Origin of the sequence: Streptomyces gilvus (assembly GCF_022513565.1) — a bacterium.
Classification (GTDB): Bacteria; Actinomycetota; Actinomycetes; order Streptomycetales; family Streptomycetaceae; genus Streptomyces; species Streptomyces gilvus.
Genome location: NZ_JAKWBE010000007.1, coordinates 1 through 55,736, shown reverse-complemented (window position 1 = coordinate 55,736; position 55,736 = coordinate 1). Strand labels below are relative to the sequence as shown.

Sequence of the window (55,736 nt, the reverse complement as noted above, 5' to 3'; positions counted from 1 at the left end):
CGCGTGGACAGCGGCGACGACCGGGACCGGAGGCTCGCCGAGGCCGTGGAGGGAGTCGACCCGTCCGAGGTGATATCGCTCGCGGACGCCCTGGAGACCTTCCTGGAGCTGCCGCTGGACGCCGAGCAGGCGGACGACGGGCTGCCGTTCTCGCCGGACGCGCGCGTGCGCTTCGCCCGCCTCGCCGCCGAACTGCGCGACCTGCGCCGGTCGTTGGCCGACCCGCTGATGGACGTGCTGCACCGGGTCCTCGCCGTCACCGGTCTGGAGGTCGAGCTGTCGGCGTCCCCGCACGCCCTGGCCGCGCGGCGCCGCGAGACCCTGTCGAACTTCCTGGACATCGCCGCCTCCTTCGCCGCCGGCGACGGCGAGGCGACCCTGCTCGCCTTCCTGGGCTTCCTGCGGACGGCCGCCCAGTACGAGAAGGGCCTGGACAACGCCCTGCCGGGCGGCGAGAACACCGTGAAGGTGCTCACCGCCCACAAGTCCAAGGGCCTGGAGTGGGACGTCGTCGCCGTCCCCGGCCTGGTCAAGGACACCTTCCCCAGCACCAAGGGCCGCGAGAAGTGGACCGCGCAGGGCAAGGTGCTGCCGCACGAACTGCGCGGCGACGCCGACACCCTGCCCGACGTCACGTCCTGGGACGCGCGCGGCCTGAAGGCCTTCCAGGAGGCGATGAAGGACCACCAGCACACCGAGGAACTCCGCCTCGGCTACGTCACCTTCACCCGCCCCCGCACCCTCCTTCTCGGATCCGGCCACTGGTGGGGCCCCACCCAGAAGAGGCCACGCGGCCCCTCCGACTTCCTGCAGGCCCTTCACGACCACTGCGCGGCCGGGTACGGCGAGATCGAGGCCTGGGCCGACGAGCCCGCCGAGGACGCGGAGAACCCAGCCCTGCACGCCGCGGACGCCGACCAGGTCTGGCCCCTGCCCCTCGACGAGACGTCCCTCACCCGTCGACGGGCCGCCGCCGAGACCGTCCTGGCCCACCTGGAGGACCTCGCCTCCCACGCGGACGGCCACCCCGCGGCCGTGCACGACCCCGACGACCACCAGGACCCGGACTGGCCGCCGCCACCGGACGACGACGAGCCCTACGAGGAGGAACCCTTCCCGGACGAGGAACCCGCCGACTGGGACTCCCTGACCACGGACCGCCCGACCGTCCCGCACCAGGCCGGAGCCCCGGAGCGCGACGCCGACGAGAGCGCACACGCGCGTGGGACGGCCCCCGCGACGGCCCGCTCCCGGCTCACCCCCGAGGAAGGCCGCGCCGGGCTCGCTCCGGAGCAAGCCCGCCCCACCCGGCTCACCCCGGAGGAAGCCCGCGCCATCGCCTCCTGGGACCGCGAGCTCGACGCCCTCACCGGTGAACTCCTCCGCGCGCGGGAGGCCGTCACCGACGTCCCCCTGCCCGCCTCGCTCACCGCCTCCCAGGTGCTGCGCCTGGCCGCCGACCCGGACGGTTTCGCACAGGAACTCGCCCGCCCCATGCCACGCCCTCCGCAACCCGCCGCGCGCCGGGGCACCCGCTTCCACGCCTGGGTCGAGGCCCGCTTCGAGGAACTGACCCTGCCCGTGCTGGAGCCCGAGGAACTGCCCGGCAGCGACGCCGAGATCGCCGACGAACGCGACCTGGAAGCCCTCAAGGACGCCTTCGAGCGCACCGAGTACGCCCACCGCACCCCCCACCGCGTCGAGGCACCCTTCCAGCTCGTCATCGCCGGCCGGGTGGTCCGGGGCCGGATCGACGCCGTCTACAAGGAGGGCGACGGCGACGGGACGACCTACGAGATCGTCGACTGGAAGACCAGCCGCACCCGCACCGCCGACCCCCTCCAGCTCGCCCTGTACCGGCTCGCCTGGGCCGAGCAGCAGGGCGTTCCGCTGGAGTCCGTCAACGCGGCGTTCCTGTACGTCCGAACCGGTGACGTAGTACGACCACAGGGTCTGCAGGACCGGGCCGCGCTGGAGCGGCTGCTGCTGGAAGGGCCGGCCGCGCAAGCAAACTGTGAGGAACCGCCCAACCAGGATGTCGGTGCGGGCCGATAGGCTCGTGACCATGAGCCAGTCCGTTGACAGTGCCGTCAGCGCCGTCCGCGCGTACATCGAGCAGCACCGTGCCGTCTTCCTCGACGACCTCGCGGAATGGCTGCCCATCCCGTCCGTGTCGGCCCAGTCCGACCACGCGCCCGATGTACGCCGCAGCGCCGACTGGCTCGCCGCCAAGCTCCGCGAGACCGGCTTCCCGACCACGGAGGTCTGGGAGACCCCGGGTGCCCCCGCGGTCTTCGCCGAGTGGCCCGCCGCCGATCCCGGCGCACCGACGGTCCTGGTCCACGGCCATCACTACGTCCAGCCCACCGCCCTCGAGGACGGCTGGGACAGCGAGCCCTTCGAGCCCGTCGTCCACGACAACCGCCTCCACGCGCGCGGGGCGGCCCTGCAGTCCGTGGCGCGCGCCATGGGCCGCGCCTTCGGCCGGCCCATCCGCTTCACGCGCGAGGGCGGCTCGGGGCCGGCCGCCGACCTCCAGGAGGTCCTCGGGACGCCGGTGCTCTCCTGGGCATCTCCGTCCCCTCGGACGGCTGGCACGCGCCGAACGAGAAGGCCGAGATCGACCTGCTCCTCAAGGGCGTCGAGACCACCGCGTACCTGTGGGGCGACCTCGCGGACACCTGGCGTCATGCGCCCTGAGCCGCCCGCGCCGTCCGGGACGACACCCCGCGCGGGGCACACTGGGGGCGACGCCCCGCACCGCCCGGCCCCGGTCGCCGCCCGCCGTACGCCCCGCCGAACCGCCCGCCGAAACAATCCGTTGCCCTGGGGGAGTTGGAAGCACCCGTGACCACCTGGACCGACCACACCGCCGACCGCCCCATCTCGCTCACCGCCCCGAGCGGCATCGACCGCGCCGCCCACCACCGGCTCGACGAGGCCTGGCTCGCGGCGGCCTGGAGCCACCCCACGACCCGCTGCTTCGTGGTCTCCGGCGGCCAGGTCCTCATCGACGAGACGCCCGACGGCCGTACCGAACTCGTCATGACCCCCTCCTTCGAAGCCCCCCTGACCGAGGCGCACCGCTACTTCCTCGGCACCGACGCGGACGGCGTCAGCTACTTCGCCCTCCAGAAGGACGCGCTGCCCGGACGCATCGACCAGTCCGCGCGGCCCGCGGGCCTGCGCGAGGCCGGACTGCTGCTGTCACCGCGCGACGCCGGCCTGATGGTGCACGCGGTCGGCCTGGAGAACTGGCAGCGCACCCACCGGTTCTGCTCCCGCTGCGGCGAGCGGACCGTGATCGCCGCCGCCGGCCACATCCGCCGCTGCCCGGCCTGCGGCGCCGAGCACTACCCGCGCACCGACCCGGCCGTGATCATGGCGGTCACCGACGCCGACGACCGCATCCTGCTCGGCCGGCAGGTCCACTGGCCCGAGGGCCGCTTCTCGACGCTCGCCGGCTTCGTCGAACCCGGGGAGTCCATCGAGCAGGCCGTGCGGCGCGAGGTCTTCGAGGAGGCCGGCATCGGCATCGGGCAGGTCGAGTACGTCGCCAGCCAGCCCTGGCCCTTCCCGTCCAGCCTGATGCTCGGCTTCATGGCCCACGCCACCTCGACCGAGATCGAGGTCGACGGCGACGAGATCCACGAAGCACGCTGGTTCTCCCGCGACGAACTGGGTCTCGCCTTCGACTCCGGCGAGGTCCTCCCGCCCTTCGGCATCTCGATCGCGGCCCGCCTGATCGAACTCTGGTACGGCAAGCCCCTGCCGACGAGGAGCGTGTGACAGGGGGCTGGAAGCACAAAAGGCGGTTCCTGAGTCACCTCAGGAACCGCCTTTCCGGCGAACCGGGGAGCGCTTACGCGCCGAGCCCTCTGTGCGGTACACGTTCGGGCAGTCGTCTTCGCCGCACTCGCCGTTCCCGTTCCCGGTAAGCCGAGTCAGCTCCTCGCGTGCCATGCGATATCCGCTGGTTCGCGGCCCTGGTTGGGCCGTTGGGCACGACCGTACGAGGGGCACGCTCGGCCGTCCATGCATGAACGTGGGTATGCACGTTCTTGCGTGAAGTGCTTCGGCGACCTCGTGCGCCGGCCGGTGTTACGGCGCGTGACCGGCGTGCGACGGCTCGCTGCCCGCCTCCCCTACATACAGAGCGGCCCCCTCCGGTGACCATGACCAGAGGGGGCCGTAGCGCTGGGGCCGTCAGACCGCGAGAGCCTGCTTCACCTGAGCAAGGCTCGGGTTCGTCATCACGACCTCGTTGCCACCCGAGGTGGGAACTACCCGAACCGTCGGGACGGTCTGGTTTCCGCCGTTCGCCTTTTCGACGAACGCCGCGGACTCCGGGTCGTGCTCGATGTTGATCTCGTCGTACGCGATGCCCTCGCGGTCCAGCTGGCTCTTCAGCCGACGGCAGTAGCCGCACCACGTGGTGCTGTACATCGTCACAGTGCCCGGCATGTCTCTCGCGCTCCTCAACTGCTTGGGGGATCGGTGCTCGCAGAGGGGAAACGTACGTGAAACGGCCGCCATTCCCGCACACGGAGCCCCGCCCGACGTGACGCCTGCCGCATTAGTACGACTGCGAGCCCCTGCCTGTGGACAACCGCCGCACCCGTCTCCGCCGACCTGGCAGCATGGCGGTGTGACAGCAGCAACGCACTCCACGCTCTTCCCGCAGGTCCCCGACTCGGCCGACGCGGTGCTCGAAGGGCTCGACCCCGAGCAGCGCGAGGTGGCCACCGCCCTGCGCGGCCCGGTGTGCGTGCTCGCGGGCGCCGGCACGGGCAAGACCCGGGCGATCACGCACCGGATCGCCTACGGGGTGCGCGCCGGGATCCTCCAGCCGTCCAGCGTGCTGGCTGTCACGTTCACCAACCGGGCCGCGGGCGAGATGCGCGGCCGGCTCCGTCAGCTCGGTGCCGCCGGCGTCCAGGCCCGCACCTTCCACTCGGCCGCCCTGCGCCAGCTGCAGTACTTCTGGCCGAAAGCGGTCGGCGGGTCCATGCCCCGGCTCGTCGACCGCAAGATCCAGCTCATCGCCGACGCGGCCGCCGCCTGCCGCATCCGCCTCGACCGCGGCGAACTGCGCGACGTCACCGCCGAGATCGAGTGGTCCAAGGTCACCCAGACCGTCCCCGCCGACTACGCGGCGGCCGCCGCCAAGGCCGGCCGAGAGGCCCCCCGCGACCCGGCCGAGATCGCCCAGCTCTACTCCGTCTACGAGGACCTCAAGCGGAACCGCTCCGTCATCGACTTCGAGGACGTCCTGCTGCTGACCGTCGCCGTCCTCCAGGACCGCCACGACATCGCCGAGCAGGTCCGGGCCCAGTACCAGCACTTCGTGGTCGACGAGTACCAGGACGTCAGCCCCCTTCAGCAGCGTCTGCTGGAGCTGTGGCTCGGCGAGCGGGACAGCCTCTGCGTGGTCGGCGACGCCAGTCAGACGATCTACTCCTTCACCGGAGCAACTCCCGACCACCTCCTCGACTTCCGCACCCGCCACCCCGGGGCCACCGTCGTCAAGCTGGTCCGCGACTACCGCTCCACCCCGCAGGTCGTCCATCTCGCCAACGGCCTGCTCGCCCAGGCCCGCGGCCGCGCCGCCGACCACCGCCTGGAGCTGGTCTCGCAGCGCTCCGCGGGCCCCGAGCCCGTCTTCACCGAGTACGCCGACGAGCCCGCCGAGGCCGAGGGCGCCGCCCGCCGTATCGGCGAACTCGTCGCGGCGGGCGTCCCGGCGAGCGAGATCGCCGTCCTGTTCCGCACCAACGCCCAGTCCGAGACCTACGAACAGGCCCTCGCCGACGCGGGAGTCCCCTACCAGCTGCGGGGCGCCGAGCGGTTCTTCGACCGGCCCGAGGTGCGCAGAGCCATCGTCAACCTGCGGGGAGCGGCCCGCTTCGGCGGCAATGACTCCCTCCTCGACGACGCGGTCGACCTGCCCTCCCAGGTGCGGGCGGTGCTGTCGGGGGAGGGCTGGACACCCCAGCCGCCCGCCGGTTCCGGTGCCGTCAGAGAGCGCTGGGAGTCGCTGGCCGCGCTGGTCAACCTCGCCCAGGACTTCGCCGCCGCCCAGCCCGGAGCCACCCTCGGCCACCTCGTCACCGAGCTGGACGAGCGGGCGGGCGCCCAGCACGCCCCGACCGTGCAGGGCGTCACCCTGGCCTCCCTGCACTCCGCCAAGGGCCTGGAGTGGGACGTCGTCTTCCTGGTCGGTGTCGCCGAGGGCATGGTCCCGATCACCTATGCGAAGACCGACGAACAGATCGAGGAGGAACGGCGTCTGCTCTATGTGGGGGTCACCCGCGCCCGTGAGCGCCTGCACGTCTCCTGGGCCCTGTCCCGGTCGCCCGGCGGTCGCCCGAGCCGTCGCCCGAGCCGCTTCCTGGACGGCCTGCGCCCCGGCTCCGCCTCATCGGCCGCCCGGACGGCGGGGGGTGGCCCCGGCGGTGTCGAGCGCGGACGCGTCCGAGGTCCGGAGGCCGTCCCGCGGCGCGCCCAGCGCACCCCGGCCCGCTGCCGGGTGTGCGGGCGCACGCTCACCGACGCGGGCGAGATGAAGCTGATGCGCTGTGAGGAGTGCCCCTCCGACATGGACGAGGGCCTGTACGAGCGGTTGCGCGCATGGCGCGCGGAGCAGGCGCGGCGCAGCGGGCAGCCCGCCTTCTGCGTCTTCACCGACAAGACGCTGATGGCGATCGCCGAGGCCGTCCCCGACGACGAGGGCGAACTCGCCCGCATCCCCGGGGTCGGAGTACGCAAGTTCAACCGTTACGGCGCCGATGTCCTGGCCATCTGCGCAGGCCGGGACGGTGCGGAGGGCGACGGCGAGGACTGACGGAAACTCGTCGGAAAAATAGTTTGCGCATGCCCCAGCAATCCCCATAGGTTCTTAGCCACGGGGACGGAGGCCTTCTCGGAGGCCCCGATTCCGTGTTCTACTTGCATATCCGTCGGACTGGTTCACCCCAGTCCCCCGAGACGCCGAGAGGAGGCGAGTCCAGTGATCAGCATCAAGAAGAGTTCCACCACCACCGTCAAAATGACCGATCGCTCGGTCGTCGCCTCCCTGTGCATGCTCGACGCCTCCGTCCGGGGCACCGGTCTGTCCGGCATCCGTGCCGTCCGTCCGGCGTCCTCGGTGTCTCTCGCGGGTCTTCCCATCCGTGAGCGCAATGAGCGACCGACCAAGGCACTGGAAGCAGTAGCGGCACAGGCGCAGGCCTATGCCTTTACGGCGGCCGGTGCCGGAGGCCGGAAGCAGACGAAGCAGCACCACCTGATGTGGGCCTTCCGTGGGCCAGAACCCTGGAGTGATCCAGCCTGATCGGCGATCAGGCCGGCGCCTTCAGGGCCGCGGAACCCCATCCGGGATCCGCGGCCCTTCTGTTTGTCCCCGACCGGGGACGACGGAGCGAAGGGGCCTCGGAACAAGAAGAGAACCGGGTACCACAACCGCCTCCCGGTCCAACAGGACCGGAACGAACAGACGAGGAAGACGAATCGTGCAACTCGAAGCGCACGCCCCGTCCGTACCGCCTTCCGAAACGATCCCCCCGCCCGGCCCCACGGAGGACTCCGCCTTGATCCCGCTCACCGCGCTCACCGCGCTCGACGACGCCATCGAGAACCTCGGCGTACCCGTCCCCTGCCGTTCCTACGACCCGGAGGTCTTCTTCGCCGAGTCGCCGGCCGACGTCGAGTACGCCAAGTCCCTCTGCCGCACCTGCCCGCTGATCGAGGCCTGCCTCGCCGGCGCCAAGGAGCGGCGTGAGCCCTGGGGCGTCTGGGGTGGCGAGCTGTTCGTCCAGGGTGTCGTCGTCGCCCGGAAGCGGCCGCGTGGTCGCCCGCGCAAGAACCCGGTCACGGCATGAACATCACAGGAACGATCGACCGCCCCCTCACGCACGACCCCAAGAAGCAGGCCCCGATGAAGCCGTCCACCAACGAGCCCGCCGGCTCCGCGATCGAAGACACCACGATGACCGGCGCGACCGGTTCGCGTCAGAACAGGACCCGAGAGATGCAACTCATCCCAGAAGCCCTGGCACGTGCGCATATGCACGAGCGCCTGCGTGAGGCCGAGCGGGAACGCCCGGCCGCGCGCCTGGTGGCCGCCCGCCGTATGCAGCGCCGTGCCGAGCGTGCCTCGCGGCGCGCCCGCCGCGCGCTCGCCATGGCGGTCATGCAGTAGCCGACCACACCTTAAGTGACGGCCTCCCGGTCCCGGGAGGCGGTGGCTCCCCGCGGGGGCCGGTCCGAACGGACCGGCCCCCGCGGTGCGTTGGCCCGGCGTTCCCGCGGCGGCGGCGTTATCGTCGCCGAATGACGAGTCCTCCCGCGGACAGCGACGACTCGGGCGCCCCCGCGGAGCCCCAGCCCCTGGTGTGCGCCCGCTGCGGCCGCCGCGCCGAAGGCCCGCAGCCCACCTGGACCTTCTCCGTGGAGAACGGCGTGCGCCAGTACTTCTGCGACGCCTGTTCCCGGGAGAACCTCAGGGCGATCGAGGGGCGGCTGGACTCGGACTGGTGGTGATCAGGCCTCCACGACCGACTCCTCCTCGTCGCCCTCCTCCACGACGAAGCCCGGCAGCCACTCCTCGAGTTCCTCACGCAGCCGGACCGTCGCGCCGAGCTGGCACAGCACCCCGATCGTGCTCAGCGTGACCCGGTGTATCAGCAGGTACGCCGGAGGCAGATTGAGCTGCTTGCCCAGTTGGTAGGCGGGGGAGCGGGGATCGGCGATCCGGGCCGCCTGACTGCGCATCCAGCCCCGGGTGAAGGTGAACGCGTCGACCCGGGCCGGTTCGATGATCGGCAGGAGATAGTCGAGGACGGCGGCCGGGTCCAGCTCTATGGACTCCTTGACGAAGCCCTCCTCGCGGAGGAGTTCGTAGACGGCCTCCGCGTCGCCGTCGAGCGTCATGCGCAGCGAATCGCCGATGGGGGTGGGCAGGCCGCCCGGGAGCCGGTCGACCGTGCCGAAGTCCAGGACGCCCAGGCGCCAGTCGTCCTCGCCGGCCGGACCGCCGGGCAACAGACGGAAGTTCCCGGGGTGGGGGTCGGCGTGCAGCAGGCCGGTGCGGGCCGGGCCGGAGAAGAGGAAGCGGGCCAGTAGCTGTCCGGCGCGGTCGCGCTGCTCCTGGGTGCCGTCCGCGATGATCTCCGACAGCGGCACTCCGTCCATCCACTCGGTGATCAGTACCTGGTCGCACTGGTGGACCACCCGGGGCACCACCACGTCCGGGTCATCGGTGAACTCCTCGGCGTGCGCCGACTGGGCCTGGGCCTCCAGTCCGTAGTCGAGTTCCTCGGAGACGCGGTCCTTGAGCTCGGCGATCAGGGGCTTGACGTCCATGCCGGGGATGAGCGGGCCCAGCAGGCGGGCGAAACGGCTCAGTTGGTTCAGATCGGACAGCAGGGCCTCGCCGGCTCCCGGGTACTGCACCTTGACCGCCACCTCGCGGCCGTCGTGCCAGATCCCCCGGTGCACCTGGCCGATGGAGGCCGCGGCGGCCGGCTTGTCCTCGAACTCCAGGAACAGCTCCTGCCAGTTCGCGCCCAGCCGCTCGCCGAGCACGGTGTGCACGGTGCGCGTCGGCATCGGGGGCGCCGCTTCCTGCAGCTTCGTCAGCGCGGCGCGGTAGGGGCCGGCTACCTCCTCGGGCAGCGCCGACTCGAAGACGGACAGGGCCTGGCCGAACTTCATCGCGCCGCCCTTGAGCTCGCCGAGCACCTTGAACAGCTGCTCCGCCGTGCGCTGCTGCAACTCGCGGCCGACGATCTCCGCCGACTCCCCGACGATCCGCTTGCCCAGTCCCCAGGTCGCCCGCCCGGCGAAGCCGAGCGGGAGCGCGGCGAGCTTGGCGGTCCGGGTGACCGCCTTGCGGGGAAGATCAGACATGCGCCCTCCAAGTCCCTGCCGGCCGCGCCGCGTCTGCCCTACGGCCCAACTCATTCGGCGTCTGCTCGTCCATTGTCTCGTGCCGGTTGCCGTCCTCGGCGGCCCGCTCCCCCTTCTTACCCTTCTCCGCCGCGCCGCAAGGGCATGCGGGGTGCGCCCAGACCGGTCGGGCATGCCAGTTCAGACCGGGCAGGGACACCTCCCAGCGGGCACCGGTGCTGGTGGGGACCATGCCGTCCAGGAACGCGAGCGCGTGCGCGGCCGCCAGTCCGGCGACCGTCGTCGCCAGGGTCAGATCGCAGGCGCGCACCTGCCGCGACCTGCCCGAACCCGAGCGCCACTGGGCCACCAGCCGGGGCCACGCCGGGTCCCGGTCGGTGCGCCCCTCGTGCAGACAGCCCGCGCAGCCCGTCTCGCCCGGCAGGACCAGGGGACCGACGACACCGGTGGCCTCCACGACACCGGCGTACAGATGAGGCGTACCCGAAGTGATGAGGGGTTCGGCGGCGGAGGGTGCGGGTGCGTGCACGGCGACGTCGTCCCGGGGTGCGAGGATCACCAGCGAGAATCCGGGGTCACCGGCCGGCCCGGGTGCCGCGGGAGGGCGGCGGGGCGGGCGGCCGGGGGAGGAGCGGCGTACCGCCTGCCGGGCGGCCTCGTCCCTGCGGGCGCCGACGGACTCGGCGGGCAGTCCGCCCGGCGCCACGTCCCACGGTTCCACCGGGCCGATGTCGCGCACGTCGATCTCGCCGACGCCGGCGCCCGCGAGCAGTGCGGCCAGCGTCGCACCCACCCGGCCCGCGCCCACCACCTGCACACGCAGTGAGCGCCGGGCGGCGAGACGGTCGATGGCGTCGCCGGGTTCGCCGGTGAGCAGGGACAGGGAGGCGAGGTCCGGGCGCAGTCTCTCGACGGTGTCCTTGCTGCGGCGCAGGGCGTCGGCGGCCGGTCCGCCGCCCTTCGCGTCGTCCAGCAGGCCTGCCCGGGACAGGCTGCCGACCAGCGTGTCCACGTGCCCTTCGGGCAGGCCCATGCGGCGGGCCTCCTCGCGCAGCAGCGGCAGCACGCGGGTGCCGTTGAGCAGGTCGAGGAAACTGGCCGTCGCCGGGTCCATCGGGCCCAGCGTCAGCGCGTGCGCCGGGGCCATCCCGAACTGCACGGTGTTGAGATCACGCCAGCCGCGCCTGAGCGCGGGCTTCATCATCGGAACGGCCGGAACCGTCACGTCCACAGCATCCATGTCAGGCCCCCGTAGCCCTCGTGGAGCACGCCCCTGGTGGGACATGCCCGTCGCGGAACATCCCCGTCAGCCGGGTGAGGTCGGTCGTGCAGCGGTCGACGGTCGGTCGATCGCGGATCACCCGGCGAGGACCAGCATGCCCGGGCGTCACGGAGGCCACCGAAAGTTGTCCACAGGCGGTGGGTATTCGTCGTACAAATCAAACGCTGGGCGGGGGATCGGCACGGAACCGTCCCGGAGACGGGACTTCCCCCGTGTGCAGCGGGTAACGTCGGGGCGTGTCCGCCGACCCACTGCACCGCGCCGGAGCACCACAGCGCAGCACGACGAGCCAGCCGCCGAGCGGCTCGGGGGCGAGCCCGATCGAGGTCCGTAGAAGCACCCGGCGCCGCCGGACGGTCTCCGCGTACCGCGAGGGCGATCGCACCGTCGTGCTCATCCCCGCCCGGATGTCCGAGGCGGAGGAGCAGCGCTGGGTCAGCGTCATGCTCGACAAGCTGGCCGCCCAGGAGAGCAAGCGGGTTCTCGGTGACGACGAGCTGACCGAGCGGGCCACGCGGCTGTCCGCGCAGTACTTCGACGGCCGGGCCCGGCCCGCCTCCGTGCGCTGGGTCACCAACCAGAACACCCGCTGGGGGTCGTGCACCCCCGCCGAGGGGAGCATCCGTCTCTCCCACCGGCTGCAGGGCATGCCCGAGTACGTCATCGACTACGTCCTGCTGCATGAGCTCGCGCATCTGCTCGTGCCCGGCCACGGGCCCCGGTTCTGGCGGCTCCTGGACGCCTATCCACGCACCGAACGGGCCCGGGGCTACCTCGAAGGGGTGGTCGCCGCCGACCGGTTGCCGCATGCTCCGCCCACCCGCGACGAGTGAGCACTCTCCTGGTCTTGTGTACCGGGTCTGTACCGACTTCTTCCGGTGTCGGAGTTAGCCGTTAGCCTGGCGCGACGCACTCACATTCGGGATGGGGGACGGTCGTTACGCATGGCCAGGGAATTCCAACGCGGCCACAAGGCCAGGATCAGTGACCTCACCGCGGGCACCGATCTGTACGTAGGCGTGCAGATCAGCGGCCCCGGACTGACGTTCGACATCAGCTGCTTCGGCCTCGACGCCGACGAACGGCTCTCGGACGACCGCTACTTCGTGTTCTTCAACCAGCCGAAGTCCCCCGAGGAGTCCATCCAGCTCCTGGGCGCCCAGGCCGGTGACACGGAGTCCTTCCGGATCACGCTCGACAGGATCCCGCCGCAGATCCAGAAGCTGTCCTTCACGGCGACGCTCGACGGCGCCGGGCAGATGTCGCAGATCGCCCCCGGATACATCCGCATCGTCGCGGGCGGCGAGGAGGTGGCCCGCTACTCCTTCAACGGCTCGGAGTTCTCCACCGAGCGGGCCGTGATGCTCGGTGACTTCTACCTGAAGGACGTGTGGCGGTTCGCGGCCGTCGGACAGGGCTTCGACGGCGGCCTGGAGGCGCTGCTGAAGAACTTCGGCGGCGAGGTCATGGAGGAGGAGACGCCCGCGGCGCCCGCGCCGCAGCAGCCGCAGACCGGCGCGGCCCCCGGCTTCGCCCCGCCCGCGTTCGCCGCACCGGCAACGCCAGCCCCCGCGCCCGCCCCGGCCCCGCAGCCCGCCCAGGGCTTCGCGCCGCCCCCGGGGTCGACCCCGCCGCCCCCCGCGCCGGCTCCCGCCCCGGACGTGCACGCCGCGCCCACCATCGTCGCGCCCATGAGCCCGCCCGGCGTCGCCCCGGTCCCGCCCCCGGCACCTGCGCCCGCGCCTTACGGCCAGCCGCCCCAACAGCAGCCCTACGGACAGCCTCCCGGCCAGACCGCCCCGCCGCCGCCCGGCTACGGACAGCCGCCGGCCCCCCAGACGCCCGCCCCGCCTCCCGGTTACGGCCAGCCGACCCAGCCCCCGGGCTATGGCCAGCAGCCCCCCTTCGGGCAGATCCCGGGACAGCAGGCGTACGGCGTCCCACAGGGCGCTCCCCAGGGTGGTGCCGGTGTCGGGGCCGCGCTGCAGAAGTTCAAGGAGACGCCCACCGGGCAGCGCTGGACGTCGCAGAACAGCAAGCTGATCCGTGTCGACCTCGGCGTCGGCGGCCAGCCCGTGCTCGCGCGTCAGGGCAGCATGGTGCTCTACCAGGGCAAGGTCGACTTCGCCTACAAGGGCGCCGGCATCATGGGCCGGGTCGTGGGCGGCGCGACCGGCCAGGAGATGCAGCTGATGCGCTGCACCGGCCAGGGGCAGGTCTTCCTCGCCGAGAGCTCCACCCATCTGCACCCGGTCGAACTCCAGGGCGACGCGATCTGCGTGTCCGCCGAGAACGTCCTCGCCTTCGACGAGAGCCTCCAGTACGAGGTCCGCCGCATCGAGGGACACGGCATCCCCGGGGGCGCGCTGTTCACGATGCAGTTCCAGGGCACGGGCACGCTCGTGGTCAAGACGCACGGCACGCCCGTGGTGCTGCCGGTCACGCCCACCACGTTCGCCGACGCCAACGCCGTGGTCGCCTGGTCGGCGGCCGCCCAGGTGATCGTCTCCAGCCAGGTCCGGATGCGGCGCAACGCCTATCCCGGCGACACCGGGGAGAGCGTCAACCTGCAGTTCCGGGGCGCCCCCGGCAACTTCATCGTCGTCCAGCCGTACGAGGTCTGAGGGAGCCCGTCATGAACCAGCCGCTCGCGGGCTTCGCCCCCGCACCCGTCACCGCCCGTATGGACACCCACGGCGACCACATGCTCAAGGTCGCCATGCAGACCGGACAGGACCTCTTCGCGCGCGTGGGCTCGATGATCGCCTACGAGGGCTTCATCCAGTACGAGCCCAACCCGCCGGCCGTGCGCCAGATCGCCCGGGACTGGATCACCGGCGAGGGCGCGCCCCTGATGAAGTGCTCCGGCGACGGACTGCTCTACCTCGCCGACTACGGCGCCAACGTCGTCGTCATCAACCTCAACGGCGACGGGATCTCCGTCAACGCCACCAACCTGCTCGCCTTCGACGCCCACCTCACCTGGGGCGTGGAGCGGGTCAAGGGGCTCGCGAAGTTCGCCGGGCAGGGCCTGTGGAACACGAGGATCTCCGGGCAGGGCTGGGTCGCGCTGACCTCCCGGGGCAAGCCGATCGTCGTCGACTGCGGCGGCGGCGAGGACGAGACGTACGTCGACCCGGACGCGCTCGTCGCCTGGTCCCCGAACCTCAAGGTGAAGGGCAAGCGCAGCTTCAAGGCGCAGTCGCTGATCGGCCGCGGCAGCGGCGAGGCCTACCAGATGGCCTTCTCCGGTCAGGGCATCGTCGTCGTCCAGCCCAGTGAGGACAGCACCGACCGCCTGCGGTTCCGGGGCTGAGGGGGAGCCAGAAACGCCATGCAGAGTCCGCTTTTCGCCTTCAACGACTCGCAGTCCCAGGAGCGCTACAGCCTGCAGAACAAGCAGCTGCTGCGCGTCGCCCTGCAGGGCCAGGACGACATCCTCGCCCGCAAGGGCACCATGGTCGCCTACCAGGGGCTCGTCGAGTTCGACGCCGAGTACCAGAGCAACCAGCAGGCACGCGCGCGTGCGTACACCGGCGAGGGCCTGAGCCTGATGCGCTGCCACGGGCAGGGGACGGTCTACTTCGCCAACCTCGCCCAGCACATCCATGTGGTGGACGTCGAGCAGGACGGCCTCACCGTCGACAGCTCCTACGTCCTCGCGATGGACTCCTCGCTGCACCACGAGGTCATCGCCGTGGACAGCCTCTACGGCATCTCCGGCTCGGGGAAGTACCAGCTCAACATCACCGGCCGCGGCAAGGTCGCCCTGATGACCTCGGGGGCGCCCCTGATGATGCAGGTGACGCCCGACAAGTACGTCAACTGCGACGCCGACGCCATCGTCGCCTGGTCGACCGGGCTGCGGGTGCAGATGCAGGCACAGACGCACTCCTCCGGGGTGTGGCGGCGCCGCGGCAACACCGGTGAGGGCTGGGAGCTCAGCTTCATGGGCAGCGGCTACGCGCTGGTCCAGCCGAGCGAACTGCTGCCGCCGCAGAACGCGCAGATCGGGCAGGGCCTCGCCGCGCAGTACGGCATGGGGCAGCACGGGGCGCGGGCGCAGAACCAGGGGAACGTCTGGAGCTGAGCGTCCGGAAAACAGACGTAAGGGGCGCCCACCAAGCGGGCGCCCCTTACACGTTCACAGTCTGGCGCGCGCCGCTTCGAGCAGGCGTACGACGGACTCGTCGGCGACGTCCGCGACCTCGCCGTACGGGAACCATCTGACGTCCAGCGACTCGTCGCTGACCGTGACGTCCGCCTCCGGCGGGGCCAGGACGGCGTACTGCACGTCGAAGTGCCAGTGACACGGCGCCGGGATGGGGTGCCGGTCCAGGCGGACCGGGCCGCCCGGCAGCAGCGTCAGCCCGGTGACACCGGACTCCTCCGTCGCCTCCCGCAGGGCCGCCGCCTCCAGCGACGTGTCCTGCGGCTCGCAGTGGCCGCCCATCTGCAGCCACATCCGCAGCTTGCGGTGCAGCGTCAGCAGGACGCGCTCGCGCGAGGGGTCGATCACCAGGGCGCTCGCCGTGATGTGACCCGCGTGGCACGCCTTCCACAGACCGTCCGGGTGAGCCGCCAGATGATCCAGATAGGCCTGGCGCAGCTCTTCCTGGTCCTCGTACCCCTTCAGGACGAGGACCGCGTCGTCGTACAGGCTCACTCGGCGTCGTCGTCCTTCTTCAGGTCCGGCTTCCCGGCGGAGCCGTCCGCCGCCTCGCCCAGCATCCTGTCCAGCTCGGAGAAGTCCAGCTGCTCGCGGTGGACGAAGCCGTCCGGGTCGTCCAGGTCGGAGGCCGTCGGCAGCATGTCCGGGTGGGACCACAGGGCGTCGCGGCCGTCCACCCCGCGCGCGTCGGTCAGCGAGGCCCACAGACGCGAGGCGTCCCGCAGCCTGCGCGGGCGCAGCTCCAGGCCGATCAGCGTGGCGAACGTCTGCTCGGCCGGGCCGCCCGTCGCACGGCGGCGGCGCAGGGTCTCGCGCAGGGCGTCGGCGGACGACAGACGGGGTTTCGCGGCCGCGTGCACCACCGCGTCCACCCAGCCCTCGACGAGCGCCAGAGCCGTCTCCAGACGGGCCAGGGCCGCCTTCTGCTCGGGCGTGTCCTCCGGCTGGAACATGCCCTGCTGGAGGGCGTCCTGCAGCTGCTCCGGATTCTGCGGGTCGAACTGGCCGACCACGTCCTCGAGCTTGGCCGTGTCGACCTTGATCCCGCGCGCGTACCCGTCCACGGCGCCGAACAGGTGTCCGCGCAGCCACGGCACGTGCGCGAAGAGGCGCTGGTGGGCGGCCTCGCGCAGGGCGAGATACAGCCGCACCTCCTCCTTGGGCACGCCCAGGTCCTTGCCGAACGACTCGATGTTCACCGGCAGCAGCGCCGCCTTGCCGGCCGGGCCGAGCGGCAGGCCGACATCGGTGGAACCGACGACCTCGCCCGCGAGCACGCCGACGGCCTGCCCGATCTGCGTACCGAACATGGCGCCGCCCATCGAGCGCATCATGCCGATCAGCGGGCCCGCCATGGCCTGCATCTCCTCCGGCAGGACGTCACCCATGGCCGCGCCCACGCGCTCCGCGACCGGGTCGACGAGCTCCTTCCAGGCCGGCAGGGTCGCCTCGACCCACTCCGCGCGGGACCAGGCCACCGCGGAGCCTGCGCCGGACGGCAGGGACGTCGCGTCGTCCAGCCACAGGTCGGCGAGGCGGACGGCCTCCTGGACGGCGTTGCGCTCGGCGGGGCCGACGCTCGTGTCCTTCACGCCGTCCGAGGTGCCCTGGGAGACGGTCTGGCGGGCGATCTGCTTGGCCATGTCCCAGTTCACCGGGCCGCCCTCGTACGAGAGCATCTGGCCCAGCTGCTGGAAGGCGGCGCCCAGGTCGGTGGGGTTCAGCGAACCGAACATGGCAGCGAGCGGATTGTCCGCACCGGGGCCGCCAAAGCCCCCGGCGCCGGGCAGCCCGCCGAAACCGAACGGGTTGGCCGGGCCCTGACCACCGCCGCTCTCCTGGTCCTTCTTCTTGCCCTCGTCGCCGTCTTCCGGCTCCTCCGGCGGAAGGCCGAATCCGAATGGGGTGTCACTCACGGGATTCCTCGGCTGCTAAGGCCGCCGGTTGTCTCCGACGGCACGACTGCCCGATAACACCACCCAGCGTAGACACCATGGGCGGTTCGGGCCTCGGTGCTTCGCCGACTCTTCGCCTGCGGCAGGATGGATGCCACCTGGTACGGACGCCTCAAGCGCGCTCGTACTGAAGACAACCGCTGGAGACGCCCGGTGAGTTCCCCAGATCCGCAGGTTCGCGCAGCGCGAAACGAGTCAACCCCGCCGACCCTACGCGGACCCGTCGTCGCGGTCACCGGTGCCGCGTCCGGTATCGGGGCGCTGCTCACCGAGCGGCTCGCCGCGTCGGAGGAGATCAAGCAGGTCGTCGCCATCGACGAGCGGCGCGGCGAGTGCGCGGCGGCCCAGTGGCACATCCTGGACGTGCGGGATCCGGCCATCGCGGACAAGCTGCGCGGCGCGGACGTCGTGGTGCACCTGGCGCTCGACCTCGACCTGGAGAGCGATCCCGCCGCCCGGACGGCGTACAACGTCCGGGGGACGCAGACCGTGCTGACCGCCGCGGCGGCGGCCGGCGTCCACCGGGTCGTGCTGTGCACCTCCGCGATGGTGTACGGCGCGCTGGAGGACAACGAGCTGCCGCTGTCGGAGGACGCGGAGCTGCGCGCCACCGCCGAGGCCACCGGTGTGGGCGACCTCCTGGAGATCGAGCGGCTCGCGCGGCGCGCGCCACGCGCGCATCCCGGGCTCAACGTCACCGTGGTGCGGCCCGCGGTGCTGGTGGGCGGGACCGACACCGCGTTGACGCGGTACTTCGAGTCGCCGCGGCTGCTCGTCGTCGCGGGATCGAGGCCCGCGTGGCAGTTCTGCCACGTCGAGGACCTGTGCGGCGCCCTGGAGTACGCCGTCCTGGAGAAGGTGGACGGGGAACTCGCCGTGGGGTGCGACGGCTGGCTGGAGCAGGAGGAGGTCGAGGAGCTCAGCGGGATCCGGCGGATGGAGCTGCCCTCCGCGGTGGCGCTGGGCGCCGCGGCCCGGCTGCACCGGATCGGGCTGACGCCGTCCCCGGCGGGGGACCTGGCGTACACGATGTACCCATGGGTGGTGAGCGGGAGCCGGCTGCACGACGCCGGGTGGCGGCCGCAGTGGACCAACGAGGAGGTGCTCGCGGAGCTGCTGGAGGAGGTCTCCGGCCGGCACACGGTCGCCGGACGGCGGCTCGGGCGCAAGGACGCGACGGCGGCGGGCGCCGCGGGCGCGACGGTGGCCCTGCTGGGCGCGGCGGCGGTGGTGCGGCGGGCCCGGAAGGCGCGGCGGCGGATCTGAGACAGGTCCACACGCTGTAGGAGGCTCCAAGAGGGCACGCGCGTGTGCGTGGTGAACGTCGCATTCCTCGCTGTCACACGCGTGAGGCACGATGGACGTATGGCACCCACTTACGACCATCCCGGTGAGCGGGCCGCGGGCGACCCCGTCAAGCTCATCGGCATCCGGGAGACCCCGCTCTCCGTCGACGAGGTCTTCCGGGCTGTCGGCGACGACGCCGTCGGCGGTACGGCGCTGTTCGTGGGGACCGTGCGGAACCACGACGGGGGCGCCGACGTAGACCGGCTCGGATACTCGTGCCACCCGAGTGCGGAGGCCGAGATGCGGCGGATCGCCGAGAAGGTCGTCGCGGAGTACCCGGTGCGGGCGCTCGCCGCCGTTCACCGGGTCGGCGACCTCCGGGTGGGCGATCTCGCCGTCGTCGTCGCCGTTTCGTGCCCGCACCGGGGCGAGGCCTTCGACGCCTGCCGCAAGCTGATCGACGATCTCAAGCACGAGGTGCCGATCTGGAAGCACCAGACCTTCTCCGACGGTACAGACGAATGGGTCGGCGCGTAGCGCCGTCGTTGAGGGGTGGTGGTCGGGTGACGGGAGGGCGGGTCGGCGCCTGCTGAAACCCCTTCGCCGGTCCTGCGGTTGCGTAACCGCACCCCTGCCGTGAGCGTTGTCAGTGCGGACGGCTAATCTGCTGATCAGTCAGTTGTTGCGGTCGCTCACCGGGGTTGGGAGGTCGGCATGGGAGCGCTCGTCTGGTTGTTGATTCCGCTGACGGCCGGGATCGTCGCCGGCCTGTGGGGCACCTGGGCCAACCGGACCCGGAAGGTGCGCAGCGACGGACCCGAGCTCGACGGGTACGCGCGCTTCCGCGAGGCCATGGAGAAGTCCCACTCCGGTACATGACAGGGGTGGGGCTGACGGTGCGCTGACAGCCTCGTCCCGTACTGTCTTGGCATGCCACGCCGCACCGCGACGATGCTCGCCTCCACCCTGATGCTGATCGCGCTCCTGTGCGCGGGAGTCTTCATCCCCGTGCCGTACTCGGAGATGTCCCCCGGGCCCACCGTGAACACGCTGGGGGACCACGACGGCGAGCCGGTGCTGCAGATCTCCGGGCACAAGACGTACGCGGCGAGCGGGCATCTGAACATGACCACGGTGCGGGTCACCAGCGCCGACTACCGGATGAACCTCGTGGAGGCCGTCTACGGGTGGCTGGCGCACGACTACAAGGTCGTGCCGCACGACACGCTCTACCCGAACGGCAAGACCGAGGAGCAGTCGACCCAGGAGAACGCCGAGGAGTTCAGCCAGTCCCAGGAGAGCGCCAAGGTCGCCGCCCTGAAGGAGCTGAACATCCCGGTGAAGTCGTGGGTGATCGTCTCGACCGTGGTGAAGGACTCGCCGGCCGAGGGCCGACTGCACGCCGGTGACGTCATCAAGGCCGTGGACGGCACCGCCGTCAAGCAGCCCACGGACGTGGCGAAGCTGGTGACCAAGCACCAGCCCGGCCAGAACGTCGTCTTCACCGTGGTGCCCGCGAAGGACCAGGCCGCCGCCGAGAAGGCGAACAAGACGGCGACCAGGACCGAGGACATCACGATCAAGACCGCCACCTCGGACGACGCCGACCCGAAGCGGGCCATCGTGGGGATCTCGGCGGGGACCGACCACACGTTCCCGTTCTCGATCGACATCAAGCTCGCCGACGTCGGCGGCCCCAGCGCCGGTCTGATGTTCGCCCTCGGCATCTACGACAAGCTCACTCCGGGCGATCTCACCGGCGGCAAGTTCGTGGCCGGCACCGGCACCATCGACGACAGCGGCACGGTCGGCCCGATCGGCGGCATCGAGATGAAGACCGTCGGCGCGCGCAGCAAGGGCGCCCAGTACTTCCTGACCCCGGCGGAGAACTGCGCCGCCGCCGCCAAGGACACCCCCGGCGGGCTCAGGCTGGTCAAGGTGAACACCATCGCGGACGCCCTCGCCGCCCTGAAGGACATCCGCAGCGGTGACACCGCCGCCCTGCCGAAGTGCACGACCAAGGGCTGACCAGCGGGTCCGGTACGACGACGAGGGCGCCCTCGCACGCGCAGGGGCGCCCCGTCGTCGTACCGGAAGAGGTCAGTCCTCGAAGGTCGCCGCCAGGGCCTCGACGAGGCCGGGCACGAGGTCGGAGCCTGTCAGGACCTCCGTCGGCGCGTCCTTCTCGCGCAGTCTGAGGGCCGACTCGCGGGCGCCGTCGCGCAGTACCGCGACCGTCATCCGGACCTCCTGCCGGTCCGGGTGCTCGGCTACCCAGCGGGTGAGCTTCTTGCCGTCCATGCCCTCCGGGACGGACGCCTCGGCGGACGGCGGCAGCATCAGCCGCTCCACCGTGAGCGCGCAGCCGGCCACCGCGTCGGGCCAGGCGATGGTGGCGAGGAACTCGTCCAGCGGGCTGTTCGCCGGGATCTCGTCCTGCTCGATGGGGGTGAGACCCGAGGACTCCTGTTCGTCCTCCAGGCCGAGCTGGGCGGCGAGAGCCGGTTCCTCGGCCCGCAGCCGAGCGGTGTCTACGAGGGCGAAGAGGCGGGCGGGCTGGTCCCAGCCGAGGCCGGAGGCGTACTCGTCGATCTCGAGTACGGCCCGGGTGAGCGGGCTCGCTGCCATGGGGGTGTTGGACATGGTCACAATCCTGCCTCGTTCATGGCCGGAATCGGGAACCGAGTAAACGGTGAGTAAGTTGCATAGGTGTGGGCCCGCGATCACGGGGGGCCACGGAGGGGCTCACGAACACGCGGGGGCCTGACGAACCGACAGCGACTTCGAGGTGCGCACCTTGGCTTTCCAGATGCCGGACCGCGGCGGAGGCCCGACGGGGCCACGGATCAGAGTGGGCCGCCCGTCCCGGCGAGTCCGGACCCTGCTCATGACACTGGGCGTGCTTGCCGTGCTCGGCATGGCGTTCACCATGTTCGCGGGCTTCTGGACGGACTGGCTCTGGTACCGCTCGGTGAGGTACTCGTCCGTCTTCACCACCACGCTGTGGACGAAGATCGGCCTGTTCTTCGTCTTCGGTGTGCTGATGGCCCTCGCGGTCGGCGTCAACATCTGGCTCGCGCACCGGCTGCGGCCCCCGCTGAGTGCCATGTCCATGGAGCAGCAGAGCCTGGACCGCTACCGGATGGGCATCGCGCCGTACAAGAGGTGGCTGCTGTTCGGGATCACCGCGCTGGTCGGCCTGATCGCCGGCGCCTCCGCCTCCAGTCAGTGGCGGACCTGGCTGATGTGGGTCAACGGCGTGCCGTTCCAACAGAAGGACCCCCAGTTCCATCTCGACGTCTCCTTCTACGCCTTCGACCTGCCCTGGTACCGCTTCCTGCTCGGCTTCGGCTTCGCCGCCGCGATCCTCTCGCTGATCGCCGCCGCGCTCACGCACTACCTGTACGGCGGCCTGCGGATCACCTCGCCGGGCGCGCGCGCCACCGCCGCCGCGACCGGTCATCTCTCCGTGCTGCTCGGCATCTTCGTCGCGCTGAAGGCGGTCGCGTACTGGCTCGACCGGTACGGACTCGCGGTCAAGTCCAGCGACTTCAAGGCGACCGGCAACTGGACCGGCCTGAGGTACGTCGACGCCAACGCCTATCTGCCCGCGAAGACCATCCTGTTCTGCATCGCCGTCATCTGCGCGCTGCTGTTCTTCGCCACCCTGTGGCGGCGCACCTGGCAGCTGCCCGTGATCGGCTTCGGGCTGATGGTGCTCTCGGCGATCCTGATCGGCGGCCTGTACCCGGCGATCGTGCAGAAGTTCCAGGTCCAGCCCAACGAGCAGGCCAAGGAAGCGCCGTACGTCCAGAAGAACCTCAAGGCCACCCGCGAGGCGTACGGCATCGACGACACCAAGGTGACCGAGTACTCGGGGACGAGCACCACCAAGGACAAGAGCAAGCTGCGCGACGACGTCGACTCCGCGGCGAGCATCCGCATCCTGGACCCGAACATCGTCTCGCCGACCTTCCAGCAGCTCCAGCAGATCAGGAACTACTACGCGTTCCCGAACAATCTGGACGTCGACCGGTACAGCAAGGACGGCAAGGAGCAGGACACCGTCATCGGTCTGCGGGAGCTGAACCTCAACGGCATCCCGAAGAACAACTGGATCAACGACCACTTCCGCTACACCCACGGCTACGGCGTGGTCGCCGCCAAGGGCACCGAGGTCGAGGACGGCCAGCCCGTCTTCACCGAGTCCGATCTGCCGTCCACGGGCGACCTGGGCAAGTACCAGCAGCAGATCTACTACGGCGAGAAGACCACCACGTACTCGATCGTCGGCGGTCCCCAGAAGGAGATCGACTACTCCGACGACAGCGGCGAGAAGACCACCAGTTACAAGGGCAAGAGCGGGGTCAACCTCGACAGCCCGGTCAACCGGGCCGCCTACGCGGTGGCGTTCAACGAGCCGCAGATCCTCTACTCGGGCGCGATCGGCAAGGGTTCGCGGATCCTCTACAACCGCACGCCCAAGGAGCGCGTCGAGGCGGTGGCGCCCTGGCTGACCATCGACGGCGACGCCTATCCGGCCGTGGTGGACGGCCGCATCCAGTGGATCGTCGACGCGTACACGACCACCAACGGCTATCCGTACGCCTCCCGTACGACGCTGGGCGACACGACCGCCGACTCGCTGACCGCGACCAACAACAACCGCGCGGTGGTGGCCCAGCAGAACCAGGTCAACTACATCCGCAACTCGGTGAAGGCGACCGTCGACGCCTACACCGGTCAGGTCAAGCTCTACCAGTGGGACACCGAGGACCCCGTCCTGAAGACCTGGATGAAGGCCTTCCCGGGCACGGTGAAGCCGAAGGCGGACATCTCGCCCGAACTGCAGGCCCACTTCCGCTATCCGCAGGACCTGTTCAAGGTCCAGCGCGAACTGCTCACCCGCTACCACGTCACGGACGCGCAGACCTTCCTCACCGGCAGCGAGGTGTGGCAGGTGCCCGACGACCCGACCAACAAGTCGGGCAACGCCGTGCCGCCGTACTACCTGAGCATGAAGATGCCCGGGCAGTCCTCGCAGGCGTTCTCGCTGACGACGACCTTCACACCGAACGGCCGGGACAACCTCAGCGCGTTCATGGCGGTCGACGCCGACGCCAGCACCAGTGACTACGGCAAGATCAGAATCCTGAAACTGCCGACGAGCACGACCGTCGACGGACCCAAACAGGTCCAGAGCAAGTTCAACTCCGAGCAGGACATCGCCGCCGCGATCAGACTCCTCAAGGGCGGCGACTCCGACATCGAGTACGGCAACCTGCTGACGGTGCCCCTCGACGGAGGACTGCTCTACGTGGAGCCGGTCTACGTACGCGGTGGTGGACTGAAGTACCCGCTGCTGCGGAAGGTGCTGGTGACCTACGGAGGCAACACCGCCTTCGAGAACACCCTGGACGAGGCCCTCAACAAGGTCTTCGGGGCGGAGAGTTCGACCTCGCCGCCGGACCAGGGAACGACCACCCCGCCGCCGACGTCCAGCAACCCGACGGTCCAACAGGCCCTGAACGACGCCCAGAAGGCCTTCGACGCGGGCCAGGAGGCCCTCAAGAAGAACGACTGGACGGCGTACGGCAAGGCGCAGCAGGACCTCGAGGACGCGCTCAAGCGGGCCGAGGCAGCGCAGTCCCAGGCCGACAAGACCAGCGGCAACGGCAACAAGAGCGGCAGCAGTGCCAAGCCCAGCAGCAGTCCCAGCCCCAGCGGCAGTTCGGGCGGCGGCTGATCAACTGCCCCTCCCGCGTCGTGATACGGTTGCCGGACAACGACGCGGGGTGGAGCAGCTCGGTAGCTCGCTGGGCTCATAACCCAGAGGTCGCAGGTTCAAATCCTGTCCCCGCTACTGCGGTCGAAGGCCCGGATCCTCCAAGGATCCGGGCCTTCGTGATGTGCGAACGCATGTGCCGGGGGAGAGGACCGCCGTGCCGCCACGGGGAGTTGCGCGCCGTGTGTTTGACTTGTCTCTCTGTGGGCATGTCGACAAAACGCTGAAGTGACCTCACTGGCTGCGGTATACCAGGTGTACCCAGGTTGCAGGTGGTGCGACGATGGACGTTATGGGGGACAAGGCAACTCTGTTCGAGACAGGGCGATTTGTGCAGCCATCCCAGGGGGACGCGGGGGAGGCTGCCGAAGAGGCTGCCGAGGAACTGCGTCAGCGGCTCTCCGCCGAGGCCGGCGACGTCGAGGCGATGAGTGTTCTCGGGGCCATGCTGCTGCGCCGTGGTGATCTCGACGGAGCCGAGTCCCATCTGCGTGCCGCCACCGCCGCGGGCGACCGTGCCGCCGCCAACAACCTGGGAGTCCTGCTGCACCAGCGCGGCTATGCCGAGGAGGCGGCCGGCTGGTGGCGGATCGCCGCCGTCGCCGGGTCCGCCGCGGCCGCCCACGCGCTGGGGCGCCACCACCGCGAGCGCGGCGACGAGCCCGCCGCCGAGTACTGGCTGCGGCAGTCCGCCGAACAGGGCCACCCCCTCGGGGCGTACGCGCTCGCCGACCTGCTGGAGCACCGCGGGGACGGCGGGGCCGAGGAGTGGATGCGGGCCGCCGCCGAGCGCGGGCACCGGGAGGCCGCGTACCGGCTGGCACGCGTGCTCGACCGCCGAGCGACAGACGAGGGCGAGGGCGGGGCCGACAGCGGTGTCGCGCCGCTGGAGGAGGCCGAGCGCTTCTACCGCCAGGCCGCCGCGCGCGGACACCGCCGGGCCGCGCTGCAGCTCGGGGCGATCCTGGAGAAGCGCGGCGAGCTCAAGGAGGCCGGGCGCTGGTATCTGACCTCCGCCAAGGACGGCGAGGCGCGGGCCGCCTGCGCGCTGGGCTTCCTGCTGCGTGACGCCGGGGACACCGAGAGCGCCGCCGTGTGGTGGCTCAGGGCCGCGCAGGACGGGGACGGCAACGCGGCCAACGCGCTGGGGGCGCTGCACGCCGAGCGCGGGGAGCCGCAGACCGCCGAGCGGTGGTACCGGGCCGCGATGGACGCGGGTGATGTGAACGGCGCCTACAACCTCGGGCTGCTCTGCGCCGAGCAGGGGCGGACCGCGCAGGCCGAGCAGTGGTACCGGCGGGCCGCCTACGCCGGGCACCGGGAGGCGGCGAACGCGCTGGCCATCCTGCTGCTGCAGGGCGGGGACACGGCCGGTGCCGAGCCGTGGTTCTCCAAGGCCGCCGAGGCCGGGAGCGTGGACGCCGCGTTCAACCTGGGGATCCTGTACGCCGGGCGGGGCGAGGACGTCGTCGCGCTGCGGTGGTACGAGCGTGCCGCGGCCGCCGGGCACACCGAGGCGGCGCTGCAGGTCGGCATCGCGCGGCTGCGCGACGGGGACGAGACGGCGGCCGAGCGGCATCTGCGGTGCGCGGCCGGCGGCGGCAGCGCCGAGGCCGCGTACCGGCTGGCGACCGTGCTGGACGCCCGGCGGCCGCCGGAGCCGGCGCACGAGCTGGGGGAGCCGGCGCACGAGAAGACCGAGTGCGAGGAGTGGTACGAGCGGGCGGCCTCCCAGGGGCACCGGCGGGCGCAGGTGCGGGTCGGGATGATGGCCGCGGCACGCGGGGACGTCGTGGAGGCGGCCCGCTGGTACCGGCTGGCGGCGGAGGCCGGGTCGCGCAACGGCGCCTTCAATCTGGGGCTGCTGCTGGCCCGGGAGGGGAGCGAGCCGGAGGCCGCCGTGTGGTGGACGCGGGCCGCCGACGCCGGGCACGGGCGGGCGGCGCTGCGGCTTGCCCTCGTCTACGCGCGTCGGGGCGAGCTGGCGGAGGGACAGCGGTGGGCCGACCGGGCGGTGTCGCTGGGGCCGGGGGAGGTCTCGGAGCGGGCGGCCCGGCTGCGGGACGCGTTGCGGGAGGAGCTGTCCGCGTAAGGCCGGCGGCCGGGACGGGAGTGCTGGTCGAAAGCGATTTGCCTCCCATGGAGTCGCTGACGTAGTGTTGCGTTCACCGACGCGGGGTGGAGCAGCTCGGTAGCTCGCTGGGCTCATAACCCAGAGGTCGCAGGTTCAAATCCTGTCCCCGCTACTGATGGCCGAGGGGCCGGAATCCAGAAATGGGTTCCGGCCCCTCGGCGTTTCTCACAGCCAGGCGTTTGTCACGGCCAGGCGTTTCTCACGGTCCGGGTGTGTGGCCCACCGCTTCCTCGTAGTAGGCGCGGTCCACGACCCTGTTTTCGGGGACGGGGGAGCCCTCCGTGGCGCCCTGGGTGGCGTACGCGGACTGGAGGCGGTTCGTGGTGCCCTCGCGGATCTCCCAGTCCATGCGGAGGGGCGGGGTGGACTTCAGCACGGACTCGTCGGTCTTGAGCAGCTTCGCCAGGTAGGTGACGAAGGTCTCGTTCTGTTTGTAGTCCGCGGCGAAGTACGTGTCCACCGTGCGGATGTAGGCCCGCAGGAGGGCCACCCCGGCGTCCACGTCGTCCCGCAGCAGCGTGCGGCCGTAGAGCATGCCGCCGAGGGGCTCGCCGAGCGGCTGGCCGCCCAGGAAGGCGTAGCCCGGCTCGCCGTCGACCTTGCGCCAGACCGGGTCCAGCAGCCACGCCGAGTCCACGCCCCCGTTCCGCAGGGCCGTGAGCACGTCCGCCGAGCCCAGCTGGCGGTACTGGATCCTGTCGAGGCCGCCTCCGTGCCCGGCCAGCGCCTTCTGCATGGGGTACGCGATCACCGAACCCTTGCCGATCATCGTGCCCAGCGAGCGGCCGGCCAGCTTCACCCCGGCCGCCGTCTCGCCCTTCTTCAGCCGCACCCACAGGCCGCTCTTCGACTTCGGGTCGGGGGAGAAGTTCCCGGCGACCCACCGGATGTCGAAGCCGCCCTTGATCCCGTTCATCACGGCCGCCTCCGGAGCCGCCCACAGCGCGTCGATGTCGCCCTTGGCGAGCAGGGGCAGCGCGTCCGGAGTGGGCAGGACCTTGAGGGTGACGTCCAGGCCCTCCGCCTTGAACTCGCCCTTGTCCAGGGCGACTTCGAGGGGTGCCACATACTCCGCGCTCAGGGTGCCCGTCGCGATCGTCAGCTTTCGCGTCCTGGACAGGGGGTGCGCGGCAGGGGTGTGCGGTGCGCAGCGGGCCGGTGCGCGGTCGGCGGAGAGGTCGGCCGGGTCCGTCCAGGAGGAGGTGCCGCAGCCGTCGACCGGGCGGATCGTACGGCCGGCGGCCGGGGCCGCCCCGGTGTCGTCCTTCGGTGTCGCCGAGCACGCCGCCGACAGCAGTAGCGCGGCCACCGCCAGCGCGGCGCCGTACCCACGGGCTGTCCGTCCGCTCATGACTGGCCCCTTCCTCTGTCCCTCGGTGCCCACGGAGTCAGCAACCGGCCCAGCACGCGCACCAGTTCGGAGAACAGCACGCCCAGGACGGCCACGCAGACGATGCCCACGAACATCACGTCGTTCTGGAACAGCGCCCGCGAGTCGAAGATCAGGTGACCGAGGCCGTCCGTCGCGGCGATCTGTTCCGAGGCGACGATCACCAGCACGGCCACGCCCGCCGCGATCCGCGCGCCCACCAGCACCGAGGGGAGCGATGCGGGCAGCAGGACGTGGCGGAACATCTGCCAGGGGGAGGCGCCGAAGACCCGGCCCGCGTCCCGGTGGCCCGACGGGACCGCGATCACCGCCGACATCGTGGAGATCCAGACGAAGAAGAAGACGGTCGTCGCCACGAGCGCCACCTGAGGGCCCTCGCCCAGGCCGAACATGTTCAGGAAGACGGGCAGCAGGGCGAGCTTCGGGACCACGTAGAGCGCGTCGAGGAGGGGCTCCAGAGCCGCCCTGACCAGGGAGAGCGAGCCCATCAGGAGGCCGAGCGCGTAGCCCGTCGCGGTGCCGATTGCATAGCCGGCCAGGACGCGTCTGAGGGTCGCCCACACGTCCGGCCACAGGTCGCCGGCCGCCGCGCGGTCCCAGCCGTCGGAGAGGACGGTGGACGGGGCCGGGTAGACGCGGGGGTCGATCCACGCCTGGGCGGCGGCCAGTTGCCACAGCAGGATCAGCGCGGTGGGGACGGCCACGGCCAGGGAGAGTTCCAGGGCTCGTCGGCGGCGGTGGGTGCGGGACGGGTGGAGTTCCTCGGGGCCCGGACGGCGGACCAGGACCGGCTCGGGGTCCTTGCCGGGGGCGATCGTCGTCATGCCGGTGCGGCCTCCTTCCGCAGCAGGTCCCACAGTTCGCTCTTCAGGGCCGTGAACTCCGGCGCGGCGCGCACTTCTCCGGTGCGCGGGCGCGGGAACGGCGGGCGGTGCTCGGCGATGATCCGGCCGGGGCGCGCGGACATCACCAGGAGGCGGTCGCCGAGGACGAGCGCCTCCTCCAGGCTGTGCGTGATGAACAGGGTCGTGGTCCGCAACGCCTGGGTGAGCTCCAGGAGTTCGTCCTGCAGGATGGTGCGCAGCTGGGCGTCCAGGGCGGCGAACGGCTCGTCCATGAGCAGGAGTTCGGGCTCCACCGCCAGGGCGCGGGCGATCGCCACGCGTTGGCGCATGCCGCCGGAGAGCGCCGCCGGACAGGCGTCGGCGAAGTCGGCCAGGCCCATGCGGGCGAGCCACCTGTCGGTGCGGGCATCGGCCTCGCGGCGCGGGACGCGCTGGACGTCCAGGCCGAAGCGGACGTTGGCGCGGACGCTCTTCCAGTCGTAGATGCCGTAGTCCTGGAAGATCATGGCCGCGGGGCGGCGGCTCGTCGTGCGGATGCGCAACTCGCCCGTGCTGGGGCGCAGCAGGCCCGCCGCGATGCGCAGCAGCGTGGACTTGCCGCAGCCGGACGGGCCGACGACGCACACGAACTCACCGGTGGCGACGGACAGGTCGAGGGGGCCGAGCGCGTCGACGGTGCGGGGGGTCCGGCCGAAGACGCGGGTCAGGCCGGTGGCTTCGAGCTTCGGTCCGGGTTGTGGCTGTGGCTGTGGCTGTGGATACGGCTCTCCCACGGTGTCTCCTTGCGGAGTGCGGAACGGACGTGTGGGTGTCGTACGGACGGGTGCCGACGACGATATGACGGTCCGTCAGATTCGGGAAGCCTGTAGACAGCACGAAGCCCCGGCACCAGGACGGTGCCGGGGCTTGGGAGTGCGGTTACGCGGACGCGCAGTTCGGGCAGACGCCGCGGTAGGTGACCTCGACGTCCGAGACGGTGAAACCGAAGCGCTCGGAGTCGGGGAGGTCGGCGAGCGGGTTACCGCTCGGGTGGACGTCCTTGATGGCGCCGCAGTGGGCGCACACCAGGTGGTGGTGCGGCCGGTGTGCGTTCGGGTCGTAGCGCTTGGCCCGCTTGTCCGTGGCGACCTCGAGGACCTCGCCGAGGGAGACCAACTCCCCCAGCGTGTTGTAGACGGTCGCCCGGGAGATTTCGGGCAGCTTGGCGACGGCTCTGGCGTGGACCTCGTCGGCGGTCAGGTGTACGTGCTCGCCGTCGAGGACCTCGGCCACGACGCGCCGCTGCGCGGTCATCCGCCATCCGCGTCCGCGCAGCCGTTCCAGAAGGTCGCTCATGCGAACCAGCCTAACAGAAGGAGACCAGGTCGCGAACAGGTGTGACTTTAGACTCCGTCTAATGCGGGCGGGGTGAGGGGCCTAAGGAAGGGTGGCCATCTGCTGTCGCGTCGGCGCCCAGCAGCGGATGATGTCGCGGACCGAGACGATGCCGACGGCCTCGCCGCGCTCCAGCACGATGAGGTGGCGGAAGCCGCCGTGCGCCATGGCGCGGGCCGCCTCCTCCAGCGTCCAGGCCGGTGCGGCGAAGACGACGTCGGTGGTGGTGTGGGCGTGGGCGCGCTCGGTGTCGGGGTCCTGGCCGAGGCCGACCGCGTTCAGGATGTCCCGTTCGGTGAGGATGCCGATGCCGCCGGCGTCGGGGTCGAGGACCACGGCCGCGCCGACGCGGCGCGCCGACATCAGGGCGGCCGCCTGGCGGAGGGTGTGTGCGGGGCCGATGGTGAGGACCACCGTGCTCATGGCGTCGCGGACGAGCATGGTTTCGAGCCACCTCCTGATGGAATCCGTCGCTATCGGGCTCCCGGTGCCCGATAGTTCAGGGATTCACAAGTTCACAAGTGGGGGGACTCTCAGAGTGGCAGGTAAAGCGGGGGTCAACAAGGGGGCGCGGGCAGCCGATTGAGGGCGTGCGCGCTCATCTGTGTGTTTCGGTCTGCCTCAGTAGCGCTGGTTGAGATACCCGAGCAACTCGTCGTGCAGCAGGCCGTTCGACGCGGCCGCGTTGCCGCTGTGCGGGCCGGGGCGGCCGTCGAGGCCGGTGAAGGTGCCGCCGGCCTCCGTCACGATGATCGCGTTGGCGGCCATGTCCCACAGCGACAGCTCCGGCTCCGCGCAGATGTCGACCGCGCCCTCCGCGACCAGCATGTACGGCCAGAAATCGCCGTACGCGCGCGTACGCCACACCTCTCGGGTCAGGTCCAGGAAGCCGCCCAGCCGCCCCTGCTCCTCCCAGCCGCTGAGCGAGGAGTACGCGAAGGAGGCGTCCGTCAGCTTCGAGACGCGCGAGACGTGCAGCCGGGAGGACGAGGACAGGCTGCGGCCGGTGAAGGCGCCGTGGCCCTTCGCGGCCCACCAGCGGCGGCCCAGCGCGGGGGCGGAGACGACGCCGACGACGGGCTGGAAGCCGGTGTCGCCGGCCTCCATCAGGGAGATCAGGGTGGCCCAGACGGGGACGCCGCGCACGTAGTTCTTGGTGCCGTCGATCGGGTCGATCACCCAGCGCCTCGGGCCGGTGCCCTGGACGCCGTACTCCTCGCCGAGGACCGCGTCGCGGGGGCGGGCGCGCTGGAGCTGGCCGCGGATGAGTTCCTCCGCGGCCTTGTCCGCCTCGCTCACCGGGGTCATGTCCGGTTTCGTCTCGACCTTGAGGTCGAGGGCCTTGAAACGGTCCATGGTCGCCGCGTCGGCGGCGTCCGCGAGGACGTGGGCGAAGCGGAGGTCGTCGAGGTAGTCCGGCATGTGACGAACGGTATCCGGCGGGGTCGGTACGGGGCCATAGGGGGCCGGAGGGTGGACGGTGCGGGGGTCCGGATCCCAGCGGTACCACAGCTCGCCGCGGGGCAGGGACGGGCGGGGCACTCTGGCCGAAGGGCGCCCCCCATGTACGTCCGCGAACCCTTGACAGTGCTTCCGTGCGCGTCAAACCTGGGCGCAGAGCCGCTCGCCCCAGGGAGGCGATGATGCCTGCAGCGCGGGAATCCCTACTGGACGCCGCGTACACGGCGCTGGCGCGCCGGCCGTGGTCCGCCGTGCGGATGGTGGACGTGGCCGCGGCGGCCGGAGTGTCCCGGCAGACCCTCTACAACGAGTTCGGCAGCAAGGAGGGGCTCGCGCGGGCGCTGGTCAGAAGGGAGGCGGACGGCTATCTCGCCGGGGTCGAACGGGCCCTCGCCACCCCGGCCGACGCCCGCGACCGGCTCACCGCCACCGCCGAGTGGACGGCGTCGGCGGCCCGGGAGAACGCGCTGGTACGGGCCATGCTGACCGGCTGCTGGAGCGAACGGCTGCCCTCGCCGACGCTGTCCGCCGTGCCGTCCTCCTCGGCCGTGCCGGCGCAGCGGCGGGCGGACGGTCCGTTACCGTCCCCCGGCGACTTCGTGGCGCTGGTCCGCGACCGGGCCGTGGCGGTGCTGGCGGGACCCGGCGCGGCCAAGCCGGACACGGCCGAACTGGCCCGCTCCTGCGAACTCGTCGTCCGCCTCGCCCTCTCCTGCGTCGCGGCCCCGCCGACCGAGGGCAACATCGCAGACCTGGTCCGCACGGCCCTGCCCAGACAGGCGGTCTAGACGCACACACCGACGGTCCGTGCGGTGGCGGTCCGCCTGGATGGGGGCTTCGGTGATCCGCGCCCCGGCGGGCGGTCTGGGCACAGGCTCCGGCGGCCCGTGTGCTGGCGGGTGCGTGGTGCGCACGGGTCGGTGGTCCGTGCCCCGGCGGGCTGAGGTGCGGGCTTCGGTGGCCCGTGTGCTGGCGGGCGTGCGGTACACACAGGTCGGTGGTCCGCACCCCGGCAGGCAGCTGCGTGCCGGCTTCGGTGGCTCGTGTGCTGGCGGGTGCGCGGTGCGCAAAGGTCGGTGGTTCGTGGCCCGGCGGGTGGTTGGGGTGCGGGCTTCGGTGGTCGGTGTCCTGACGGGCGGCTTCTGTGGTCCGTGCGCCGACGGGCGGTTTGGGGGCGGCCTTCGGTATCTCTGCGGTGGCGGGGGCGCGGTGCGCACAGGTCGGTGGTCCGCGCCGCGGTGGGCGGTTGGTGGGGGCTTCGGTGGCCCGTGTGCTGGCGGGTGCTCTGGGTGCGAACTCCGGTGGTCGGTGTCTCGGCGGGCGGCTTCTGTGGCCTGTGTGTCGGCGGGTGGTTTGGGTGCAGGCTCGGTGGTCGGTGCGGGGCGGGCGCGCGGTGTGGGCCGTCTGGGTGTGGGCTTCGGTGGCCGGTCTCCCGAGTGGCGGCTTCTGTGGTTCGTGTGTCGGCGGGCGGTCCGCATGGACGCCGCTATGGGCCCCGCCTCGTCAGGCGGTCGGTGTATGTCTTCGCTGCACCTGCGCCCCGTCGGCCACCCGGAAGTGCGCTTCGGTGAGTGCTAATGGGCCGAACCCGACAACTGGAGCCCTATCACGCCGATGATGACGAAGCTGATCGAGACGATCTTGAGGGTGGAGACCAGGTCGCCGAGGAAGATCATGCCGTAGATCGCCGTGCCCGCTGCGCCGATCCCGGTCCAGACGGCGTAGGCGGGGCCGACGTCGAGTTTCTTCAGGGAGAGGGTGAGCAGGCCGAAGCTGCCGAGGGCGAAGCAGCAGAACGCGATCGTGGGCCAGAGGCGGGTGAAACCGTGGGAGAGCTTGAGGCACACGGCGAAGCCGGTCTCGAGTATCCCGGCCACGATGACCAGCAGCCACGCCATGTGCTGTCCTCCCGTATGTCCAGCTCGGTGCGATTATGCACTTACCGAGCTGACGTACAGCCAAACAACGCGGTGGTCAGTCGCCTTCCTTGCGCTCGCGGGTCGCCAGCAGCCGGCGGAGGGAGTAGAGCCGCGCGGGGTCCGCGTGGCCCTCGGCGACCCACGCGTCCAGCGCGCAGTCGGGCTCGTCGTGGCTGCACGCGCGCGGGCAGTCCACCGTGCCGGGTTCGAGGTCCGGGAAGGCGTGGATGACCCGGGACGGATCGATGTGCGCGAGGCCGAAGGACCGTACGCCCGGGGTGTCGATCACCCAGCCGTCGTCCCCGGCGAGGGGGAGGGCCAGCGCCGAGGTGGTGGTGTGCCGGCCCCGGCCGGTCACCGCGTTGACATGGCCCGTCAGCCGCCTGCGGTCCTGCGGGACCAGCGCGTTGACCAGCGTCGTCTTGCCCACGCCGGAGTGGCCCACGAACGCCGTGATCTTGCCGTCCAGCTGCTCGCGCACCCGGTCCGCCGCATCCCCGTTGTCCAGTTCCGCGCGGCTGGTGACCACGTAGGGGATGTCGAGGTCGCCGTACAGCTCCAGGAGCTTGTCGGGCGGGGCGAGGTCCGACTTGGTCAGGACCAGCAGGGGGTCCAGGCCGCCGTCGTAGGCCGCGACCAGGCAGCGGTCGATGAGGCGCGGGCGGGGTTCGGGGTCGGCGAGGGCCGTGACGATGGCGAGCTGGTCGGCGTTGGCCACCACCACCCGCTCGTACGGGTCGTCGTCGTCGGCCGTGCGGCGCAGGACCGAGGTGCGCTCCTCGATGCGGACGATGCGGGCCAGGGTGTCCTTCTTGCCGGACAGGTCGCCGACGAGGGCCACCCGGTCGCCCACGATCGCCGCCTTGCGGCCCAGTTCGCGGGCCTTCATCGCCATGACGGTCCGGTCGTCCACGAGGACGGTCAGCCGGCCCCGGTCGACGGTGAGCACCATGCCCTCGGCCGCGTCCTCGTGCGCGGGGCGGATGTTGGTGCGGGGCCGGGTGCCCTTGCGGTTCGGGCGGCTGCGGATGTCGTCCTCGTCGGTGTGCTTGCCGTAGCGGCGCATGGCGGAAGTCCCTATGCCCCGAGCATCCCGGTCCACAGCTCGGGGAAGTCCGGCAGGGTCTTCGCCGTCGTCGCCACGTTCTCGATCCGCACGCCCTCCACCGTGAGCCCGATGATCGCGCCGGCCGTCGCCATGCGGTGGTCCTCGTAGGTGTGGAAGGTCCCGCCGTGCAGCGGGCGGGGGCGGATGTGCAGGCCGTCGGCGGTCTCCGTGACGTCACCGCCTAGTTCGTTGATCTCCTTGGTGAGCGCGGCCAGCCGGTCCGTCTCGTGCAGCCGCAGATGGGCCACGCCCCGCAGGGTCGAGGGGGAGTCCGCCAGTGCGGCGACCGCCGCGACGCCCGGGGTCAGCTCGCCGACCTCGCTCAGGTCCACATCGATACCGTGGATGGCACCCGAACCGGTGAACGCCAGCCCGTAGTCGAGGAGTTGGCAGGAACCGCCCATTTCGGTGAAGATCTCGCGCAGCCGGTCACCGGGCTGGGTGGTGCGGGAGGGCCAGTCCGGGATGACGACCCTGCCGCCGGTGACCAGCGCGGCGGCCAGGAACGGCTGGGCGTTGGACAGGTCCGGCTCGATCGTCAGGTCACGGCCCAGCAGCGCGCCCGGCGTCACCCGCCACACGTTCGGCTCGCCGCCCGACTCCGGGGTGTCGACCTGGGCGCCGACCGCGCGCAGCATGTCGACGGTCATCCGGATGTGCGGCATCGACGGCAGCGAGGAACCGACGTGCCGGACCTCGACGCCCTGGTTGAAGCGCGGGCCGGACAGGAGCAGGGCCGAGACGAACTGGGACGAGGAGGAGGCGTCGATCTCCACGGGGCCGCCGTCGAGGGCGCCCCCGCCGTGCACGGTCAGCGGCAGCGCGCCCCGGCCGTCGTCGTCGATCCGGGCGCCGAGGACGCGCAGCGCGTCGATCACGCCGTGCAGCGGACGCTCGTACGACCGCGGGTCGCCGTCGAAGCGGATGGGGCCGTCGGCGAGCGCGGCGACCGGCGGCAGGAAGCGCATCACCGTGCCGGCGTTGCCGACGTCGACCGTCGCCGGGCCGTGCAGGCCCGTGGGGAGCACGCGCCAGGTCTCACCGGTGCCGTCCGGGCCGACGCCCTCCTCGATGTCGACGCCCATCGCGCGCAGCGCGCCCAGCATCAGCAGGGTGTCGCGGGAGCGAAGGGGGCGGCGCAGCCAGCCCGGTTCGCTCGCGAGGGCCGCGAGGACCAGGGCACGGTTGGTGACCGACTTGGACCCCGGTACGTGGACCGTCGCGTCGACGGCTCCGCTCGCGTGGGGGGCGGGCCAGAGGGCGGTGTGCTCGGCGGGGTTGTGGGCCATGGGTTCACTTTATAAGGAGGGGGTGGACCCGGCCGTCGCACAGGTGCGGCGCAGCGGGCGCCCCGTCACACCTCCAGGAGCCACCGGCCGCCGCCGATGAGCGAGCACAGGGACACCGCGTGGAACAGGAACAACCACAGCCCCGCCGGTGCGTGCGTCAGCCGGGACAGCTGGTCCGCGTCCGAGTCGCCCGCGCCGCCGCGCATCCGCTTGGCCTGGAGCTCGAAGGCCGGGCGCACCCCGCCCACCAGCAGGAACCACACCACCGCGTACGCGAACGCCGCCTGCACCTGCGGTCCCGCGAGCCACGACACCAGGAGGAACGCGCCCCCGGTCAGCACCACCGTGAGGGCCCCGTACGCGTTGCGGATCATCACCAGCATGGCCAGCAGCAGCGCCGTCGCCAGCCACAGCAGCAGCGTGATGTGACCGGCCGCGAGCAGGGCCGCGCCGCCGAGGCCGAGCAGCGGGGGAGCGGTGTAGCCGGCGGCCGCGGTGAGGATCATGCCCATGCCGTGCGGCTTGCCGCGGCTGACGGTGAGGCCGCTGGTGTCGGAGTGCAGCCGTATCCCGGTGAGGGTGCGGCCGGTGAGCAGCGCGACCAGGCCGTGGCCGCCCTCGTGGGCGATGGTGATGGCGTTGCGCGCGACGCGCCACACGGTGTGGGGGACGGTGACGGCGAGCGCGGCGACCAGGGTGGCGATCACCACCCACAGGTCGGGGTCGGGCTGGGTGCCGAAGACACGGTCCCACAGGGACGCGAGAGAGGATGCGGTGCTGTCCATGTTCGGCGGTGACTCCCGGTGGGCTCGGCGGATCTGGCAGTGTGGCACGTATGTGCGGTAGGTATGCGGCTAGTCGTCGGCCAGAGGATCTCGCAGGAATCTTTGAGATCGAGATGGGGGTCCCCCCAGGGCGAGCGGAGTCGAGCCCCTGGGGGAGGGAGCCGGAGCCGGAGGAAGCTCTGGCGCCCGACTACAACGTGGCCCCCACCAAGGAGGTCTACGCCGTCCTCGACCGCCCTCTTAAGGACGTGGACGACCCGCGGCCGGTTCGCCAGCTGCGCAAGCTCAAGTGGGGGCTGGTGCCGAGCTGGTCGAAGAGCCCCGAGGGCGGCGCCCGGATGATCAACGCCCGCGCCGAGACCCTCCACGAGAAGCCGTCGTACAAGCGGGCCTTCTCCTCGCGGCGCTGCATCATCCCCGCCGACGGCTACTACGAGTGGGTCACCGGCAAGCAGGAGCGGGACCTGGAGGTCGAGGGCCGGAAGAAGCGGCCGCGCAAGCAGCCCTACTTCGTGCTGCCGGCCGACGGCTCGGTCTTCGCGATGGCCGGGCTGTACGAGTTCTGGCGGGACAAGACCCTCCCCGACGACCACCCGCAGGCCTGGTGGGTGACCTGCTCGGTGATCACCACGGAGGCGGAGACGACTCCGCTCGCCGTCTCCCCGGCCGAGGGCCCGCACTCCCTGGCCGAGATCCACCCCCGGATGCCGCTGATGCTCACCCCGGACCGCTGGGACTCCTGGCTCGACCCGTCCCGCACCGGCCTCGACGACCTGCGCTCCCTGCTGCAGCCCCCGCCACCCGGCCTGATGCGCGCCTACCCGGTCTCCACCGCCGTCAGCAACGTCCGCAACAACGGCCCGGAGCTCCTCAAGGAGCTGGAGGGCCCCGAAGAGGGCACACTGTTCTGACGTGACGACCGAGATCATCGCTACGGACGCGGGCGACGCCCGCATCACCTGGCATCCGGCCCAGGACGCACGGCTCGTGCTGGCCGTGAGCCATGGCGCCGGCGGCGGCATCGAGGCGCGCGACCTCCAGGCGCTCGCCCACGTCCTGCCGCGGCACGACGTGACCGTCGCCCTGGTGGAGCAACCCTGGCGGGTCGCCGGCAAGAAGGTGGCGCCCGCGCCGAAGACGCTGGACGTCGGCTGGCACGGCATCTGGCCCGCGCTGACCAAGCTCGGGCTGCCGGTGGTCTCCGGCGGCCGCAGCGCCGGCGCCCGGGTCGCCTGCCGTACGGCGGCCGAGCTGGGCGCCCACGGCGTCCTCGCCCTGAGCTTCCCGCTCCATCCGCCGGGCCGGCCGGAGAAGTCCCGCGCCGGGGAACTGCTGGGATCCGGGGTGCCCACCCTGGTCGTACAGGGCGGCAACGATCCCTTCGGCAGGCCGGAGGAGTTTCCCGACGGGACCTACGAACTGGTCGAGGTGCCGTTCGCCGATCACGGGTTCGCCGTGCCGAAGCGGGCGGAGATCGGAGGGGAGCAGGCCGTGGCGATCGTCACGGACGCGGTCGTGAAGTGGGTCGGGTCACTGGGGTGAGGGCCCGGGAATGTTGCGGACCGGGCCTCTGTTGAGGCGGACAGAAGTGCTGAACCACCAGCGCCGACGTCGTGGGAGAGGAAGTCCGCCGCATGGGTTCGACCACATGCCCGAACCGCAGCAACCGTGCTGACCTGGACTGGACGGTGCTGACTGCGGCCAAGACCACCCCGATTCGAGGGGCGGCGGGGACGGGTCGTCGTCTATCCTCCAATTCCGGTGGCACCGGTTTCGACGCCACCCGGAATCTTGAGGAGGTGGGTCCGGTCACTGGGACCGACGCAGGGACCGACAACGGCCAGGCGGAGCTGCCCGAGGGCCAGGGCGTCAGCGTGGAGTCGACGTCGGAGCGCAGTGCGCGCTTCGAGCGGGACGCGCTCGAATTCCTCGACCAGATGTACTCGGCCGCCCTGCGCATGACGCGCAACCCGGCGGACGCGGAGGACCTGGTGCAGGAGACGTACGCCAAGGCGTACGCGTCCTTCCACCAGTTCCGCGAGGGCACCAACCTCAAGGCGTGGCTGTACCGGATCCTCACCAACACGTTCATCAACTCCTACCGCAAGAAGCAGCGCGAACCCCAGCGCTCCGCGGCCGAGGAGATCGAGGACTGGCAGCTCGCCCGTGCCGAGTCGCACATGTCGACGGGTCTGCGCTCCGCGGAGTCGCAGGCGCTCGACCATCTTCCGGACTCGGACGTGAAGGAAGCGCTCCAGGCGATCCCCGAGGAATTCCGTATCGCCGTGTACCTGGCCGACGTAGAGGGCTTTGCGTACAAGGAGATCGCGGACATCATGGGGACACCCATCGGTACGGTGATGTCCCGGCTGCACCGGGGCCGCCGTCAACTGCGCGGCATGCTCGAGGACTACGCCCGTGAGCGCGGGCTGGTCCCGGCCGGCGCCGGAGACTCGGACGAAGCGAAAGGCTCGGGCTCATGAGCTGCGGAGAGCCGCACGAGACGGACTGCAGCGAGGTACTCGATCATCTCTACGAGTTCCTCGACAGTGAGATGCCGGAAGTCGATCGCGACAAGTTCAAGCAGCACTTCAAGGAGTGCTCGCCGTGTCTGGAGAAGTACGGCCTGGAAGAGGCCGTGAAGAAGCTCGTCAAGCGCTGCTGCGGGCATGACGACGTGCCGACCGACCTGCGGTCCAAGGTGATGGGGCGGATCGACCTGATCCGCTCCGGGCAGGCCGTGCCCGAGCACGACGTGGCGGCCGCGCCGGCGACGCCCCAGGAGTCCTGAGCGCCGCCGGGCGACCGCCCCGGCGATGCCGTGCGTCGGAGGTCAGACCTCCAGACCCTTCTCGATCCGCTTCAGCCCGTGCCGGGCGAGTGCCAGGTTGCTGCGCGCCCGGTCCAGGGCGACGTAGAAGAACAGCGCCCCCTTGCTGCTGGAGAGCGGGCGGATCAGGTGGTACTGCTTGCCCAGCGTGATCAGGATGTCCTCGATCACGTCGTCCATGTCCAGCGAGGCCAGGGTGCGCATCTTGGCCCGCACCACCTCGGTGTTGCCCGCCGCCGCGAGTTCCAGGTCGAGGCCCTGGCCGCCGCCGAGGGTGCCGAGGGACATGCCGCTTTCATAGTCGACGACGGCGGCGCCGATCGCGCCGTCCAGGGTCATGGCTTCCTTGAGCGCGGTCTCGATGTTCACCGGTTACCTCAATTCTTCCGTGCTGCTGACCGGTCGATGCCTGGCCAACTACGATCGAACCCAAGCGACATGTGCGTCACTTCGCGCCAAATTTGGTGTGCGTGGCGAAACTTGACGTTCAAACTAGTGCGTGGCGTATGGGCTTGGGGGGTCAATGGGCGAAAACGTGACGGCTCTCCAGTCCTCCCTGGACCGGCTGCTCGACTCTCCCGGGGTCACGGGGGTCGCCCTCGTCGACGCGGTGACCGGGCTGGTGTACGGCGCCGCCGGTGACGTGGTCGAGGCCGGGGACGGCACGGAGAGCAGCGAGTTCGCCACCCTGATCGCCGAACGTCTCGGCGCGGCCGGCGCGGAGGGGGAGCTGGAGAGCGTGGTCCTGACCAGCCGGCGGCGCCATCAGGTGCTGTTCAGCGTGGTACGGCCGGCCGGTGATCCCCTGCTGCTGACCGCGGGTCTGGACCGGGACCGCTCCAACGTCGCGCTCGCCCTGCGCGGCATCGGTGACCGGCTCGCGGAGGTGCTGGCATGACGCCCGCCGCTCGCAACGTCCCGGCGCTCTTGCAGGGGCTGCGCGAGGGGGAGTTCACCGGTACCGTCCGGGTCTCCGGTTCGCCCGGCGGAATGATCCATCTGCGGGACGGTCTCGTCGGCGCGATCGAGACGCCCGGCGCGCCCAGCGCCACATCGGTCCTGCTCACGCCGGGGCGCATCGACGACGCGGCGTGGCTCGCCGCCTGCGCCGCGGAACCGGACGCCGACCGGCTGGGCGCGTATCTGGTCTCGGCCGGGCTGATCGGAGCGGCGGAACTCGAAGTGGTGTGCACCGCAGCCGTCTTCGACGCCGCCTTCGCCATGACGCTGAGTCCGGTGGGCGGTTGGGAGACGGGGGAGCGCGAGCCGACGCTCCTCACCACGCCGGGGGTGGAACCCCGCCACCTCACCGAGGAAACCACCCGCCGCATGACCTCGCTGACCGGCTCCGGGCGAACCCCGGGCGAACTGGCACGCCTACGGCCGAGGTTGACGAAGAACGAGGGCTCCGTTGGTGCGGTGGCGGGTGTGCCGGGGGCCGGCGCACCGCTGGCTCCCCGTGGCGACGCGTGGTTGCCGCGGCGGTACCGGGACCTGCTCGGCGGCGTCAACGGCCGCCGTACGCCCCGGGATCTCGCCTTCGCCCTCGGACGCGGGCTCTACCCCGTCCTGCTGGACCTGATCCGGCTGGAGGCGCTGGGGCTGGTGCTCTGGGAGGCCGGGGCGGCGACCGGCGACCGGCCGAGCACCGCGCCCCGTGTCACCCCGGGCAGTCCTGCCGCCACCGGGCCCGCCCCGGCCGCCGGCCCCCTGCCCAGGCGCAGACCAGGCGGCGCCTCTCCCGCCCCGGACCGCGGTGAGAAGGGTGCCACGTGAGCCCAGCACCGGAAGACGCACCGAGCGAGGAACGGCAGGCCCAGGGCCCCCTGCCCAACCGCCGTTCGAAGCGCCCCGGAACCAGCAAGCAGCCAAACCCTACGAAATCACCCCGGCCCGCGACGCCCGCCCGGCCCGCGACGCCCGCCCGGCCCGCGACGCCCGCCGAGCCCCGGACGGCTGCCGAGTCGCCGAGGGAGGCCGAGTTCCCGACGGCAGCAGACTCTCCGACGGCCGCCGAGCCCCGGAAGGCAGCCGAGTCCTCGGGGACGGCCGGCTCCCCGGCGACCGCCGGCTCCTCGACAGGCGAGTCCCCGAAGACCGCCGCTTCCCGGACGGAGGCCGAGTCCCCGAAGGCGACTGCCGATCGCCGGACGGCAGTCGAGTCTCCGGGGACGGCCGGCTCCCCGGCGACCGCCGGCTCCAACAGGGCGACCGCCGAGCGCCGGACGGCAGCCGAGCCGGCGACCGCCGACTCCCCGACAGGCGAGTGCCCGAAGACTGCCGACTCTCGGACGGTAGCCGAGTCCCCGGGGACGGCCGGCTCCCCGGCGGCCGCTGAGCCCCCGGCGGCCGCTGAGCCCCCGACAGCCGCTGGCCCCCCGGCGACTGCGGGCCCCCCGACGACCGTCGGTCCTCCGGCGACCGTCGAGTCCCCGGTGACCTCCGCCCCCTCGCAACCCAAGCCGCCCCTCCCGGTTCGGGATGTGCGTCGGAGTGCGTCGGGGATGTACGCGTATCCCATTCCGTCGCCTGAGGAACTGGCCGCCGATCAGCCCTCGGTGGAGACCCTGCGGCGCGTGCGGCGAGGGTTGGGCGGGCTTTCCGAGACCACGGGTTCGAACGAGCCACCGCAGGCGCCCGGAGCAAGGAGCACGTGTCAATGACCGAAAACCCCTCGTCCGAACCGCGTGATTCCGCCACCGCTCTCACCGGCATCCTGACCTCGCTGCGCGACCGGGTGATGGGGGTCAGCGAAAGCGTCCTGTCCACGGCCGACGGCCTGCTCGTCGTCGCCGACGCCGAGTCCGTGCAGGCCGAGTCCGTCGCCGCCCTCGCCGCCGCGACCCTCGGCGTCGGGCGCCGCATGGCCGACCACACGGGCGCCGGCCCGCTGCGGGAAGTGGTCGTCCGGGGCGGCTCCGGCCATGTCGTCGTCACGGCCGTGGGGGACCGCGCGCTGCTCACCGTCATGGGCGACGAGGGCATGGACCTCGCCGCGTTCCAGCGGGAGTGCCCCGCCGCCGTGGAGGAACTGAGCAAGGTGCTGGCGGAGGACGTGCCGGGCTGAACGTTCGACCGCCGCTCACTCGAACGGGCTAATCCTGAGGCTGTATGCCCGCAGGATCCCCCATAGCCTCCCCTTCACAACGCCCCGCGGCCTAGGCTCCGTTGCCGGAACGGGCACGACGGGAGGGCGGACGGGAGGGCGTGGGCGTGGAGGCGGTACCGGCACGGGCACGCGCGTACGTCGCCGGGCTCGTCGTCGTCACCCTGTGCTGTCTGCTCCCGCTGCCCGAGACGCACGCCCCCTGGTGGGCGGTCGTTCTGCTCGCCTCGCTGTACGCCGGCGGTGAGCAGGCCGCGGCCCGTCGCCGCTTCGCCGGAACGTTCTACCCCGTCCTGCTCGCCGGCGCCTTCCTGCTCCCGCCGCCCGCCGCCGCGCTGGTCCCCGTGCCGGGCGCGCTGCTCTCCCGGGCCGAGCAACGCCCCCACGCGCTGCGGCGGATCTGGCGTGCGGCCCAACTCGCGCTCGCCGTCTGGGCCGCCGGACGGGTGCACGAGGCGCTCGGCGGACAGGACGCCGTCCGCACGCCCGACTTCCCGTACGTACTGGTGGCCGCCGGAGCGGCGGTCCTGGCCTTCTGTCTGGCGCTGACGGCCCTGGAGGGCGGGATCCTCGCGCTGGCCGAACGGGTACCCGTCCGGCGGGCCTGGCGCGGGCTGTTCGTACGGTCCCTCGCGCCCGTCGCCGTGCACGGACTCGCCGGGCTCATGATGGCCGTGCTGTGGCGCAGCCCGTACGGCCCGGTCGCCGCGCTGCTCGTGCTGCTGCCGATGTGCGTGTCCTGGTGGGTGTTCGCCCAGTCCAGCCGCGAGCGGGCCGCGCACCGGGCGACCATCCGCGCGCTCGTCCAGGCCGTCGACATCAAGGACGGGTACACCCGCGGACACAGCGAGCGGGTCGGGCAGGCCTCCATGATGATCGCGCGCGAACTCGGCATGGACGACGCCCGCGTCGAGGTGCTGCGCTTCGCCGGGATCCTGCACGACGTGGGCAAACTCGGCGTCCCCACCCGGCTGTTGAGGAAGGACGGGCCGCTGACGCCCGAGGAGCGGCGGGTGATCGAGCTGCATCCCGAGTACGGGCACGAGATGGTGCGCGGCATCGGGTTCCTGGGGGAGGCGCGGGCCGCCGTGCTCCACCATCACGAGCGCCTGGACGGCAGCGGCTACCCCTACGGACTGATGGGCAGCCAGATCCCGGAGTCCGCACGGGTGGTGGCCGTCGCCGACGCCTTCGACGCGATGACCTCCACCCGCTCCTACCGCCGGGCCCGGCCCGTCCCGGCCGCCCTGGAGGAGCTCGGGCGGTGCGCCGGCGCCCAGTTCGACCCGCGGATGGTCGCCGCGCTGGTGCGCGCGCTGGCCCGGGAGGGCTGGCACCCCGCGGTGACGGCGGACGAGGAGCGCCCCGGCCTCCCGGCCCCACCGGTCCCCGACCGGCAGGGGGCCCGCCGATGACCGTACGGCCGCGCCCGCGCCGCCCGTCGCTCACCGCCCTCATCCACGCGGGGGCCGCCCTCCTGGCCGGCGGCTCGCTGGCCGTCACCCTCTGGACCGGCATGGAGGAGCGCCCGACCGCCCTCGCCTTCGGCGTGCTCGTCACCGTCGGCGAGCTCAACCGCTGGACCGGCGCCCGGGTGAGGGAGGCCGCGCCGCTCGGAGCCGCCGGCGCGCTGTCGTACGCCCTGCTCGGGGCCAACGCCCAGGAGCCGTCCCGGCACGGGGCCGCCCAGGTCGTCGCCGTCGTGCTCGCGGCCGCGCTGGTCGGCTGCGTACCGCACGTGGCGCGTGGCCAGGGGCCCGTCCTCGACCACCTCGCCCGACGGGTGCTGTCCGTCGCTTTCGCCGCCGTCTGCTTCCAACCCCTCTACAACCGCGGGGTGTTCGACCACTGGGAGGGCCCCGCCTACGCCCTGCTGCTGCTCGCGCTGCTCGCCCTCACCGTGCTGTGCGACTGCGTGCTCGCCGCCGCCCTCGCCCACTCCCGCACCGGCTGGCCCTTCGGCCCGCTGCTGCGGGACGAGTTGCGGGCCCTGCTCGGCATCGGGTCGGCGGTCTGCGCGACCGGCGCGGTGATGGCGCTCGCGGTCGCGGTCGTCGGCCTCTGGGCGCTCCCGGTCTTCTGCCTGCCCCTGCTGCTCACCCAGCTGTCCTTCAGGCGGTACGCCGCCGTACGCACCACCTACCGGCAGACCATCGCCTCCCTCGCCCGCGCCACCGAGATCGCCGGCTACACCCCGCCCGGCCACGCCCGCCGGGTCGCCGAACTCAGCCGGGCCGTCGGCCGCGACCTCGGGCTCACCCGGCCCGAGCTGGCCGTCCTGGAGTCCGCCGCCCTGATGCACGACATCGGCCAGCTCAGCCTCGTCGACCCGGTCCCCGCGGGCGCCACCGCCGACCTGCCGGGCCCCGAGCAGCGGCGGATCGCGCTGCTCGGCGGGGCCGTCGTACGCCAGACCGGTGTCGATCCGTCCGTCGCCGTGGTCGTCGAGCGGCAGGCCGACCCCTACCGGGAGCAGCCCGTCGCGGCCCGGATCGTGCGGGCCGTCAACGCGTACGAGGAGAAGGTGCAGGGCGCCGGACCCGGCGGACCCCTGACGGCGCTGGAGGATCTGCGCCTGGCGACCGCCGGGGACTACGCGCCCGACGTGGTGGAATCCCTCGCCCGGGTCCTCGCGAGGGACTGTCTGACCGTCCCCTCGGCTGGGTAACCCATGGGTAATGAGCGCCCTTCCAGCCGCACGTGGTTGGATGCGAATGAGAGGGTGTCCGGGGGCAGCAGGCTCTGGGCCGGCCCACTCCACGGAACTGGCAGGCGGGAATCGTGAGGATCTTCGGCAAGGGACGGCACCGGCCCTCCGCCTCCTGGCGGCAGGCCACCGATCGCGCCTTCACGCTGATCGGCGACGGCCGGTACGAGGACGCGGGCGCGCTGCTGACGCGCGCCGCCGATCTGGAGCCCTGGCTGTCGGAGTCCTGGTTCAACCTCGCCCTGCTGCACAAGTTCCGGCACGACTGGGAGCAGGCCCGCGCGGCCGGACTGCGCGCCGTCGCGCTGCTGGACCGGGAGACCGGGGCGCCCGACTGGTGGAACGTCGGCATCGCGGCCACGGCCCTGCAGGACTGGCCGCTGGCCCGGCGGGCCTGGCAGGCGTACGGGCTGCACGTGCCGGGCGTCGCCACCGCGTCCGGCGAACCTCTCGGCATGGACCTGGGCAGCGCCGCCGTACGGCTGTCCCCGGAGGGGGAGGCCGAGGTGGTGTGGGGGCGGCGGCTGGATCCCGCGCGGATCGAGGTGCTGTCGATCCCGCTGCCGTCGTCCGGGCGGCGCTGGGGCGAGGTCGTGCTGCACGACGGCGTGCCGCACGGTGAGCGCACCACGGCCGCCGGACACGCCTACCCCGTCTTCGACGAGATCGAGCTGTGGGCGCCCTCGCCGGTGCCGACCTGGGTGGTGCTGCTGGAGGCGGCGACCGAGGCGGACCGTGACGCGCTGGAGCAACTGGCCGCCGACGCCGGGTTCGCGGCGGAGGACTGGTCGTCCTCGGTCCGGCTGCTGTGCCGGATGTGCAGCGAGTCCCGGATGCCGTCCGACGAGGGCGACGGCGAGCACCTCGACCCGCACGACCACAGCGAGCCGGGCCACCCGGGGCCGCTCGGCCACCGGACCGACGGGCAGATGTGGGTACCGGAGCGGGAGTGTGGCGTGGCCGCCCCTGCCTCGCTGGTACGGGGTCTGCTGGACGGGTGGGTCGCCGACAGCCCGGACTCCAGGGACTGGCGGGACCTCGAAGAAGTCTGCTGACCGGACCTCCCTGCCGAAGTGCCCTTAGGCTGTACTCCCGGAACTGGCATGGTTGCAGGAAGGCATACGTCGGTCATGGCGCAGCAGGACACCGATCAGCAGCACGCGGGCGTGCTTCCCGTGGACGACGAGGGCTTCGTCATCGACACCGGGGACGCCGAGGAGCGCGAGGCCGCCTGGCGCGAGCGCGGCACCTCGCGGCCGATCACGGTCGTCGGGAACCCCGTGCTGCACAAGGAGTGCAAGGACGTCACCGACTTCGGCCCCGAGCTGGAGCAGCTGGTCGCGGACATGTTCGCCAGCCAGCGCACCGCCGAGGGCGTGGGCCTGGCCGCCAACCAGATCGGCGTCGACCTCAAGGTCTTCGTCTACGACTGCGGGGACGACGAGGGCGTCCGGCACGTCGGCGTGGTCTGCAACCCCAAGCTGGTCGACCTCCCCGCCGACCAGCGCCGGCTGGACGACAGCAACGAGGGCTGCCTGTCCGTGCCCACCGCGTACGCGCCGCTCGCCCGCCCCGACTACGCCGAGGTGACCGGCCAGGACGAGAAGGGCCATCCCATCAAGGTCCGCGGCACCGGCTACTTCGCCCGCTGCCTGCAGCACGAGACCGACCACCTGTACGGCTACCTCTACATCGACCGGCTCTCCAAGCGCGAGCGCAAGGAAGCGCTGCGGCAGATGGCCGAGAACGAACCCCGCTACCCCGTGGTCGCCAACGACTGAGCCGGCCGACGGCGTTCAGGCGGCCGCCTCGGGCCCCCTGAACGTGCGCCGGTAGGCGTTCGGCGTGGTGCCGACAGCCTGGGTGAACTGGTGCCGCAGCGCGGCCGCGTTGCCGAACCCGGCCCGCCCGGCGATCGCGTCCACCGTCTCGTCCGTCGCCTCCAGCAACCGCTGCGCCAGCAGCACCCGCTGGCGCAGGATCCAGCGGTAGGGGGTCGTCCCGGTCTCCTGCTGGAAGCGGCGGGCGAAGGTGCGCGGTGACATGTGCGCGCGCTCGGCCAGCTGCTCGACGGTGACCTCCTCGTCGAGATGCCGCTCCATCCACGCCAGCACCTCGCCGACGGTGTCGCACGAGCTCCTCGGCAGCGGCCGCTCGATGTACTGCGCCTGCCCGCCGTCCCGGTGCGGCGGCACCACCATGCGCCGGGCGATCTTGTTGGCGACCTCCGGGCCCTGCTCCTTGCGCACGATGTGCAGACAGGCGTCGATGCCGGCGGCGGTCCCCGCGGAGGTGATCACCGGGTCCTCGTCGACGTACAGGACGTCGGGCTCCACTGTCAGCCGCGGGAAGGAGCGCGCCAGCTGCTCGGCGTCGTGCCAGTGCACGGCGCAGCGCCGGCCGTCCAGCAGCCCGGCGGCGGCGAGCACGAAGACGCCGGAACAGACGCTGAGCACCCGCGCGCCCCGGTCGACCCCGCGGCGCAGCGCCTCGAGCATCTCGGGCGGGAAGCCCCTGCTGCCGTAGGAGGCGCCGGCCGGGACGGCGATCAGGTCGGCCTCCTCCAGCCGCTCCAGACCGTGCTCGACCTGCATGGAGAAGCCCGCGCGGGTGCTCAGCACCGGCCCCTCGGCGGAGGCGACCGCGAAGTCGTACACGGGCAGTCCGTCGTCGCTGCGGTCGATGCCGAACACCTCGCAGACGACGGCGAGTTCGAAGGGGTTCACACCGTCCAGCACGACGGCGGCCACGTTCTGGAGCATGTCTCCAGTGTGCCCCAGGGTTGGCAGTTTTTCGAGGCTCTACGGCAGTCCTGCCACTGTTTGTAAGGAGTCAACGGCGCGACAGTGGTGTCCATGGATACGGCACACATCGAAGGACTGATCGGAATGCTGTTCGTACTCGGACTCCTCGCCCTGATCGTTCTCCCGTCCGTGATCGGCGTCGCGCACGACCGTCGTGTGGACCGCCAGATCCGCGAGGCCGAACGTGCCCGCCGGGAGGCCGAGGGCCTCGGCGCGAGGGAGCGCCCGGCCCTCGGACGGCGCTACCTCACCACCACGGTGACCCACCACTCCTGAATCCCCAGGCACGAGACCCGGCCCGTCTGGGCGGCGCACAACGGCCGCGTGGACTCCAGCCGGGTCCTGCCGTCCGCCACGGCCTTGAAGGCGGCGCTCGCGTCGCCGGGCTGCAGCACGAAGCCGCTGTTGGTGGCCTGCAGGGCGGAGCCCTTGGCGGTGACCGGTTTCCAGGGCCGCTTGGACGTCCCGTCCAGACTGATCCGGAGCGTGTCGCCGACCGCCAGGCAGACGGTACGGCCGCTGTCGCGGGCGTCGAGCGTGGCTGCGGGCGCACAGCCCGTGGAACTCGGGGTGGGCGAGGTCGTGGGGGTCGGCGGGGATGAGGTCGCGGGGGTCGGAGACGGCGAGGTCGTGGTCGTGGGCGTGGGCGTGGGCGTGGGAGAGGACGACACGCTGTTGCTTCCGCCGCCCTTGCCGCTGTCGGTCTGGCCGCCGCACCCGGCGAGGACGAGGGCGAGCGCGGTGACGGCGAGGGTCGTGTGGGGGATCGATCGACGCATGGGGGCCTCCTCTCCTCTTTGACGTGTCACCCACATGTTCGGATCCACGCCCGCGCATGCCGGAGCCCCGGCCGCGAAGGCGGCGACCGGGGCCCGGATCACGCGGTGCTCAGCTCGTGGTGACGGCGGTGTCGTCGACGACGAAGCTGGTCTGGAGTGAGGAGTCCTCGACACCGCTGAACTTCAGGGTGACGGTCGAACCCGCGTAGGAGCTCAGGTCGAAGGACTTCTGCACGTAGCCCGAGGCGGCGTTGACGTTCGAGTACGTCGCCAGGGTGGTCGAACCCGCGCTGACCGTCAGCTTGTCGTACGCCGTGCTGCCGGTCTCCGCGGTGTCGATGTGCAGGTAGAAGGTGAAGGTGGCCTTGCAGCCGCTCGGGACGGTCACCGACTGGGACAGGGTGTCGGTGTGGCTGGAGCCGTACCCGTCCAGCCAGGCGTAGTACGAGCCGCCGTGGGCGCTCTCGCTGCTGGAGTTGGTGATGACCCCGCTGGAGGCGGTCCAGGTGGTGTTGCCCGACTCGAAGCCGGGGTTGCCCAGCAGCTGCGTCGAGGTGCAGGTGCCGCCGCTGGAGCCGACCGTCCAGGAGAAGGAGGCCGAGCCGGAGGCGCCGGTGGAGTCCTTCGCGGTGACGGTGACCTGGTAGGTGCCCGCGGTGGACGCCGTACCGGCGATCAGACCGGTCGAGCTGCTGATGGACAGCCCGGTCGGCAGGCCGCCGGCGCTGTAGGTCAGCGTGGCACCCGCGCTGTCGCTCGCGTTGATCTGCAGGCTGACCGAGCTTCCGGTCGTCGTCGACTGGCTGCCCGGGTTGGTGACGGTCACCGTGTTGCCGGAGGTGGTGCCGGCGGTGAAGGCCGTGGTGCCGTTGGGGGTACCCCAGCCGGTCGGGCCGTCGTAGCCGGTCTCGGCGGTGCAGAAGTACGCCGTGGAGCAGGAGCCGTTGTTGCCGCTGGTCACGTCGTACAGGTTGCTGGTGTGGCTGTAGGGGTACTTCGCCGGGTAGTCGCTGGAGCCCGGGGTGCCGGCCAGGGCGTAGACGCCGGCGATGATCGGGGACGAGGCGCTGGTGCCGCCGTAGACGGCCCAGCCGGAACCGCCGTAGGTGTCGTACACGGCCACACCGGTGGCCGGGTCGGCGACCGCGGAGACGTCGGCCTCCATGCGCTTGGAGCAGCCGGTGTCGGTCTGCCAGCTCGGCTTGGGGTCGTACGCCGAGCAGCCGGAGCCGGTGCCCTCGGTGGAGCTGGTCTTCCACACGGACTCGGTCCAGCCGCGGGAGTTGGACGAGGTGGACAGGGCGGTGCCGCCGACTGCCGTCACGTACTGGGAGGTCGCCGGGTACTCGGCGCCGTAGGCGGAGTCGCCGGCGGAGACGGTGATGGCGACACCCGGGTGCTTGAAGTACGAGGTGTCCTCGCTGGTCTGCGACGAGGACTCGCTGCCGCCCCAGCTGTTGGAGACGAACTTCGCGCCGAGCGCGACGGCCTCGTTCTCGGCGGCGCCGAGGTCGGCGTCGGTGGCGGAGTTGGCCTCGACCAGGATGATGTTGCAGTTCGGGCAGACGGCGCTGACCATGTCGATGTCGAGGGCCTCTTCACCGGCCCACCCGCTGTCGTTGGTCGGCAGCGAGGTCGTCGAACCGGTCTGACTGACCTGCTTGAAGCAGCCGTTGGCCACCGTGCACGCCGACAGGCCGTAGGTCGAGCGGTAAGTGGCCAGGTCGGAGGCCGCGTTGGGGTCGTTGAAGGCGTCGACCACGGCGACCGTCAGGCCCGAGCCGCCCGTCGAGGGCAGGTTGTAGGCGCTGTGCAGGTTGGCCGGGCTGAGGCCGGAGGGTGCGGCGGCGGCCACCGCGGAGGCGAGCCGCTGCTTGATGTCGGTCCGGCGCTGGGCGAAACAGGCCGCGTGGCCGGGGGTCGGCGTGCCGCACAGGTGCTGGGTCGGCACCTTCTGGCCCGCCTTGCCGGTGGAGTGGAAGGTCTGCCTGGCCGGGGAGGTGAGGGCCTGGGCGTTCTGGGTGACGTGGGAGTGGGAGGAGGTCGCCGTGGCCTGGGTCTGGACCTGGGCCTGGGTCGCCGGTGCGGCGACGAGTCCGGCGACGCCGAGGGCGAGGGCGGGGAGGGCTGCGGTCAGGAGTCTTCGCAGACTCCGTCGGGACTTCTCACGCATGGGGGTACTGCCTCCGTCGTTGGAGTGGGGTTCTCGACGCTGGTGGCAGGCCTGTGACGCGCGTAGCGGCGGCGGTGCGCGATTCCGTCATGGGCATGACACATTGGTTTAACAGGGAGCGTCCTGTGACGCCGTTGTGCTGCGCTGGTGGTTCTGTTGTGGGTGACATGACAGGACGGCAGGAAGGTAGCCGGGGCGCGGGGCGCCGGAACAGATGCGCCGGAAGAACTTTGCCGCTCCATAGGAACTCCATGGACGACGGATGGAGCCCCTATGGCCAGTCCAACACGGTCAGCTCCGGCCACCGCGCGTGCCACCGGGCCGACTTGGCCTCGTAGACGGCCCGCGGGGCGAGCACCGGATTGGGCCGTACGACGAGATTGAACACGTCGCTCAACCCGTGCGGCGCATACACCCGCCACCGCCCGTCGCCCTCCAGCCGCACCCCCAGACAGCACGTCGTGGCCGCGAAGGAGTCGATCGCCGCCTCACTGGAGGCGTACGGCGGACACGGCACCCCGAACTTCGTCTCGTACCAGAGGTGCACCCGCGCCTCGTTGCGGATCTCGACCTCGGCCGGGAGGCCGGCGAAGACCTCCCGGCCGGCCTTGATCACGGCGTCCTCGGCCTCCCAGGACAGATCACGGTCGTCGAAGTAGAAGACGTCGTAGTCCTTGATGCCCTGGCCCGGCGGCCGGTCCGTGACGACGTTCCACACGGTCTGGAACAGACACCCGGCCGTCAGGTACCAGCCGGGCAGGCCGAGCGTCGCGGTCCGCGCCAGCACCTGCGTCAGCACGTCGTTGCGGGACAACACCGCGCGCAGGGCGTCGAGTTGCTCATCGAGAGGGAGGCGGCCGATCATCCTCCTGGATTACCACAGCCGGGTCCGTCAGAAGTCCTCGTCCAGGGCGACCGTGCCCTCCACCGCCACCTGGTAGGCCGAGGGGCGGCGTTCGAAGAAGTTGGTCAGTTCCTGGACGCCCTGCAACTCCATGAAGGAGAACGGGTTCTCGGAGCCGTACACGGGTGCGAAGCCGAGGCGGGTGAGGCGCTGGTCGGCGACGCACTCCAGGTACTGCCGCATCGACTCGGTGTTCATCCCCGGCAGCCCCTCGCCGCACAGGTCGCGGGCGAACTGCAGCTCCGCCTCCACGGCTTCCCTCAGCATGTCCGTGACCTGCTCCCGAAGCCGGTCGTCGAAGAGGTCCGGCTCCTCCTTGCGCACGGTGTCGACCACGTCGAACGCGAAGGACATGTGCATCGTCTCGTCGCGGAACACCCAGTTGGTGCCGGTGGCGAGACCGTGCAGCAGACCCCGGCTGCGGAACCAGTACACGTACGCGAAGGCGCCGTAGAAGAACAGGCCCTCGATGCACGCGGCGAAGCAGATCAGGTTGAGCAGGAACCGGCGGCGGTCGGCCCGGGACTCCAGCCGGTCCAGGTTCTCCACCGAGTCCATCCACCGGAAGCAGAACTCCGCCTTCTCGCGGATGGAGGGGATGTTCTCGACGGCGGCGAAGGCGGCCGCCCGGTCCTGCGGATCGGGGAGATAGGTGTCCAGCAGCGTCAGGTAGAACTGGACGTGGACGGCCTCCTCGAAGAGCTGGCGCGACAAGTACAGCCGCGCCTCCGGGGAGTTGATGTGCTTGTAGAGGGTGAGCACCAGGTTGTTCGCCACGATCGAGTCGCCCGTCGCGAAGAAGGCGACGAGCCTACCGATCAGGTGCTGCTCCATCGGGGACAGCTTCGCCAGGTCGGCCACGTCCGAGTGGAGGTCGACCTCCTCCACGGTCCAGGTGTTCTTGATGGCGTCCCGGTAGCGCTCGTAGAAGTCGGGGTAGCGCATGGGGCGCAGGGTGAGCTCGAAACCGGGGTCGAGCAGGTTCTGGTTGCTGGGCATCACTGACAGGCCTCGCAGGACTCGGGGTTTTCCAGGGAGCAGGCGACGGCGTCCGCCGTCTGCACGGGCACGGCCGCCCGTGCGGCGCGGGCGATGCGGGTCGCCGGGCGGGAGCGGAGGTAGTACGTCGTCTTCAGACCCTGCTTCCAGGCGTACGCGTACATCGAGGAGAGCTTGCCGATGGTCGGCGTCTCCAGAAAGAGGTTCAGGGACTGGGACTGGTCCAGGTACGGCGTACGGGCCGCCGCCATGTCGATCAGGCCGCGCTGCGGGATCTCCCACGCCGTGCGGTACAGACGCCGTAGCTCCTCGGGGATCCACGCGAAGTCCTGCACCGAGCCGCCCGCCTCGCGCAGCGCCTCCCGGGTGCGGGCGTCCCAGACGCCGAGGTCCTTCAGGTCCCGTACCAGGTAGGAGTTGACCTGGAGGAACTCGCCGGACAGCGTCTCGCGCTTGAACAGGTTGGAGACCTGCGGCTCCACGCACTCGTACACACCGGCGATGGAGGCGATCGTCGCGGTCGGCGCGATGGCGAGGAGGAGGCTGTTGCGCAGGCCGGTCGTCGCGATCCGCGCGCGCAGCGCGGCCCAGCGCTCCGGCCAGGCGAGGTCGACGTCGTAGTGGTCGGGGTGCAGCACGCCCCGGGCGGTACGGGTCTTCTCCCAGGCGGGCAGCGGACCGCTGCGCTCGGCGAGGTCCGCGGAGGCCTCGTACGCGGCCAGCATGACGCGCTCGGCGATCCGGGTGGACAGCGCCTTGGCCTCGGGTGAGTCGAAGGGCAGTCGCAGCTTGAAGAAGACGTCCTGCAGGCCCATCGCGCCCAAGCCCACCGGACGCCACTTGGCGTTGGAGCGGCCGGCCTGCTCGGTCGGGTAGAAGTTGATGTCGACGACCCGGTCCAGGAAGGTGACGGCGGTGCGGACGGTCTCGTCGAGCCGCTCCCAGTCGAGGCCGTTGCCGTCCACGAAGGCACCCAGGTTGACCGAGCCGAGGTTGCACACCGCCGTCTCGCCGTCGTCGGTGACCTCCAGGATCTCCGTGCAGAGGTTGGAGGAGTGGACGACATGACCGGGGGTCGCCGTCTGGTTGGCGGTGCGGTTGGCGGCGTCCTTGAAGGTCATCCAGCCGTTGCCGGTCTGCGCGAGGGTGCGCATCATCCGGCCGTACAGCTCGCGGGCCGGGAGCGTCCTGCGGGCGAGCCCCGCCGCCTCCGCCTTCCGGTACGCGGCGTCGAACTCCTCGCCCCACAGGTCGACGAGCTCCGGCACGTCCGCCGGGGAGAACAGCGACCACCGCCCGTCGGCGTCGACCCGGCGCATGAACTCGTCCGGGATCCAGTGCGCGAGGTTCAGGTTGTGCGTACGGCGGGCGTCCTCACCGGTGTTGTCGCGCAGCTCCAGGAACTCCTCGATGTCGGAGTGCCAGGTCTCCAGGTAGACGGCCGCCGCGCCCTTGCGCCGGCCGCCCTGGTTCACGGCGGCGACGCTCGCGTCCAGCGTCTTCAGGAACGGGACGATGCCGTTGGAGTGGCCGTTGGTGCCGCGGATCAGCGAACCGCGGGCGCGGACGCGGGAGTAGGCGATGCCGATGCCGCCGGCGTGCTTGGAGAGGCGGGCGACCTGGTGGTAGCGGTCGTAGATCGAGTCCAGCTCGTCCTTCGGGGAGTCGAGGAGGTAGCAGGACGACATCTGGGGGTGCCGGGTGCCGGAGTTGAAGAGGGTGGGGGAGGAGGGCAGGTAGTCGAGGCGGCTCATCAGGCCGTAGAGCGAGGCGACTTCGTCGAGTGCTCGTGCCGTGTCGTCCGCGGCGAGGCCGCACGCGACCCGGAGCATGAAGTGCTGGGGGGTCTCGATGACCTTGCGGGTGATCGGGTGCCGCAGGAGGTAGCGGCTGTGGAGGGTGCGCAGGCCGAAGTAACCGAAACGGTCGTCGCCCGCGGGGTCGATCAGCGCGTCGAGGCGGTCGGCGTGCAGCCGAACGAACTCCGCGGTGCGGTCGGCGATGAGCCCCTCGCGGTGGCCGGCGGCGACGGACTCGGTGAAGGACGTGACGCCCTGCGAGGCGGCCTCGGCGGCGATGCCGATGGTGAGGAGCCGGGCGGCCAGCCTGCTGTACGCCGGGTCCTCGGAGATGAGGCCGGCCGCCGCCTCCGTGGCCAGCTCGCGCAGCTCCGCGATGACATCCGGCACGGCCCCCCGCGAGGACCGGCCGCGCAGTGCGGCGGCGGCGACCCGGCCGGGGTCGGCGTCGGGCAGGTCGGCGGTCAGCTCGGTCAGGGTGCGCAGCAGTGCGGCACCGTGTCCGTCGGCTCCCGGGTCGGTCGCTGAAACCGGCTCGGTCGCTGAAGCCGGGTCGGCTGGCGCGATGGTCACGTGGGGCTCTCCCTCGCTCGGCACGGGGCCTGGCGGAAGGAGGGCAGGGGGCAGCACACGAGCGCGGCGCGCTTCGCGTCCACCGGCCCATTCCGCGAGGCCCGGACGTCAGGGCACCCGGGCCGGTGTGGCCGGGTGCGCTGTCGGCAGGTCCTCGGACTGGATCCGCGCACGGGTGTGCGCGGGTACACCGTTGCGGGACAGTTCCGGATTCGCACCGGATTCCCCTGCGGCGACAGCGAGATGAGCATACATGTAGTGCCGGGTTTGGGAAGCGGCCCCATATGTTGTGTCGGGGTTGCTTCGGGGGATAAGAGAGCGGGGGGGGGGGGGGGGGGGGGGGGGGGGGGGGGGCGGGGGGGGGGGTG

The 55,736-nt window shown here is 71.6% G+C and carries 53 protein-coding genes, 2 tRNA genes, 1 pseudogene and 1 riboswitch (1 of these 57 running past the window's edge); of the genes and pseudogenes, 33 read left to right on the top strand and 23 right to left on the bottom strand.

Features of this window, described 5'->3' with window-relative positions; genetic code table 11:
* The 3 genes and pseudogenes from MKW14_RS13235 to nudC all read left to right on the top strand — a co-directional run.
* Positions 1-2,055, top strand: the 3' portion of a protein-coding gene (locus tag MKW14_RS13235) for an ATP-dependent helicase (protein WP_240862449.1). 1,494 nt of this gene lie to the left of the window's left edge; only the last 2,055 of its 3,549 coding nucleotides appear in the window; the start codon falls outside the window, past its left edge; its stop codon occupies positions 2,053-2,055.
* A gap of 10 nt (positions 2,056-2,065) precedes the next feature.
* A pseudogene (locus MKW14_RS13230) lies at positions 2,066-2,700 on the top strand (hypothetical protein).
* Between the two features lie 147 nt (positions 2,701-2,847).
* On the top strand, positions 2,848-3,789 hold the full coding sequence (nudC, locus tag MKW14_RS13225) for an NAD(+) diphosphatase (protein WP_240862447.1): 942 nt from the start codon (positions 2,848-2,850) through the stop codon (positions 3,787-3,789).
* A gap of 417 nt (positions 3,790-4,206) precedes the next feature.
* On the opposite strand, the gene MKW14_RS13220 is transcribed toward nudC, so the two are convergent.
* Entirely contained in the window at positions 4,207-4,464 is a 258-nt protein-coding gene (locus MKW14_RS13220) for a mycoredoxin (protein WP_240862445.1), read from the bottom strand.
* A gap of 184 nt (positions 4,465-4,648) precedes the next feature.
* Here MKW14_RS13220 and MKW14_RS13215 point away from each other — a divergent pair, with 184 nt between their 5' ends.
* The 5 genes from MKW14_RS13215 (at position 4,649) to MKW14_RS13195 (ending at position 8,541) form a co-directional block, all read left to right on the top strand.
* Positions 4,649-6,844 carry an ATP-dependent DNA helicase UvrD2 gene (locus MKW14_RS13215; protein WP_240862442.1) on the top strand — a complete coding sequence of 732 codons (2,196 nt, stop codon included), beginning with the start codon at positions 4,649-4,651 and terminating at the stop codon, positions 6,842-6,844.
* A 165-nt stretch (positions 6,845-7,009) separates the two neighbouring features.
* A complete protein-coding gene (locus MKW14_RS13210) occupies positions 7,010-7,333 on the top strand; it encodes a hypothetical protein (RefSeq protein WP_240862440.1) in 324 nt (107 codons plus the stop codon).
* Positions 7,334-7,511: 178 nt separating this feature from the next.
* Positions 7,512-7,880: a WhiB family transcriptional regulator gene (locus tag MKW14_RS13205; RefSeq protein ID WP_133044518.1), complete on the top strand. Its 369-nt coding sequence runs from the start codon at positions 7,512-7,514 to the stop codon at positions 7,878-7,880.
* Positions 7,877-8,200, top strand: a complete 324-nt coding sequence (locus tag MKW14_RS13200; protein ID WP_208784016.1) for a putative WhiB-interacting protein — start codon at positions 7,877-7,879, stop codon at positions 8,198-8,200. Before MKW14_RS13205 ends, MKW14_RS13200 begins: the two co-directional genes overlap by 4 nt.
* A gap of 131 nt (positions 8,201-8,331) precedes the next feature.
* On the top strand, positions 8,332-8,541 hold the full coding sequence (locus tag MKW14_RS13195) for a hypothetical protein (protein WP_240862438.1): 210 nt from the start codon (positions 8,332-8,334) through the stop codon (positions 8,539-8,541).
* Here the strand turns inward: MKW14_RS13195 and MKW14_RS13190 are convergent, their stop codons facing one another.
* The gene (locus MKW14_RS13190) at positions 8,542-9,909 is read right to left on the bottom strand and encodes an ABC1 kinase family protein (protein ID WP_240862436.1); all 1,368 of its coding nucleotides are present in this window, start codon (positions 9,907-9,909) and stop codon (positions 8,542-8,544) included.
* Positions 9,902-11,149: a TOMM precursor leader peptide-binding protein gene (locus MKW14_RS13185; RefSeq protein ID WP_240862435.1), complete on the bottom strand. Its 1,248-nt coding sequence runs from the start codon at positions 11,147-11,149 to the stop codon at positions 9,902-9,904. The genes MKW14_RS13190 and MKW14_RS13185 overlap by 8 nt, the downstream gene beginning before the upstream one ends.
* A gap of 278 nt (positions 11,150-11,427) precedes the next feature.
* Between MKW14_RS13185 and MKW14_RS13180 the strand changes: the two genes are divergently transcribed.
* The 4 genes from MKW14_RS13180 to MKW14_RS13165 all read left to right on the top strand — a co-directional run bounded on the left by MKW14_RS13180 (position 11,428) and on the right by MKW14_RS13165 (position 15,281).
* A complete protein-coding gene (locus MKW14_RS13180) occupies positions 11,428-12,024 on the top strand; it encodes a M48 metallopeptidase family protein (RefSeq protein WP_240862433.1) in 597 nt (198 codons plus the stop codon).
* A 111-nt stretch (positions 12,025-12,135) separates the two neighbouring features.
* Positions 12,136-13,815, top strand: a complete 1,680-nt coding sequence (locus tag MKW14_RS13175; protein WP_240862430.1) for a TerD family protein — start codon at positions 12,136-12,138, stop codon at positions 13,813-13,815.
* 11 nt (positions 13,816-13,826) lie between these two features.
* Complete coding sequence (locus tag MKW14_RS13170) at positions 13,827-14,507, top strand: AIM24 family protein (RefSeq protein WP_240862428.1); 681 nt, start codon at positions 13,827-13,829, stop codon at positions 14,505-14,507.
* An 18-nt stretch (positions 14,508-14,525) separates the two neighbouring features.
* On the top strand, positions 14,526-15,281 hold the full coding sequence (locus tag MKW14_RS13165) for an AIM24 family protein (RefSeq protein ID WP_240862425.1): 756 nt from the start codon (positions 14,526-14,528) through the stop codon (positions 15,279-15,281).
* Between the two features lie 54 nt (positions 15,282-15,335).
* Here MKW14_RS13165 and MKW14_RS13160 read toward each other — a convergent pair whose 3' ends face one another.
* Together MKW14_RS13160 and MKW14_RS13155 are read right to left on the bottom strand one after the other, a co-directional pair.
* Entirely contained in the window at positions 15,336-15,857 is a 522-nt protein-coding gene (locus tag MKW14_RS13160) for an NUDIX hydrolase (protein ID WP_240862422.1), read from the bottom strand.
* Positions 15,854-17,278 carry a zinc-dependent metalloprotease gene (locus MKW14_RS13155; protein ID WP_240862420.1) on the bottom strand — a complete coding sequence of 475 codons (1,425 nt, stop codon included), beginning with the start codon at positions 17,276-17,278 and terminating at the stop codon, positions 15,854-15,856. The genes MKW14_RS13160 and MKW14_RS13155 overlap by 4 nt, the downstream gene beginning before the upstream one ends.
* A gap of 192 nt (positions 17,279-17,470) precedes the next feature.
* Here MKW14_RS13155 and MKW14_RS13150 point away from each other — a divergent pair, with 192 nt between their 5' ends.
* The 4 genes from MKW14_RS13150 to MKW14_RS13135 all read left to right on the top strand — a co-directional run bounded on the left by MKW14_RS13150 (position 17,471) and on the right by MKW14_RS13135 (position 20,632).
* Positions 17,471-18,583 (top strand): SDR family oxidoreductase, encoded by a 1,113-nt coding sequence (locus MKW14_RS13150; RefSeq protein ID WP_240862419.1) that lies wholly within the window; start codon positions 17,471-17,473, stop codon positions 18,581-18,583.
* A gap of 99 nt (positions 18,584-18,682) precedes the next feature.
* Positions 18,683-19,141, top strand: coding sequence for a molybdenum cofactor biosynthesis protein MoaE (locus MKW14_RS13145; RefSeq protein WP_240862417.1), 459 nt, complete (start codon positions 18,683-18,685; stop codon positions 19,139-19,141).
* Positions 19,142-19,318: 177 nt separating this feature from the next.
* On the top strand, positions 19,319-19,483 hold the full coding sequence (locus MKW14_RS13140) for a hypothetical protein (protein WP_240862415.1): 165 nt from the start codon (positions 19,319-19,321) through the stop codon (positions 19,481-19,483).
* A gap of 51 nt (positions 19,484-19,534) precedes the next feature.
* Positions 19,535-20,632 carry a YlbL family protein gene (locus MKW14_RS13135; protein ID WP_240862413.1) on the top strand — a complete coding sequence of 366 codons (1,098 nt, stop codon included), beginning with the start codon at positions 19,535-19,537 and terminating at the stop codon, positions 20,630-20,632.
* A gap of 72 nt (positions 20,633-20,704) precedes the next feature.
* Here MKW14_RS13135 and MKW14_RS13130 read toward each other — a convergent pair whose 3' ends face one another.
* Entirely contained in the window at positions 20,705-21,247 is a 543-nt protein-coding gene (locus MKW14_RS13130; RefSeq protein WP_240862411.1) for a PPA1309 family protein, read from the bottom strand.
* Positions 21,248-21,413: 166 nt separating this feature from the next.
* On the opposite strand from MKW14_RS13130, the gene MKW14_RS13125 reads away from it, so the two are divergent.
* From MKW14_RS13125 to MKW14_RS13110, 4 genes are all read left to right on the top strand, one after another.
* On the top strand, positions 21,414-24,350 hold the full coding sequence (locus tag MKW14_RS13125) for a UPF0182 family membrane protein (RefSeq protein WP_240862848.1): 2,937 nt from the start codon (positions 21,414-21,416) through the stop codon (positions 24,348-24,350).
* A gap of 43 nt (positions 24,351-24,393) precedes the next feature.
* A tRNA-Met gene (locus MKW14_RS13120) sits at positions 24,394-24,467 on the top strand.
* A gap of 205 nt (positions 24,468-24,672) precedes the next feature.
* Entirely contained in the window at positions 24,673-26,481 is a 1,809-nt protein-coding gene (locus MKW14_RS13115; protein WP_240862409.1) for a tetratricopeptide repeat protein, read from the top strand.
* An 80-nt stretch (positions 26,482-26,561) separates the two neighbouring features.
* A tRNA-Met gene (locus MKW14_RS13110) sits at positions 26,562-26,635 on the top strand.
* An 87-nt stretch (positions 26,636-26,722) separates the two neighbouring features.
* Here the strand turns inward: MKW14_RS13110 and MKW14_RS13105 are convergent.
* From MKW14_RS13105 to hisN, 6 genes are all read right to left on the bottom strand, one after another.
* Complete coding sequence (locus MKW14_RS13105) at positions 26,723-27,874, bottom strand: ABC transporter substrate-binding protein (protein WP_240862408.1); 1,152 nt, start codon at positions 27,872-27,874, stop codon at positions 26,723-26,725.
* Positions 27,871-28,737: an ABC transporter permease gene (locus MKW14_RS13100; RefSeq protein ID WP_240862406.1), complete on the bottom strand. Its 867-nt coding sequence runs from the start codon at positions 28,735-28,737 to the stop codon at positions 27,871-27,873. The genes MKW14_RS13105 and MKW14_RS13100 overlap by 4 nt, the downstream gene beginning before the upstream one ends.
* Positions 28,734-29,531: an ABC transporter ATP-binding protein gene (locus tag MKW14_RS13095; protein WP_240862404.1), complete on the bottom strand. Its 798-nt coding sequence runs from the start codon at positions 29,529-29,531 to the stop codon at positions 28,734-28,736. The genes MKW14_RS13100 and MKW14_RS13095 overlap by 4 nt, the downstream gene beginning before the upstream one ends.
* 145 nt (positions 29,532-29,676) lie before the next feature.
* Positions 29,677-30,093, bottom strand: coding sequence for a Fur family transcriptional regulator (locus tag MKW14_RS13090; protein ID WP_240862402.1), 417 nt, complete (start codon positions 30,091-30,093; stop codon positions 29,677-29,679).
* 81 nt (positions 30,094-30,174) lie between these two features.
* Complete coding sequence (locus MKW14_RS13085) at positions 30,175-30,573, bottom strand: CBS domain-containing protein (protein ID WP_240862400.1); 399 nt, start codon at positions 30,571-30,573, stop codon at positions 30,175-30,177.
* Positions 30,574-30,753: 180 nt separating this feature from the next.
* Positions 30,754-31,554, bottom strand: coding sequence for a histidinol-phosphatase (gene hisN / locus MKW14_RS13080; protein WP_240862398.1), 801 nt, complete (start codon positions 31,552-31,554; stop codon positions 30,754-30,756).
* Between the two features lie 218 nt (positions 31,555-31,772).
* On the opposite strand from hisN, the gene MKW14_RS13075 reads away from it, so the two are divergent.
* Positions 31,773-32,381 (top strand): TetR/AcrR family transcriptional regulator, encoded by a 609-nt coding sequence (locus MKW14_RS13075; RefSeq protein ID WP_240862396.1) that lies wholly within the window; start codon positions 31,773-31,775, stop codon positions 32,379-32,381.
* 786 nt (positions 32,382-33,167) lie between these two features.
* Here the strand turns inward: MKW14_RS13075 and MKW14_RS13070 are convergent.
* The 4 genes from MKW14_RS13070 to MKW14_RS13055 all read right to left on the bottom strand — a co-directional run bounded on the left by MKW14_RS13070 (position 33,168) and on the right by MKW14_RS13055 (position 36,694).
* Entirely contained in the window at positions 33,168-33,491 is a 324-nt protein-coding gene (locus MKW14_RS13070; protein WP_133044537.1) for a DMT family transporter, read from the bottom strand.
* Positions 33,492-33,567: 76 nt separating this feature from the next.
* Positions 33,568-34,578 (bottom strand): ribosome small subunit-dependent GTPase A, encoded by a 1,011-nt coding sequence (gene rsgA / locus MKW14_RS13065; protein ID WP_240862394.1) that lies wholly within the window; start codon positions 34,576-34,578, stop codon positions 33,568-33,570.
* 11 nt (positions 34,579-34,589) lie between these two features.
* Complete coding sequence (gene aroA / locus MKW14_RS13060; RefSeq protein ID WP_240862392.1) at positions 34,590-35,909, bottom strand: 3-phosphoshikimate 1-carboxyvinyltransferase; 1,320 nt, start codon at positions 35,907-35,909, stop codon at positions 34,590-34,592.
* A 65-nt stretch (positions 35,910-35,974) separates the two neighbouring features.
* Positions 35,975-36,694 carry a M50 family metallopeptidase gene (locus tag MKW14_RS13055; protein ID WP_240862390.1) on the bottom strand — a complete coding sequence of 240 codons (720 nt, stop codon included), beginning with the start codon at positions 36,692-36,694 and terminating at the stop codon, positions 35,975-35,977.
* 50 nt (positions 36,695-36,744) lie between these two features.
* On the opposite strand from MKW14_RS13055, the gene MKW14_RS13050 reads away from it, so the two are divergent.
* The 4 genes from MKW14_RS13050 to rsrA all read left to right on the top strand — a co-directional run bounded on the left by MKW14_RS13050 (position 36,745) and on the right by rsrA (position 39,485).
* Positions 36,745-37,605 carry an SOS response-associated peptidase gene (locus MKW14_RS13050; RefSeq protein WP_240862388.1) on the top strand — a complete coding sequence of 287 codons (861 nt, stop codon included), beginning with the start codon at positions 36,745-36,747 and terminating at the stop codon, positions 37,603-37,605.
* Between the two features lies 1 nt (position 37,606).
* Positions 37,607-38,236, top strand: coding sequence for an alpha/beta hydrolase family protein (locus tag MKW14_RS13045; protein ID WP_240862386.1), 630 nt, complete (start codon positions 37,607-37,609; stop codon positions 38,234-38,236).
* 257 nt (positions 38,237-38,493) lie between these two features.
* Positions 38,494-39,177: an RNA polymerase sigma factor SigR gene (sigR, locus tag MKW14_RS13040; RefSeq protein WP_240862384.1), complete on the top strand. Its 684-nt coding sequence runs from the start codon at positions 38,494-38,496 to the stop codon at positions 39,175-39,177.
* Positions 39,174-39,485, top strand: coding sequence for a mycothiol system anti-sigma-R factor (gene rsrA, locus MKW14_RS13035; protein WP_240862381.1), 312 nt, complete (start codon positions 39,174-39,176; stop codon positions 39,483-39,485). The genes sigR and rsrA overlap by 4 nt, the downstream gene beginning before the upstream one ends.
* 42 nt (positions 39,486-39,527) lie before the next feature.
* Here rsrA and MKW14_RS13030 read toward each other — a convergent pair whose 3' ends face one another.
* Positions 39,528-39,893, bottom strand: a complete 366-nt coding sequence (locus MKW14_RS13030; protein ID WP_240862379.1) for a hypothetical protein — start codon at positions 39,891-39,893, stop codon at positions 39,528-39,530.
* Positions 39,894-40,059: 166 nt separating this feature from the next.
* Here MKW14_RS13030 and MKW14_RS13025 point away from each other — a divergent pair, with 166 nt between their 5' ends.
* From MKW14_RS13025 to def, 7 genes are all read left to right on the top strand, one after another.
* Positions 40,060-40,422, top strand: coding sequence for a hypothetical protein (locus MKW14_RS13025; RefSeq protein WP_374116562.1), 363 nt, complete (start codon positions 40,060-40,062; stop codon positions 40,420-40,422).
* Positions 40,419-41,300, top strand: coding sequence for a DUF4388 domain-containing protein (locus MKW14_RS13020; protein WP_240862378.1), 882 nt, complete (start codon positions 40,419-40,421; stop codon positions 41,298-41,300). The genes MKW14_RS13025 and MKW14_RS13020 overlap by 4 nt, the downstream gene beginning before the upstream one ends.
* Before the next feature lie 883 nt (positions 41,301-42,183).
* Complete coding sequence (locus tag MKW14_RS13015; RefSeq protein ID WP_240862376.1) at positions 42,184-42,591, top strand: roadblock/LC7 domain-containing protein; 408 nt, start codon at positions 42,184-42,186, stop codon at positions 42,589-42,591.
* Positions 42,592-42,737: 146 nt separating this feature from the next.
* Entirely contained in the window at positions 42,738-44,045 is a 1,308-nt protein-coding gene (locus tag MKW14_RS13010; protein WP_240862373.1) for an HD-GYP domain-containing protein, read from the top strand.
* A complete protein-coding gene (locus MKW14_RS13005; RefSeq protein ID WP_240862371.1) occupies positions 44,042-45,298 on the top strand; it encodes an HD-GYP domain-containing protein in 1,257 nt (418 codons plus the stop codon). Before MKW14_RS13010 ends, MKW14_RS13005 begins: the two co-directional genes overlap by 4 nt.
* A gap of 113 nt (positions 45,299-45,411) precedes the next feature.
* Positions 45,412-46,392 carry a tetratricopeptide repeat protein gene (locus MKW14_RS13000; RefSeq protein WP_240862369.1) on the top strand — a complete coding sequence of 327 codons (981 nt, stop codon included), beginning with the start codon at positions 45,412-45,414 and terminating at the stop codon, positions 46,390-46,392.
* A 75-nt stretch (positions 46,393-46,467) separates the two neighbouring features.
* Complete coding sequence (gene def / locus MKW14_RS12995) at positions 46,468-47,118, top strand: peptide deformylase (RefSeq protein ID WP_240862367.1); 651 nt, start codon at positions 46,468-46,470, stop codon at positions 47,116-47,118.
* 15 nt (positions 47,119-47,133) lie between these two features.
* Here the strand turns inward: def and MKW14_RS12990 are convergent, their stop codons facing one another.
* On the bottom strand, positions 47,134-48,099 hold the full coding sequence (locus MKW14_RS12990) for a GlxA family transcriptional regulator (RefSeq protein ID WP_240862366.1): 966 nt from the start codon (positions 48,097-48,099) through the stop codon (positions 47,134-47,136).
* Between the two features lie 93 nt (positions 48,100-48,192).
* Here MKW14_RS12990 and MKW14_RS12985 point away from each other — a divergent pair, with 93 nt between their 5' ends.
* Positions 48,193-48,417, top strand: coding sequence for a hypothetical protein (locus MKW14_RS12985; RefSeq protein ID WP_240862363.1), 225 nt, complete (start codon positions 48,193-48,195; stop codon positions 48,415-48,417).
* Here MKW14_RS12985 and MKW14_RS12980 read toward each other — a convergent pair.
* The 5 genes from MKW14_RS12980 to MKW14_RS12960 all read right to left on the bottom strand — a co-directional run bounded on the left by MKW14_RS12980 (position 48,384) and on the right by MKW14_RS12960 (position 55,368).
* Positions 48,384-48,920, bottom strand: coding sequence for a hypothetical protein (locus tag MKW14_RS12980; RefSeq protein WP_240862361.1), 537 nt, complete (start codon positions 48,918-48,920; stop codon positions 48,384-48,386). The two genes, MKW14_RS12985 and MKW14_RS12980, sit on opposite strands and share 34 nt — an antisense overlap.
* Before the next feature lie 109 nt (positions 48,921-49,029).
* Positions 49,030-51,093, bottom strand: coding sequence for a putative Ig domain-containing protein (locus MKW14_RS12975; RefSeq protein WP_240862359.1), 2,064 nt, complete (start codon positions 51,091-51,093; stop codon positions 49,030-49,032).
* A 271-nt stretch (positions 51,094-51,364) separates the two neighbouring features.
* Entirely contained in the window at positions 51,365-51,958 is a 594-nt protein-coding gene (locus tag MKW14_RS12970; protein ID WP_240862357.1) for a nucleotidyltransferase family protein, read from the bottom strand.
* Positions 51,959-51,985: 27 nt separating this feature from the next.
* Positions 51,986-52,996 carry a ribonucleotide-diphosphate reductase subunit beta gene (locus MKW14_RS12965; protein WP_240862355.1) on the bottom strand — a complete coding sequence of 337 codons (1,011 nt, stop codon included), beginning with the start codon at positions 52,994-52,996 and terminating at the stop codon, positions 51,986-51,988.
* Positions 52,996-55,368: a ribonucleoside-diphosphate reductase subunit alpha gene (locus tag MKW14_RS12960; RefSeq protein ID WP_240862352.1), complete on the bottom strand. Its 2,373-nt coding sequence runs from the start codon at positions 55,366-55,368 to the stop codon at positions 52,996-52,998. The genes MKW14_RS12965 and MKW14_RS12960 overlap by 1 nt, the downstream gene beginning before the upstream one ends.
* Before the next feature lie 128 nt (positions 55,369-55,496).
* A riboswitch (cobalamin riboswitch) is annotated at positions 55,497-55,620 on the bottom strand.
* Positions 55,621-55,736: the final 116 nt, after the last annotated feature.

Excerpts from the sequence above, each read along its gene's own strand:
- MKW14_RS13090 (WP_240862402.1), bottom strand. The coding sequence starts at position 30,093 with ATGAGCGACCTTCTGGAACGGCTGCGCGGACGCGGATGGCGGATGACC.
- MKW14_RS13190 (WP_240862436.1), bottom strand. The coding sequence starts at position 9,909 with ATGTCTGATCTTCCCCGCAAGGCGGTCACCCGGACCGCCAAGCTCGCC.
- MKW14_RS12965 (WP_240862355.1), bottom strand. The coding sequence starts at position 52,996 with ATGCCCAGCAACCAGAACCTGCTCGACCCCGGTTTCGAGCTCACCCTG.
- MKW14_RS13130 (WP_240862411.1), bottom strand. The coding sequence starts at position 21,247 with ATGTCCAACACCCCCATGGCAGCGAGCCCGCTCACCCGGGCCGTACTC.
- MKW14_RS13175 (WP_240862430.1), top strand. The coding sequence starts at position 12,136 with ATGGCCAGGGAATTCCAACGCGGCCACAAGGCCAGGATCAGTGACCTC.
- MKW14_RS13170 (WP_240862428.1), top strand. The coding sequence starts at position 13,827 with ATGAACCAGCCGCTCGCGGGCTTCGCCCCCGCACCCGTCACCGCCCGT.
- MKW14_RS13005 (WP_240862371.1), top strand. The coding sequence starts at position 44,042 with ATGACCGTACGGCCGCGCCCGCGCCGCCCGTCGCTCACCGCCCTCATC.
- MKW14_RS13085 (WP_240862400.1), bottom strand. The coding sequence starts at position 30,573 with ATGCTCGTCCGCGACGCCATGAGCACGGTGGTCCTCACCATCGGCCCC.
- MKW14_RS13100 (WP_240862406.1), bottom strand. The coding sequence starts at position 28,737 with ATGACGACGATCGCCCCCGGCAAGGACCCCGAGCCGGTCCTGGTCCGC.
- MKW14_RS13070 (WP_133044537.1), bottom strand. The coding sequence starts at position 33,491 with ATGGCGTGGCTGCTGGTCATCGTGGCCGGGATACTCGAGACCGGCTTC.
- MKW14_RS13195 (WP_240862438.1), top strand. The coding sequence starts at position 8,332 with ATGACGAGTCCTCCCGCGGACAGCGACGACTCGGGCGCCCCCGCGGAG.
- MKW14_RS13185 (WP_240862435.1), bottom strand. The coding sequence starts at position 11,149 with ATGGATGCTGTGGACGTGACGGTTCCGGCCGTTCCGATGATGAAGCCC.
- MKW14_RS13135 (WP_240862413.1), top strand. The coding sequence starts at position 19,535 with ATGCCACGCCGCACCGCGACGATGCTCGCCTCCACCCTGATGCTGATC.
- MKW14_RS13220 (WP_240862445.1), bottom strand. The coding sequence starts at position 4,464 with ATGCCGGGCACTGTGACGATGTACAGCACCACGTGGTGCGGCTACTGC.
- aroA (WP_240862392.1), bottom strand. The coding sequence starts at position 35,909 with ATGGCCCACAACCCCGCCGAGCACACCGCCCTCTGGCCCGCCCCCCAC.
- MKW14_RS13165 (WP_240862425.1), top strand. The coding sequence starts at position 14,526 with ATGCAGAGTCCGCTTTTCGCCTTCAACGACTCGCAGTCCCAGGAGCGC.
- MKW14_RS12970 (WP_240862357.1), bottom strand. The coding sequence starts at position 51,958 with ATGATCGGCCGCCTCCCTCTCGATGAGCAACTCGACGCCCTGCGCGCG.
- rsgA (WP_240862394.1), bottom strand. The coding sequence starts at position 34,578 with ATGCGCCGCTACGGCAAGCACACCGACGAGGACGACATCCGCAGCCGC.
- MKW14_RS13055 (WP_240862390.1), bottom strand. The coding sequence starts at position 36,694 with ATGGACAGCACCGCATCCTCTCTCGCGTCCCTGTGGGACCGTGTCTTC.
- MKW14_RS13105 (WP_240862408.1), bottom strand. The coding sequence starts at position 27,874 with ATGAGCGGACGGACAGCCCGTGGGTACGGCGCCGCGCTGGCGGTGGCC.
- MKW14_RS12985 (WP_240862363.1), top strand. The coding sequence starts at position 48,193 with ATGGATACGGCACACATCGAAGGACTGATCGGAATGCTGTTCGTACTC.
- hisN (WP_240862398.1), bottom strand. The coding sequence starts at position 31,554 with ATGCCGGACTACCTCGACGACCTCCGCTTCGCCCACGTCCTCGCGGAC.
- MKW14_RS13075 (WP_240862396.1), top strand. The coding sequence starts at position 31,773 with ATGATGCCTGCAGCGCGGGAATCCCTACTGGACGCCGCGTACACGGCG.
- MKW14_RS13050 (WP_240862388.1), top strand. The coding sequence starts at position 36,745 with ATGTGCGGTAGGTATGCGGCTAGTCGTCGGCCAGAGGATCTCGCAGGA.
- MKW14_RS13200 (WP_208784016.1), top strand. The coding sequence starts at position 7,877 with ATGAACATCACAGGAACGATCGACCGCCCCCTCACGCACGACCCCAAG.
- MKW14_RS12980 (WP_240862361.1), bottom strand. The coding sequence starts at position 48,920 with ATGCGTCGATCGATCCCCCACACGACCCTCGCCGTCACCGCGCTCGCC.
- MKW14_RS13020 (WP_240862378.1), top strand. The coding sequence starts at position 40,419 with ATGACGCCCGCCGCTCGCAACGTCCCGGCGCTCTTGCAGGGGCTGCGC.
- MKW14_RS12990 (WP_240862366.1), bottom strand. The coding sequence starts at position 48,099 with ATGCTCCAGAACGTGGCCGCCGTCGTGCTGGACGGTGTGAACCCCTTC.
- rsrA (WP_240862381.1), top strand. The coding sequence starts at position 39,174 with ATGAGCTGCGGAGAGCCGCACGAGACGGACTGCAGCGAGGTACTCGAT.
- MKW14_RS13015 (WP_240862376.1), top strand. The coding sequence starts at position 42,184 with ATGACCGAAAACCCCTCGTCCGAACCGCGTGATTCCGCCACCGCTCTC.
- def (WP_240862367.1), top strand. The coding sequence starts at position 46,468 with ATGGCGCAGCAGGACACCGATCAGCAGCACGCGGGCGTGCTTCCCGTG.
- MKW14_RS13115 (WP_240862409.1), top strand. The coding sequence starts at position 24,673 with ATGGACGTTATGGGGGACAAGGCAACTCTGTTCGAGACAGGGCGATTT.
- MKW14_RS13140 (WP_240862415.1), top strand. The coding sequence starts at position 19,319 with ATGGGAGCGCTCGTCTGGTTGTTGATTCCGCTGACGGCCGGGATCGTC.
- MKW14_RS13145 (WP_240862417.1), top strand. The coding sequence starts at position 18,683 with ATGGCACCCACTTACGACCATCCCGGTGAGCGGGCCGCGGGCGACCCC.
- MKW14_RS12975 (WP_240862359.1), bottom strand. The coding sequence starts at position 51,093 with ATGCGTGAGAAGTCCCGACGGAGTCTGCGAAGACTCCTGACCGCAGCC.
- MKW14_RS13125 (WP_240862848.1), top strand. The coding sequence starts at position 21,414 with ATGCCGGACCGCGGCGGAGGCCCGACGGGGCCACGGATCAGAGTGGGC.